Source organism: Vibrio sp. FF145 (assembly GCF_041439075.1).
GTDB lineage: Bacteria > Pseudomonadota > Gammaproteobacteria > Enterobacterales > Vibrionaceae > Vibrio > Vibrio tasmaniensis_A.
Genome location: NZ_JBGONH010000046.1, coordinates 1 through 41,353, shown reverse-complemented (window position 1 = coordinate 41,353; position 41,353 = coordinate 1). Strand labels below are relative to the sequence as shown.

Sequence of the window (41,353 nt, the reverse complement as noted above, 5' to 3'; positions counted from 1 at the left end):
ATTATCTGCTAACTGCAAGATCGTTCAAGTCTTCTTAAACGATCGGCATTAACTCACTTTGAGTAGGTTTTTTATGACACACCCTAGTAGTTAACAATATTGTAAGTTATTTACAGATACGTTTATTAATTTATAAATATCAAGATTTCCTAAGTATTATTTTATAAAAACAGTTTAAATTGAGATCCTGTGCTGCACAACGAAACAAAAATAACTGACTAAGTTTTGAACACATTCACCTTGCTGATAGATTTTATCCTGTAGGGCAAATGCTCTATTAATGATAAAAACTAAAATAAGGATTATTTATGAGACCATCATTTGCTATCAGTATGGTACTTGCAACGACAGTGGTTGGCTTCCAGTCTTATGCACAAAATATTGAGACAACAGATTCATTAGGTATTGCAGAAAGTAGCGCAGCGCAAAAGCAATCTTTGGCGTTACAAATCAGCGAGCGTTATTCCGATCTTGAGCTTTCATTGAAGGCTCAGATCTCAGAAAAGAACTTATCCGCGCCTGTAGATAAATTGAGCTCTACTCAGCCCTACTCTGCATTTTCAAGCCGGATGCAGAAAGCGGATCTTGGTTATCGCAAGATGAAAGGGATCAACGACTTCAGCGACTCTGTGTTAGAGGTTCGCATGGCTGATGAAGCGATGATCGAAGCTTGGAAGAATGGTGAAAACCCGCTGTTTGCTTTCGAACCATCAGGCGATGATTCAAACTGGCAATACATCGAAGCCTATGATGTGTATGGGCAGGTTCACGAACTAGACGTGTACCAAATGCCAGACGTCCCAGTGTTTGTGGTTGATAGTAACGGTGCTGAAGAGCTCAAAGCAGGCCTAATGGCGATGCAGGCAGAGATGCAAAAGCTGGGTACTACAACGAAAATCAATGCCGTTAGCGATACCAATGCCGACGAGAGTAAACCTCAAAAATCGTCTTTGATGAACAGGGCTCGTCGCTCGATGGCCTTGTCGGAACCTGAGCCGTTGAATACCACACAATTAACCAAAATCCGTTTAGCCGTCGACCAAGAACCTTGGATCTCTGGTAAAGCGGAAATCTACGCTATCGTGACGGGTGTCGATTCAAGTCGTTTAGAGCCCCAGATCGACCTCGTTGAGATGCCTTATCTGGACTACGACAAACAGACGTACTACCCGAACCAGACCGTCATCTTCTGGCCTCGCTACCGTTGGGGCGCTGCAGACATGATCTTAATGGAACACGATGATGGCACAGACTACAAAGCGCTAGCAAAACTCTTAGTTCAAGCCGCAGAAGAGATACTGAAGATGATTCCTGATCCAGAAGTTCAAGGTTATGCGATCATCCCTCAGATCACAGGCAAGATTATCGATGTGATTCCTGATGGCGTATTAGTCAATGATGACGACTTCGTGGACGTGTACTACACCTTAATGCAGAACACACCTTATGTAGACCGTCCGGGCGCAGGCGGAAATGCTGTCGCATCGTTTGCACCAGTCACCATTTCACCAACAGAGTAAGTCGTTTCTTATTTAGTTAGGGCTTAATCGCTAGGCCCTAACTCTTCATTATCGAAGGTAAGTCAAACACAAAAAATCTACTCAGAACCTAATTACAAGGAGTAATCAAACACAATGATGTCTTCTAAAAGCGGACGAAACACATCTTTCAGCGCATCATGCTCAGGGTGCGGAAGGTAATTCTGGCGGCCTTCTTCATCGGCGAACGTCATTAACACCGAGTGGGTATAACCTTGATTCTTGTTTTCAGGGCTGTCATTTAATCCCCATTCTACTGAAGTGACCCCTTCAACCTTGTTTGGCATCGCTTCAAACAGCATCTTTAGTTTTTGAACCTCTGAAGCTTCAGCGTTTTCTTTAAACTTAATCAGTAGAATATGACGAATCATTCCCGTTTCTTTTTGAGTCATTCCTTGTCCTTTCGAGTCGTTCGCTTACTGGTTTGTAATGCTTAACCAACACCCAATAGCGATCTAAAGTTAGAGAACAACAAAATGCCACACGTTACACAACATGCCAAGGCTAGATCGCTAGAGTTTATAAAATACTCCACAACCCAATAACGAAAAATGCTGCACCCGAGGGCGCAGCATTTCTCATGACAATGGTAAGCACATCTTTAACGTTAATCACGACGACCTGTAAGCTGGATCGTTTGGTCTTGATCAACGTTCTTTTGGAATTGGATTCCGCCGTTAGACGCTTCATTTCTTCCTTCAAGTGTTAAGTCAGATTCAACACGCTCAGCCTTTACTTGATTAGCTTCGCTCCTTGCCATGTCGATAGTACCGGTATAAGTTCCGTCAGCAGCGAAAGCTGTGTTCATTGAAAGAGCCATCAAGCCTAGTGCGATAAACTTGTTCATACATCACCTCATATTATTTTTAATTATTTGTTCGTTTGATATCTGTGTTTCTTTGTTGGGGTAACTTTAGCGCTTGAGTGATAGCGACTCGAGGAAAAGCAAGATTTACCAAATGGAAAATCAAGGGATTAGCGAAGTTCTGACGCTGTTCTGTCTTATCTGTTTTGTACTACCACTATGATATTAGAGTCACATAATTTCTGTACGCCTACCGCACCGAAATTACTGCCTATAAAAGGATTCATTTGGAGAGCCTGTGGACATCAATTTAGACATTCAAAATATCCTCGTCATCAAGCGTATGTATGAACTTCGCAATGTTGGATTGGTTGCGGAGTCCCTAGGCAAAACCTCTGGGGCGATCAGCAAGAACCTTTCGAAATTAAAGTTGCAGCTCGACGATCCACTGTTCATTCAAACCAAACACGGTTTTGAACCCACGACTTTTGTTGAAACCAACATCGAAAATTTTGAGCAGATCTTGAGCAGCGTTGAAGCCATTAAACACCAAGTATTTTCGCCAGAAACTTACCAAGGTGATATCAAAATCTACGCAAATACCTTGTTCTGGGAGCGCTTTGGCTCGAAGCTCTACTTTGCTCTGAGTAAAGAAGCCCCGCATGCTCACTACTCATTCGTTCGATGGGGAAGCAATGTGAGGAACAGGCTCATCGACGGCGAAGAATCCATAGCGGTTCATTACTTTGATGAAACCTTGCCACAGTCAATTTCTCAAATGGAATTCGGCAAAGGAAAAGTGGTGTTCTTCGTGAGAGAGGATCATCCAGCGAAAGACTTTGAGTCGCTCGCCAACTACCCAATCATTCTATTTAAAACCCCGGGATGGAATGACAATAAATACCCGATCCTTGATCGCCTTAGGAATATCGGTTTTCACGTCAACCCAAGAGTGGAAGTCGACCACCCTGCGATGATTCACGATGTTGTGTTCAAATCCGACTATTTTGGTATCACTCTTAGTGGCAGCGTACCAGAAGGCTGTCGTAGTATTGATTTGCCGGAAAAACTGACGATCGATGTGGGTTATGTGATGAGCTGCCGTCGTTCACAGAAAGACGCGCCTTTGAATCAATGGCTATTCCAAATGCTAAAGTCTACGCTAAAAAACAAACAAGCGTAGTTCAACATCTAAAGGCCTAAATGATTACCGGGTTAACTGCTTAAAGGCTTAACCGCTTAGCTGCTTAGCTGCTTAACGACATAACTCCCCTACCATCCAAAAAAAGAAAAGGCTCCCGAGGGAGCCTTTGATTATGTTTCTAGTGACTATTCGCTTATGTTTTTATTTTAAAATGCTTCTTCGAGCGTTTGTTCATTCTTTTTTTCTGTTTGTTTCTCGCTGGTCTCTACCTCTTTCAAGCGCGCAGTGAAGTGTCTTAACACCGGCGGCTCGTAAGTAAAATCGAGCCCTTTCACTTGTCCTGCATTCTCTTTCACTTTTTCGAATGCTTCGATGATGAAGTCCATGTGCGTTTGTGTGTAGGTCGCGCGTGGAATGGTTAAGCGCAATAATTCTGCAGGACATGGATGTTGTTCACCGGTTGCTGGGTCGCGACCTTGCAGCAATGAGCCAATCTCAACCGCTCTGATACCCGCGACTTTATAGAGTTCACACGCCAAAGCATGTGCTGGGAACTGACCTGCAGGAATATGAGGAAGCAGTTTACCCGCATCCACAAACGCAGCATGACCGCCTGCTTGCTGGCACACGATGCCCATCGCTTCTAAGCCATCAACAAGGTATTGCACCTGGCCAATGCGGTACTCTAACCAATCTTGGCGCATACCGTCATACAGACCAACCGCAAGACGCTCCATTGCGCCGCCTTCTAACCCACCATAGGTTGGGAAGCCTTCTTGCACCACACACAAAGTTCGACACTCGGTGTACACATCCATGAAAGAGTCGTCTTTAAAGCACAACAAGCCGCCCATTTGTACCATGGCATCTTTCTTGGCAGACATGGCTAAGCCATCCGCGTATTTGTAAGACTCACGTGTGATCTGTTCGATTGTCCAATCTTGATAACCGACTTCACGCTGCTGAATGAAGTAAGCATTTTCAGCGTAGCGTGCAGAATCCATGATCACAGGGATGTCGTACTTCTGAGCCACTTGATACACGGCTTTAAGGTTGGCAATAGAGACAGGTTGTCCACCAGCAGAGTTACAAGTAATGGTACTCACAATGTAAGGAACGTTAGCCGCGCCCGCTTCTAAGATCGCTTCTTCCAGTTTCACCACATCGAAGTTGCCTTTAAAATCCGCATTCACTGAAGTATCAAATGCTTCTTTGGTATAAACGTTTTTCGCCACACAGCAATTCACTTGGGTGTGACCTTGTGTTGTATCGAAGAAGTAGTTAGACAGAGCAACCATTTTGCTGCGATCGAGTCCCTTTTCCATTTCACGCTTCTTGATAAGAACAGGAATGTAGATCTGCTCTGCGCCGCGCCCTTGGTGTGTTGGAATCGTCAACTCGTAACCGAAGATATCCTTAACCGCGTTCGACAATGCGTAGTAACTGCGGCTACCACTGTAAGCTTCATCCCCCATTAACATCGCGGCTTGCATGCGCTGAGTAATAGATCCTGTTCCGCTGTCTGTCAGTAAGTCGATAAACACATCATCACTATCAAGTAAGAATGGGTTCATCCCCGCATCGACAATGGCTTGTTCACGATAGGCACGAGTTGTTCTTTTTACTGGCTCTACAACACGAATACGAAACGGTTCTGGTAGATGTTTGAAGTTTTCCATAATAATACCTTTCAATACATTCCGATCAGGTCGAAATCTATTTTCTTTAGATGTCACGAATCCTCACCATTAAATTATTAGTTCCGTATAAATACACACATAAAATTAACAGTGAAAATAAAAAATTAAAAAATGACTTATTAATCAAACCTAAACAGAGGCTGAGATAATTAGCGAGAACGACAAAACAACGAATATTCCGCACGAAATAATAAGTGCGATATTCATGCGTTCAAAGGTTATCAAAGCTGCTGATAGGTAAACAAAGCATGCTGCTTTGCTGGCGCGTGACGCCTAGAGGGTACTACTCTGAAGAAAGGCGGAACGAGAGCTGGTGATCTAAGGTATACCAAGCTAACAAGGTTAGCCATGTTGTTGATTGCCATTTCAGATACATGTTCACAATATATCCCTACGTTGAAATCAAGATGAACCGAAAATTAAATATAGTGCAATTGTTTTATAAATACAGCTTAGAAAAGTATAAATGTGATCAAAATTTGGAATGGTAATTAAATACGATAGCATGTTATATAAACTGTGAATCACAGCCGTTTATATACTATTAAACTAGTTCAACGAGTTACTTAATAATATCGAATCTCTTTTGAACTCAATATCTCTCTAATAAGAGGCGAAGATGGCTGTTTTCTAAAAAGCTATCTTCTAGAAATCTACTAAGCTAAAAACGCCAAGCTCTGATGAGGCTCAAACCTCACCAGAACCGTATTCGCAGTGAATGACTTACTTCTTCTTAACCACTTGTTTAATCGCCATTTCAGCTAACTTCGGAGTCGCGGCTTTCAACGCACTTGGTGCCACCTTCTTACCGACTTTTACTGCTTTATTCAGTTGGCCTTTAACCGACGTGCCTCTTTTCATGGCTTCTAAACGTTGGCGGTTTCTCTGAACGTTATTTGCGTCAGCGATACGCTCAATCAACGTCTGCCTTAAAGTATCTAAACCAAACTGTACCTTTTCTGGCGCAATCGCCAGCGGCAAAGCGATGTCCGGCTGCAACAATGTTTGATTATATTCGAGCGCTTGAGCAATGATCTTTGCTTTGGTTGATGTTGGGTTCTCTAAGTCATACGGCGGTTGCCACTCATCTACAGGCTTTAACCTATCTACTTGATTCACAACTGACACCACAATCGGCTTCTTGCGTGAGATGTTCTTAGGATCATCATAGAAAGCATCAAATCTATCTTTCAACTGCTTATCCAAATCACGTGCAGATTGATTGGCTTTAAGCACCCATAACACCACATCGGCTTGGGTCATCTCTTTAAGCATCTGCGCTTCGGTTTTAGGATTGCCATCAAGCCCTTGAAGATCAACCACGCGAACATCATTATCGTCGACAAACGCGTTGTAGACGGTTGATGTATCGGTTGATGGTAGAACATCGACCTCGGCAACCAGCTCTTGCTTAAGAGCGTTGATAAGTGAAGATTTACCCGAACTTGTTTGCCCAACCAGCACGATTCGCACAGGCTCTAACTCAGGAGCAAAGCGTTGTTCGTCGAGTTCAGAAACATCGGACGCTTTAAGTGCTTCATCTTCAATGCTGAAACGTCCGCTATAGAGATCAATCGCCACCGCCGCAACTTCATCTAATAAAGCTTGTTTAGCGGCGTATTGCATGTCATCAACCACGCCTCTTGTCATTGAAGATGTCGCTTGCTCTCTACCTAAATCAGAAACAACTTTTAACGGGTTCAAATAGAGGTTTTTGAGGTGATTCCCCCAAATAGCGGCCTTAACGATCTTCTGCCCTAGCTCGCCATATTTGTCATAGGCTTCGTAGCCCGCTTTGATGTAAGAAACCTTGAGATACTCAATGCCCGGTATATGCTCTCGCACTACCAGTTTGTAGCGTCGGCTTACCTCTTCGAACAGCTTTAGCCCTTCAGGAATCGAGAAGTCGAGCGATTTCTTATCAAACTTTTTCGCCACAAACTCAAGTACTTCTAAACCGGTTTGGTCTAGGTTACCCCACTCTATGTCGACCATTAATTGTTGGCGCACATGGTGTTTTGAATCATTCCAGATCGACAGTTCTTTTTGAGACCAATCAGTCGAAGCCTTAACCAATGCATCGTTGATATCAGCTTTGTTATGTTGTGATTCAGCTTCAGATTCAGAAGCATCTTCGCCAAGGCCGTCGCTCTCTTTATTTGAGAAGGGCTCCGTACTTGAAGATCGGCGTGAAGAGCGGCGTGAAGAGCGGCTTGAAGAATCGCATGAAGAACGACTAGAAATGAACAAGGGAATGGTGAATACCAAGGTACTCACGGCAATGGCAATCGACATTTCGAGTAGGTAACCGTATTTGATCGCCAAGAAGACACCAAAACCCATCATGATAATGCTTGGGAAGATGGCCGAAATAAGAGCAATGCCCCAGCGGCCGCTCGATAGCACCGCCAGTAATCGAAATAGGTTTCTAATTTTCTTCATAGCCCGACGCCGCCTTTCCTTTTTTCAGGGATTCTTTGTAGATCTTCTGCATCTCTTGCTCAGACACTTCTTCACCTTTGTTCTTATGATAGAAGTAAAAACAAGCCGCGCGACCTAAACCATAAGAGGTGCCGAAACTCATTGCCGCTGCAGCCACCGCACCTACCGTTTGACCATAAACTGGAATCAGCTTTATCAACTGTCGAGTGCCCAGTTTCATTCCGTATTGCAAAGCAAAGCTGCTTCCGAGAGTGCCTATCAACTCACTGAAGACTCGCTTGTTCCACTCGACCCCATATTGATTCGCCAAGCTATGAAGCATTTTCGCTTGAATCGCAGGTACCGACACCAAACCAACACCCGGAATCAGGTCACTCGCCGCTGCACTTCCTGCATACCAAAGCACTTCGTTTTCAACTTGATCAAAGTTGGCTTCTTCTTGCGTGGAATGCTCTTTGTCTTGCACCATCATTCCAATAACAGGAAGAATACTGGTCAGCTTTTCTAACAAAACGTCATAGTTATATATTGAGCCACTGTTATTGCTCGAGTCATCCGTTTCAAAATCCACCGTGACGGATTCAAACTCTTTACCCCAAGCCTTCTCTACTTGGTTGGTGTTGAACTGAACCAGCCTTGCTCGATCTGTTTCACCGGAAAACAACACTGCAGTATGAACAAGCAGCAAGTGTTTAATTTTCTTCTGTTTCTTAATCTGCTTTAGAGCCGCAAGCACTGAGGATTGTTCAGGTTCGTCGGCTTTCATTACAACGACTAACGCATTACCTGCCTGACCAATCTCTTCCAGATCCTCTTTCGCATCATAATTCGCTTCGCTTAGTCCTCTGGTATCGAGAAAGCGCATCACCGGTTTGTCTTGTGGGAATTCGTAAGACATCGCCGTCATGGTACAAGGCGCAAAACCATTGCCGACTTCAACAGAGGAGTCCCCCGTGACCGCTTGAATAAACGATGACTTGCCCGCCCCCGTTTTTCCCAATAGCCACAATGTCGGCAGATGCTGACGCTGGTATTCATGGGCCTGAGTAAGATCTGGGTTCTTGCTCGGATTAATGAAGTCTTTTATTTGGTCAAACATGTTTAGAGTAACGCTCACTTGATGTTGAGATTCGAGTTGATGACAAAGCAATACTGACTTATATAATCACAAATCATATTAAACTTATGTTTGTTCAGTCGCACAGGTTTACAATACCTAAACGCTTGTTTTTATTTGCGCGCTCATTCTTTATAGGCGCTTTTTTATACGTGCGGGTATCATCGTATTGATTCACCCATCGAACGAACATCAACAAACAAAGAGAAGTAAAAGGTAAGTATGGAACAAATTTATTTAGCTGGCGGTTGCTTATGGGGCGTACAGGAATTTATTAAGTACGTTCCTGGTGTTATCAGCACAGAAGCAGGCCGTGCCAATGGAAGCGCCCAGCTAACAGAAAACGGGGCGACGCAATGCGATAGCACGCAATGCAATGGCACACAAAGCGATTACGATGGCTATGCAGAGTGCGTACAAATTGAATTTGATCCAAGCGTCACGTCTGTAATGATTTTGATGAAACACTTGTTTGAGATTATCGACCCTTACAGCGTCAATAAACAAGGTGTCGATGTCGGAGAGAAGTACCGCACAGGCGTATACAGCACCAACGCAGAACACTTAACCGAAGCTAAGCACTATATTTCTTCAAGAGATGATGCCGACCGTATCGCACTCGAGATATTGCCGTTAACTCACTATGTCGCGAGTGATGATATCCACCAGCATCACCTAAGCCAGTTCCCTGAAGATCACCACTTATGCCATATCCCTTGGGATCTGCTGCATAAGTACAAATCCTAGACTTAAACGTTACGCCTTGAGCCCTGAGCCCTGAGCCCTGAGCCTAGAGCCTAGAGCCTAGAAACAGAACACTAAAAAGCCCCAATAAGCATTTCATATTGGGGCTTTTTAAATTATTTCAGTATGAGCTAAAGCCAGAAAGCTTATTGAGTGATTTTCAAAAGCTCTCCGTACATATCACATTAAACTTTGGCAGTTCAAACGAACGGCTACCGCAATCGGTAGCCGCTGTAAAAAGTTATAGTTTTTGATTTAAAAGGAATTAGCCTTTGGCTGGCGTCACTTCGTCTTGTTGCTCGACTTTGTCATCGACCGCTTTAACAAGTAACAGACCGACAGAGAACACAATCAAACCACACAGAACGAATACCATGCGTCCCCACATAGGGTTTGGCAGTACGAACATTGTCATTACGCCCACACCCGCTACCGCGATAAGTGAACCCAACATACGACGTTGCTTGTTATCCAGTTTCTTCTGTTCATTACTCTCAGCAACTAACGGTGTTGCTAGATTGTTGAAGAACTTGTCGACATCTTTCTCACGGTGTTCCGGTAATGGCTTGTAGAACAGTGTTGAAAGAACGAAGAAGCCAGCAGTAAATACGATGTGACCGATAAGGCCGATAGCCACTTTCAGGTCAGCCCACTCACGGCCAGTTAGTTCGTTTAGACCGAACCAGTTTTGAATCATGTCCGCAGTGATAACGAAACCAACAAAGTAAGAAACCACACCACCTACAACTAGCGTACCCCAACCTGCCCAATCCGGTGTTTTACGGATGAAGAAGCCACAGAATGCTGGAATCGTCATTGGGAAGCCTATCAATGCGCCCACGTACATCATGGTGTCGAACAGGCTCAGACCTTTAAGAGAGTTGATGAACAGAGCAACCAAGATGATCGCGATACCGAAGAAAGTAGACGTTAGCTTAGAAACAACCATTAGCTCTTTCTCTGTCGCTTTAGGGCGAAGAATCGGCTCGTAGAAGTTCTTAACAAAAATACCTGAGTTACGGTTTAGACCAGAGTCCATTGAAGACATAGTCGCAGCAAACATAGCGGCAATCAGAAGGCCAACCATACCTGCAGGCATGTATTCTTGAACAAAGTAAAGGTAAGCGAAGTCAGCGGCTTTGCTGCCAGCTTCTGGGTAAGCTGCTGCTAAATCAACACCTTGACCTGCCATGAACCAAGAAGGCATGAACCAGATGATTGGACCAAGCGTCATTAGTACACAAGCAAGCAGTGCAGCTTTACGTGCGTTGTTTGAATCTTTCGCAGCAAGGTAACGGTAAGAGTTAAGCATGTTGTTGGTGATGCTGAACTGCTTTAAGAAGATGAACACAGCCCAGATGCTGAAGATGCTCATGTAGTTCAGGTTATCACCCGTAATGAATGAATCTGTTGGGAAGTCGTTAACGATCTGCGTAACGCCGCCACCGTGGTAAATCGCAACCACAGCACACGTCACCGTTACCGCCATGATGATAACCATCTGCATGAAGTCAGATGCGATTACCGCCCAAGAGCCGCCTGTTACTGACATTACCAGTACAACCAGACCCGTTAGGACAATCGTCGTTGTCATATCAAAGCCGAAGATACCCGATGCGATGATCGCAAGGCCGTTCAACCAGATACCAGCAGAGATAACGCTGTTTGGCATGCCAGACCAAGTAAATACTTGCTCATTAACCTTACCAAAACGCATACGAATCGCCTCAATTACCGTCACAACGCGCAGTTGGCGGAACTTCGGAGCGAAGTAAAGGTAGTTCATTAGGTAACCGAATGCGTTCGCGATGAAGATAATCGCTACGGCAAAACCATCGGTAAAAGCTTTACCTGCTGCACCAGTAAATGTCCAAGCACTGAACTGGGTCATAAATGCGGTTGCACCTACCATCCACCACAGCATATTACCTCCCCCACGGAAGTAATCACTTGTCGTACTTGTAAACGTTCGGAACATCCACCCTATCGCAATTAAGAATAGGAAGTAGATGCCAACTATCAGGGTATTGAGTTCCATCTTGAGACCTTTTTATTCATGTTTTTTTGTTAAGGTCACTATAGATAGATGGCAATCACATTTGTACTACAATAACTTAAATGCGTGACAGTGATCTTACAGTCCAGGACTTAAATAATCATACAAGTGATCGAGTTCAAATTTGCAACAACAGTCAACACGATGCATCAAACTTACACATCCCAAACGTTAATTTTCAGTTCAAACATCAAAGACAAGAACCATGAAACACTAAGATACTGATAGGTAAGAAAATAAACACAAAGGACAAATAACTAACATAGAAGCTAACGTCATATACGAGCCATCTACAAGGTAAATTGATAGAGAAACTCCACTTACCAACAAAGTGAAAATGTTTATTTTGTATGATTACTAGAAGCTACAACTAAATAAAAAACCGAACCGTTCCGAAGTTCCGCAACTTGGCACCTCAATAATGAAAACTTGAAAACCACTAATATAAGCTGACAGTCTTTCACGGAAGTGAAATGCTTTTAACACACCGATTACACTTTCCCCGTCCATTAAAAAGGTGTCATTATGAAGAAATACGTCCCAATCTTAATTGCTCTTAGTACGATGTCTTCTATGAGCTATGCAGCCACCAGCAATGATGATGTTGTTGACTATTTGCAGATGCGAAAAGGCGTGGCTTACCAAGTCAACCATTCAAAGCCATTTACTGGCCAATTTGAAGAGAAGTTCGATAACGGCCAAATCGCGACCAAAGCCCAATTTTCCGATGGTCTAGAACTTGGGTTAGAAACAAATTGGTATCAGAATGGCCAAGTCGCTTCTAAAGTGAATTACGTTAAAGGTAAACTGCAAGGCAAGGCTGAAACCTGGTATCCCAACGGTCAGAAAAAAGCTGAGCTCAGCTATAAAGACAATGAGCTGTCGGGTGCTGGCTCTCGTTGGTATCCGAATGGCGAACAAAGCCTAACAGCCGAATTCAGTCACGGGAAAACAAATGGATTAGTAACGAACTACTACCCTAATGGCAATAAGGCTAGCCAAGCGAAATTTGATGAAGGCGAAGTAGCAAACGGGAAACTCACTCGCTGGAATACTAACGGTGACAAGGTTGAAGAACTGACCTTTAAAGACCACAAAATCACGTCTAAACAAGTTTGGATGCCGACAGAAAGCTAGTCCAGTATAAGTTTGTGCTAAGGGCTAGTTTACTGAGACTGTCCTAAATCCTGTATAATTGGTCCATAGCACTGCTCTTCCTGAGCGCATATGACTAGAACGGACTGCATTGTCATGAGGCTACTTTTCAGAGGTAATCTCAGCGTGAATAACGTTGATCTTATCTATCAACCTCACCTACCTATCAACCCCACCTCTTCGTACCTGATACATTGAAAAGTGCAACTGCAGTAGTGGGTCAAACGGATTCACTTGAACGTGCGGTGAGCAACCGAAAAGCTTAATCGTTAATCGTCTTGATAGATGCCCCAGATAACCCTCAACTCAGATTTCAGACAAAAAAACGCTCATGTTGCCTGTATCAACATGAGCGCAAGGGCAGATCTTCACTACCATGTCCTACCTTTCTAAACGAAAGCAGAAGTTATAATTAGAATAGTTGGGAGCAATAATTAAGGTGTCACCTAAAACACCTTAATTATTTGTTTTAACATAGACTGAAGACTGAAGACTGAAGACTGACAGCCTTCTCCACCTCTAGCTTACTGTCCCCAAAACAGATAAAGCCCACATGTTTCAATTCATTCAAAAATTCACATCGTCGATGGTTCATCCGACAGCATTAGACAACCTGCCCTCATACCAATCTCAAATTCAAGATCAGCTTTGTCGCTCAGCCATCATAGTGATCTTATTCACCCACCACTCGAACGCCAAAGAATAATAATGTATTACAAATAAAATCTACAGTGAAACATTACTATTTTTGCTATAGCGCACATTACAGAAAGAAGCCCCAACAAATAAATTAATATTTATTCTTTTAAAACAATGGATTACTTAATCCTATCAATTTGTAACGATCTGTGTAAATGAGATTTATGATAACAACAAGATCTAATTCACAGATCGACCTTCACATTATCTATAGCATATTTGTATTATTTTAATGCAAGCAGGGCTCGGCGAATTCAACAGATTCAAAAAGACTGTTGCATTAATCAAACGAATTACCCTATTTGGCTCTAACTTGAGGCCAATACTCAACCTATAAATATGGAATTAATACCATGAATAAAACTAAAATCGTGATTGCTGTGGCATCTGTACTCGCTGCTGGCTCTGTATCTGCGGCGTCTTTCGATATGAGACACGAATACAAGAGTCATACAGATCAACACGCTACTCGTGTAAAACTGGGCGATAGCATTGGCAACTTCCTTGTAGATATCGAAGCGAAATTCAAGGGAGAAGACGGCGAGTTTATGGAAGATTTGAAGAATAATGGTTGGGAACTTGGTCTTAATTATCGCCATGTGCTTAACGATAACTGGACGATGACTTACGGCATGCCAATAGAAGGTCGCGAGTCTGGTGTCACATACAAACCTCAAGTTCGCGCGACATACAGTGTCGACAGCATTGACGGTTTAAGCCTAAGTGCACGTTACCGTTACGATATGAGACAGAACACAAAATCAATTGCAACTGACTCAGACGGCAAGCCAATCTTAGATAACGGCTACTTAACTTATCAAAACGATGAAAACCAACGTCGCCATCGCTTAACAGCAAACATCAACTACTCAATGGAGAACTGGCGTTTCGGTTTTGAAGGTAACTACTACAAAGCAGATGATTACAACATCTACGACAACGATGATACAAACTACGAGTTAAATGCAAGTATTCGCCACATTATGGGTCAATGGGCACCATATGTAGAGTTTGGTGATGTGAGTACTTCATCGACTAAAGCGACTCGTGAACTGCGTAGCCGTGTTGGTCTAACTTACAGCTTCTAATCGATAGCTATATAAATAATCTAAGATAATTACTGTCCTAATTTTCTAAGACCTAAACAAAAGCCAGCTTAATCGCTGGCTTTTCTTCTTTCAAATCAGGTCATTCAACAATGATTCGCTTACAGGAAGATACAACCCTAACGGCTGATCCGATATAAAAAGGAAAGTGTCACTTCATCATTAGGCACGACTCGCTTCTGCTGAGCCAAAAACAATTCCGCTGTCGAAACGGCATCGGCTAATGCATTGTGGCTGTTGTACTCAGGAAGCCCATACCTGTCTCGCGTACCCGCTAGAGTTAAATCCACCTCTTCATGGTTACTGATCGCTTTCTCCATGCTCTTCTCAATACATAGTGTATCTAGCCAAAGTAAAGGCAACTGCCTTAAGCCATAGTATCTTAATAGATACTGGCTAATGAACTTCTCTTCGACCACACAAGCGTGCGCGACGATGATCTTACCTTTTGCGGCTTCGAAAAACGTCAGCATAGCATCATGAATTGAAGCGCCCTCTTCCAGCATTTGTGGTGTGATGTGGTTGATAACTGCAGTTTCAGCATTGATCTGCGAATCGTTATCCAGATAAATATGCTTGGCGGACGCTAAGTCTATTCGCCCCTTGACCACATCGACCCAACCCATAGATAGAATAAGGTCTTGCTCGCTGTCTAAGCCTGTAGTTTCAAGATCTAAAACGATATATTCGCTATCTTTGGCCAAGTCCGTCATCTCTGGGCAAGGTTGATCCACAAGAGCATGTAACGCCTCTGGCAGCTTAACCGTATTCAAATATTGCTTTCGTGTGCGCTTAATTTTCTCAAGAGGATGAAAGTAATTTAAAAACGATTTCATTAGCGTGCTCCGAAACGGATTTTCGCGGCTTCTTGAAGGTCAGCAATGATCCTAAAGGCATCTTTCAAGTGTTTACGCTCAAAGCTACCAAAGCTATCTGGGTTGATGTTGTTGTCAGGCACATCCCCGTTCTTCAGCGCTTCAAGTTGATGACCAAATCGGAAAGAGAGAATGAACTGGTAAGAGCCCAGAATGTTCTTGAATGCGTCGTCGCTCAGCATGCCTTTTTCATTGGCAGCTGCGAAACGTTCATCGGTTGCTGACAAATCACATTCCACCGCTAATCCGTAAATACGCGCAAGATCAATAATCAAGTTAATGGCGTACTTCTTCACATTGAGTGTTTTCTTGTTCTCACCCGATTTCTCTAGAACCAAACTATTGAAAATACCCAATGGCGGGTTGGTGTTTACCGCATCTTTCACTAGTGTGCTTAAAAACTCACGGTTACTGCGAATGTTAGAATGCAACTCATCACGAAGAATGCCTTCGAACTCACTGTTGCCATAGATGGTTCGAATTTCTAGGAACACACTGATGTTGAGTAAGCGTTCGTACTCAGGGTTAGCCACCCACTTCTTGTAGTAGTGCTTCCAAACGCTGAGTGGCTGACACCATTTTGGTGTCGCAGCCATGAATTTACCCGGACACAATGGATAATCACAACTCGCTAATCCGTTAGTCACCATCATCGCTAAATGTTTGAAGTAAATACGGTCACTGTCTGTCGCATCGTCAGAGAGTACAATCGCACTATCTTGATCCGACAGCATATGGACTTCATTACGAGCGTGCGAGCCCGCAACAATCCAAGAAAAATCACAAGGTGGTGGGCCTAACTTATCAATCGCTATCTGAATCAATCGGCGTGTGTAGGCGTCCATAATCATGGTCATGACCTTACCTACGGTTTCCGGTGCAACCTTGCCTTCCACCAGCGCTTCAAAAATAGCTTGTCGCTCTGGGGTAAACGAAGACATGGTTTTCACACTGCCCGCGTATTTGATTTTCTCGATTAAGAAGATCGCTTGGACACGATGGTTTTGAACTAAGTGAGACGTAGTGAGAAGACCAACGACCTTATTATCTTTCACAACGGGCAAGTTACGGATGTTGAATTGCATCATGATAGACGCAGCATGCAGCACCAGATCATCCGGTTTTACCGTCAGTGGAGAATGCGTCATCACCTCGGAGATCAGGCTATCAGTGCTGACACCGTGGGCGATCACTCGCTTAGTCATGTCACGGTCGGTAATCAAACCAACAATGGTTTCACCCTCATAGATCACGGCACATGGCGAGCGTTGATGAAGCATTTCAACCGCGACCGACTGAATAGTTTGTTCAGACTTAACGATAGCCACCTGCCCGCTTGCCACTTCTTCAACCTTACGAATGAACAAGCCTTTTTCTTTATTTGACCACACAACATCAAGTGCCGACTTCAACCGAACCTGCGCCTGTGATGCAAAGTGTTCTGCGCAGCTTGGGAATGCCTTGAACAACGCTTGAAGCGCCGAATGTGGAATCACATAAAGTAAGCTATTTTCGATTGCGATCGCTCTGTAGCCTTTCTCGTCATTAACTTCAGAATCTAAGAACGTAAAGCCGTACAAGTCTTCACTGCCTAAACGAGCACGAAGTACACCGTCTGACTTTCTTTGCTCCATAGAACCGGTTCGGATGATGTAGAGCGACTTTTCTTTACCCGACTCACATAGATCAACCACATCCCCCTTGCCGAGATAAGTGATCTGAACATTGGAGGCAAGTTCACGAAGTGCTTGTTTAGGGATCTTATCGAAAGGATCTATCTGACCGATAAATTGAAGAATATTTGGCAAAAGAGATTGAGGCATAACCATACTCGCATTTGTTTGATTAGTATTATTATATAATTAATATATCGAGTTGCGAGTTGATTTTTAGGTTGAATAGCAGAATTGATCAAGTTTTAGAGATCAGAATAAGAAGTGCAATGTCAGAAACATAAAAATACAGATACAAAAAAGCACGCTAAATGCGTGCTTTAAAATTTGTAAGGGCACATCAAGTGCTTTCAGTTAGCTTGTTACAGGCAATCGGTGATTTGATTCTTGCAAGTGACTTGCCGAAACTTGGCGTGCTTTATCACTATTGCCTGCCATAATGGCTTCGTATATTGCGCGATGTTCGTTAATGCATGTGCTGCCTTCTTCTGAAGAGTGCACAATAAAGTTAACAAACATCGTCGTCAATATGTTGCCAAACGGTAAGTAGAAATCATTACCCGTTGCATTGAAGATAAGGCTATGGAACTTCATATCAATATCTAACCAGCGAGCTTGATCAAGCGTTTCTTCGCTAGAAATTTCTACCATTTTTTGGAAAATTTCTGATAATTCAATACGTTGCTCTGCAGTTGCAAACTTAGCTGCCAATGCACACGCTTCAGGCTCAATCGCACGACGTAAACCTAAAAACTGATGACAAAACTGATCGGTATCAGCTAGTCCATCCATCCATTCGATAAGCTGAGGATCTAAAAAGTTCCAGTATGCACGATCAACAACGCGAGTGCCGATTTTAGGGCGTGACTCTAAAAGGCCTTTTGAAGTTAGAAGTTTCACCGCCTCTCGCAACGCCGTGCGGCTAATACCAAACTGCTCACACAGAGCCATCTCACCAGGGATAATCGAACCCTGAGGTAAATTACCCGACAAAATACCACGAGCGATTTCACGTGCCACCTGCACATGAAGGCTTCGCTTAGAGCCTGAAATAGATTTGAAAGTTTCTGCCATGAGTCTACTTACTTATTAGATATGTATTATTTAACTCGTACTATAGCACTGAAAGTATAATGCACCAAATGAGGGGGATAATAACGTGAGCTCCCTTATACTCTATGGTTCTATCAAAATCTCACAAACTTTTCGAAGCTTATCACTACCAGTCGTACCTTCTTATTTATACATACAAATAGTTCCTATTTACGCAATTTTGGCATGCGTAACATCACAAAAATCACCTTAACTTGTGAGTTCCCCTTCACTGCGACGCATTTCTATCGTTGTACACTTGATTGAACCAGGTGTTATTGTATGATTTATTAAAAATAATAGGTGACTGTAGATGTTTGACTCGATAGCCGCTACAAGCATTATCCCTCAAGCTTAAAGTCGCGCTAACTTAAATCTATCCGCTGTTTTTATACTTAATACGTCAGCCTGAGGTGGTTTATATGGCTATATTTTCATTGGTGGCAGATTCAAGCCGCCGAATTCATGTTCAAGTGGCTCGACAGATTGCGCGTAAAATTCTGTCGGGAGAGCTCAAAGAAAAAGAGAAATTACCCAGTGAAATGGAGTTGTGTGAAGTCTTTGGCGTCAGTCGAACTGCACTTCGCGAATCGACAAAGCTACTTTCAGCCAAAGGGCTTATCGAATCAAAACCTAAAGTGGGGACTCATATCAGGCCACGTGCTCAATGGCACTTTTTAGACCCTCAACTCCTAGATTGGATTCAAGATCTGGAAGACACCAAACCCTTCTTATCTCAATTTTTAGGCTTAAGAAAAGCGATTGACCCAGAAGCGTGTGCGCTTGCGGCATCCAACGCTACGGTAGAGCAACGTAAAGAGCTTTCGATTCTTTTCCAAAAGATGACCATCGCGGCAAATGGCTTTGATTATGAAGAGTGGACAACCAACGATCATCTGTTTCACCAAACGATTTTCTTGTCGACGGGTAACCAGTTTTACATTCCGTTCGCGAACATTCTGTCGACGATTTTCAAACAGTTTATCGACCACTCTGCCGAAGGCGGTCGCTTCTGTTTAGAAGAGCATAAAGCGATATATGATGCGATTATGTCAGGCAATGCGAATCAGGCTCGAATAGCCTCTCAAGCTTTACTTGATGATGAAAATCAAAAGCTGTCTAGGGTTGAATTAGCCATCGCATAACCAAGATTGACCAGACTGACTCGTGTATCCCAATACACGAGTCAGTCAGTTTTAGCGCCCATTTTTAACCATCCATTACCGTAGTGTTTCATCTTTAAATGTTGAACTCGGGTCCTCTCAGAGAAAACTTACGGTTACACACATAAGGTGTTGTTTGTGTCTACACAATCGTATGTAAGGAAAAATTTCTCTCTCGCCTGGCCCCTAGCCCTAAACGGTATATTGATGCAGTCGATGTTGATGATCGATACGCTGCTGGTCTCTCCTCTTGGTGAAATACCTTTGGCTGCCATGGGAATTGCGACGACTATGGTTGCCTTTGTACTCGGTATTCAAATGGCGCTGGCAAACGGCACTCAACTAGTATTAAGCCGCGCCGTAGGTTCTGGCATCACCGCTTCATTATCCAAAGCGTTTTGGGCAGGTCTGTTCATCAACTTAGGTATCGCGACAATATTTTGGTTTCTACTCACCTTTTTAGAACAGCCTTTAATTCAAGCCTTAACCGACGATAAAGCCCTTTACTTAGAAATCAGCCACTACCTTGATATCTCAAAGTATCTCGTCATTTTCACTGCATTAACGCAAGTGATTATCGCCCTATTTAACGCATTAGGAAGAACCAAGATACCGTTTAAAGGGTATTTGATTGAATTGCCGATCAACGCTGTACTTTCTTATGGGCTCATTCACGGCTTTTCAAATTTCGAAGGTATTGGTGTTCAAGGCGCCGCGCTAGGCAGTGTTATTGCTATCACCCTTCGCCTTGTGTATCTGGTTCTTTGCGTGTATTTCAGCTCAGCAATTTCACTCAAATTAGACGCCCAACGATCAGAGTTCATGACAAACGTTCGCCGTCACTTTATCGAGATATTCCCTGTCGCAGCAAATGTAACCATGCTGTTGATTGGCGCAACGATTTATCAGTTACTGTATTCGCAACTTAACATCAACGCGTATGTTGCGATTACTTTGGTGATGCCTTGGATTAGGGCTGTCTCTCAATTTATTACCGCTTGGGCTCACTCTTCCGCAATTACTATCAGCCAAGCGATTGGCTCTAAAAAGATGGATGACCTAGTCAAAGACGTCGATACCAGCATTGATATTGCGGTAGTCATTTCTTTTGTGTGTGCAATCTTGTTCGCAGGCTTAAGTATGGTGATTGGTGACATTTACCCGAACTTGGACGAGTCTACATATCAAGCGTTGGCCGTTATCGCCCCACTCTACATCTTTTTACCGATTGTTCGTGGCTACAACACAGTCCATGGAAATGTATTGAGAGCACTAGGAAAAACAACCGCAGTCTTCAAAATCAACTTTACTGGTCAATGGGTAATTTCAATTCCATTGTGTGCATTGATCATCTTTGGATTAGACGGCTCTATCTTTTGGGCATTTGCCATTCAGCCCTTTGAAGAGCTAGTAAAAGCGCTGCCCTTCAGACATCTTGCTCGCAAGTCATTGAGAGAGTTCGACTCAAACAAAGCCAACGAATTGATGTATGACTGATCGCCACCAAAAAGTAACAAAGTTACTGTCCCGAGAAAATGTCTGAACTGCTTGTGTAGTCTCAGGCTTATCTCATTTAGATCGATATAGCTCAAACGAAGAGCCTAGACATTTCGCTACGCCATAAAGAATAAGGCTGCATTAAGTACACTTCCTTAAAAGATATCGTTCCAAGAATGTCTAAAAACAAGCATAAAAAAACCCACTCAAATGAGCAGGTTCTTTATCCAACCGTGTCTAAACGACGTGATTACTTCTCTAGTTTAGCGAAGTAGTCGAAGATTACTGGTACGTCGTTTTGACCAAGGCCAGCATCTACAGCAGCTTGTAGGCTTGTTGCGGTACCTTGAGCGATTAGAGACTCAGTACCTAGCTCTTCGCAAAGAGCAAGGAAGTAACCAAGATCTTTGTTTGCGTTAGCAACAGAGAAACCTAGCTTCTCTTCGCCGTCTACCGCGTAGAATTTACAGAATTGCATGAACGGAGAGTTAGATGGACCTGCAGACATAATGTCAAACAATTGCTGACCATCAACACCAGCGCGTTGAGCGACAGCGAAAGCTTGAGACATAGTCGCAACCGTTGTCATACCCATGAAGTTGTTTACAAGCTTAGTCACGTGACCAGCACCTAGAGCGCCAAGGTGGAATACGTTTTCGCCTTGCTCTTCAAGAACAGGTTTAACTTTGTTGAAAGTTTCCATGTCGCCAGCAGCCATGATGTTCAGAAGACCATCTTTAGCATGGGCTGGAGTACGACCTAGAGGTGCGTCGATCATACCCGCGCCTTTTTCAGCAAGAGCTGCGCCGATTTGCTTAGTAGAAGCAGGGATAGACGTACCGAAGTCTACGAGTACTGCACCTTCTTTGATGCCCGCTAGAACACCGTCTTCGCCGTAAACGATTTTTTCAACAACAGCAGAGGTGGTAAGGCAAAACTGAACAATATCACTTGCAGCTGCAAGCTCTTTAGCGGAAGTGAAAGCTGTAGCATTGCCACGAGCAGTAACACGAGCCATCGCTTCTTCGCTTAGATCCATTACGTTTACGTGGTAACCGCGTGTTTGCAGGTTTTCAACCATGTTGCCGCCCATAAGACCTAGGCCAATGAAACCGATTACAGGTTTAGTCATGTTCAACTCCAAATATGTTATTGTATGATTATATGCTCATTATAATAACTAGCCGAATCCGCTAAGGCAACCGTTTTAGGACTTTCGTGCGTGATCCAGCGCATGAATTTCGAATGCGGATACTGACATCACTTATCGAATTGGCCTCATATAAACCCAAAGAATAGGTCTTGTGATTAATAAGTGACAAATCAGATAGCAACTCAGTCTTTCGTCCTTCATATCCGACAATATCTAACCGGATACGAATCAGTAAATCATTTACAGATAAAGCTTGATAGGTTTAATTAGTGTACATTCCTATCGTTCTGACCAAAGAAAAATGAGTCAGGCACACTCTTAAAGTTCCCCCCAATAAATCAAAGCGTCTGACACCTTTCCCTGCCCCCTAAAGGTACTAGAGTAGCTCACAACAAGAACTTGCCGAGTCAAGAATAATGCGGAAAAAACACTGTCATTTTTCAACAACCTTATCCAGTAAGTAATAAATTTCGGACAATACAACACCACCAATTGTATTACTTATAAGTTCTAAAAGTCATTGGAAGTTATCGTAACAATACTCGTAGAACCAGATAACAACGTTCATTTTGTTAAATCGTTTCGTTGTCAATGCGCCGCTGCAGAGTTGAACGTTTCTCTAAATTTAGGGGCTGTGATCTTTCGAGCTGGGTTTTGCAGCATCTTGTGGAAAATTTATACAAGGAAGAGGCTTTGACGTGTAGCTGGCCTACATGAAAAGCCGATAACGCTGTAGAAATGAACCACAAGAGCTGCCCGAGGGTTCGGCTAAAATCGTTTTATGCTTTGTTGAAGAATATTTGCTTAGAATGACTAGGCTACATACTCTTCGCCGCGCCTAAAACGATTTTATCTCGAACAAAACTTAACCACGAAAGGTCAACAGCCCCTAGTCATCAACCCTAAACATCAGATGTAAATTGAACCCAATTAATTCAAACGATCTCACCCTCAAACCACACGAATAAAAAAACCGAGCAACTCGCAACGAGTTACTCGGTTTGACTTATTTCCGATGTTTCAGTCGTTGTTGGTATCAACGATACGATTTTTCAATCACGACTGAATTTCAATATGATGCTTCGTTCCCGCAAAGCACCACATCAATACATGCCCTCGTTAAACAGCATGTATGTTAATCATTTACAGTTGAGCAAATGACCCTTCCCACGAGTATGTCTCACCCGCGAACTCAACTGTGTGAGTTGCTTGCTGCGTGTCTTCAGCTTGGTTTGAAATACCGTAATGGTAAGTGTTACCAGAAGTAGTCTGAATGCGAACAACAGTCCCGACACTGTTATGGCCCACAACAGACACTGATTTAACCAGACCACGAGCGCCTACAGAGGCTTCGATAGACTCGTTAAAGTAACCATGCGTTTCTAGTACAGAAGCAAACACGTGGTTTTGACCAGACTGACGTAAGATAAGCGCAGGCTCACTCTTAAGGTTAAAGTCTGGATCGTTAGCACCAGTGCGAGCAAAGATTACTTCACTGCCCGCATTCGCGCTGGTTACTAGGCTGTAGTAGCTGCTGTCATGTAGCCAGCTCACCAGAGAGCCCTCTTGGTTCACTTTGCCTGAAGCAACGTTCCATAAGTGCTGGTAACCGTTGTCTTCACCTAGCGGCTTCAGCGTGCTTTCGATGTTGTAGTCGAAGTCAGTACGGATGATTTGACCCGAGTGGTGAACGGGTAGGTCGTACTGGTGTTCAGCGTCAGCTTCGATGCGGTATACATCTATAACTAGTGGCTTCTCGAACTCAGGAAGTTCAGCAAGAATCACGCTGCGTTGCATGTCTACGCCGGTGTAGTACTCAGAAATTGTGCCGCTCATACCTTGCAGAGACTGGTCGTCTGCTACGAAGAAGTGCTTCTGACCAAACTTAGATTCAGCCAATGCCGTATCGAAGTTGTTCTGTGTTTTCTGATCAACCGTTACTGTGTTGTGAGCAACTGTCTGCTTACAGTAAGACTTGTTCTCTGGGATGTAACGACCGCCAAACTTAGGCTCAACGTTTACCCAGCGACCGAAGCCGTAATCGTGCAGCACTTCGTGGCCACGGTTGAATACGCTTAGGTGTAGCCCATCGTAGTGACCGTGGTCTAGCGCAGAGTGGTACTGGTGATCGCTGCCGTGTTGACCAAACCAAATCAACGCCATCGTGTCGTCGTCTTGTTCGTCACGGTGACGAAGAATGCTTACGCCGCCTTTTTCGCCTTCAGGGCCGTCCGTTACAAACAGGCTACCCCAGTTGAATGCTTTGATGTCGTCTGCTGCATTGACAGCGTCAGATAGCGTTTTACCTGAAGCATGGACCCAAACATCTTGTTGGTGATTAGCCATACCAAGTAAAGTTTCAGTCTGCTCATAGCGGTGGTAACACACAGACGTTGCCATAATAACGCCTTCATCGTTAATAGAAATCGTCTTCGATGAATCGTTCAGAGCTGGCAATGTACCGTCTGGGAATGCCGTTTTGAATACCGCGTAAGACGTTGTCTTGATCACTGAGTCGTTGAATTCGTAAATACCAAGATCTGGCTGACGACGTTCAATCGCTTCTGCGAACAAGTAGATTGGACGTAGTGAGAAACGGTGGTAGTAAGGACCTTCCATGTAGTAGCCGTCTGGCGAAAACAGTTGGTCAAGTTGCGCTAAGAAACCGCCGCTTACTTTGTCGAGTTTCAGGCCGTAAAGCGCTTTGTCTACTGACTCTTGATCGTTGATTGCGTAACCACAGATACCGACTGCAGCCACTGCCCATAAACCGTGGTTGTGTACGATATCGAAGTCGTGTGCGTAAGTAACAACAAACATTTCGATCATTTGCTTAAGAAGATCGTCTTCAATCAGACGCTTTTGTTCTTCAGAAATGGTGTGGTAGATGCAGCTGTACGCACAAGAAGCGTAAAGCATCCACATGTTTTCGTTCAACGTTTGGTGGAACAGCTTACCCGGAGGGTTAGAGTCACGGCTTACGTTACTTTCAAGTGTTGGGTACACCGTCGCGTACGCAGTTAACATATCAACGATGTAATCACGGTACTTTGTTTCCTCAGTGATAAGGAACAAACGACCCGCTAGATCCATGTGGATGTAGTTTTGTTTATGACGGTTATGTTCGTAGCCGCCGCCTTCACCGTGACCTGGAACTTCAATGCCAACTTCCGCCATGTAAGCGTCAGTTTGTTTAATATCGCGAGTCAGTGCGTTACCTAAAAGGCTATCCTTGCCAAGTTCTTTACGAAGCTCTGCTGCTTCCTCAAAGTTAAGTAAAAGTGGTTGATAGCTCATTATTATTTCCCCTGCTCTGCTGTACTTGCTAATTCTGGGTTTAAAATTGTTTCTACTGAGTAGAAGCCTGTCCAGCTGTATACTTTACCGTTCAGTTCTACTTTGTGTTCAGTGCTCTCAGTCGCACCAAGTTGGTTGCTGATCATCACTGTCACATTTGACTTCTCTGTGGTGATTTCGACGACTGAACCGACGTTTGTATGCGCTACAACCTTGATGTCTTTCACAACGCCGCGAGCATTTACTGATTGTTCGAACTCTTCGTTAAAGTAACCGTGCGTTTCTAGAACAGAAGCGAACAGTGTTGTTTCGCCTTTGCTACGTAAAATGAATGCAGGCTCTGAACGTAGGTTGAAGCTTGGATCGTTAGCACCAGTGCGAGTAAAGACAACTTCAGCATTGTCGTTAGACGTTGCGCCTAGCCAAGTGTAGTACGTGTTGTTTTGTAGCCAGCTCACAAGTGCTGTGCCCTTGACTTCACCACTTGCGACGTTCCATAAGTGTTGATAACCGAAATCGCTGCCTAGCGTGTTTAACTCTTTGTTTGCTTGGTATTCAAAGTTAGTGCGAACAATCTGACCTGCATATTGGTGTGAGTAGTCGTATTGGTGCTCGCCTTCGCCGCCTTTTGTAGAGTCTAAGCGGTAAAGGTCTAACAATAGCGGAGATTCAAGCTCTTCAAGGTTTAACATGAACACGCTGCGTTGCATGTCAAAACCTTGGTAGTGATCGTTAGCAAATGCACTCATGCCGTTGATTTTCTCGTCTTCTACTTTAAAGAAGTGAGGCAAGCCGTGTACTGAGTCTGCACGCTCAACGTCAAAGTTATTCTGACATTTTTCATCAATGGTTACTGCATTATGAGCAATCGTTTGACGTGCGTAAGATTTGTTTTCATCTAGGTAACGACCGCCGAATTTTGGCTCAACGTTCACCCAACGGCAGAAGCCGTATTCACGTAGCACTTCTTGACCTCGGTTGAAGAAAGAAATACCCAGCGTATCGAAGTTGCCGTGACCCATGCCGTGTTGGCCGTAGTTCATCACTAACTGAGAAACGTCGCCTTTCTTATCCTGCATGCGGATAAAACCTTGCGCGCCGTTGTGACCTTCAGGGCCTTCGTTCAATTCAACACTTGGCCAGAAAGGCATGCCGATTTCTTTTTCAACAGAAGCCGCTTCGTATGCTTTAGATAACTCAAGACCACATGGGTGCATCCATACTGCGTCTTGAATCTTCGCCATACCAAGAATGTTTTGATCTACGCCGTTTTCTGAAGAGTAATGTTTGCTGTAAACACTGACGGCAACTTGAACACCCATGTCTGTGATGCCCATTGTGCGAGATGCATCGTTCAGAGCCGGGAATTCACCGTTCGGGTACGCTGTCGCCAGCATTGCTTGTACTGTGTTACCAATCACGCCGCCTTTGTAGTTGTAGATATCAACTTCAGGCATATGACGGTGAATCACTTCAGCGAACACACACGTTGGGCGAATCGCGTAACGGTGGTAGTAAGGACCTTCCATGTAATAACCAGAAGGTGCAAACAGTTGAGAGATTTGAGCTAGAAAGCCGCCAGTATCGTTACGGTCGATGCCGTACACTGACATTTCAAGGTACTCGCGCTTGCCTAGAGCAAGACCACAGATACCCACAGCGGCTACTGCCCAAATACCGTGGTTGTGAATGCGGTCGAAGTCGTGTGCGTATTTAACCGTAAACATTTCTAGCATTGGTTCGAAAATGCGCGATTCAATGTTGTCACGCTGCTCTTGTGTCAGTGTTGAAGCAACACAAGAGTAAGCCAAGCTTGAGAACATTAACCAGCAGTGTTCGTTCAAGATTTGGTGGAACAAACGACCTGTAGGGTTAGTGTTTTTCTGTACGTGGTAATCAAACGTTAGATATTTGTCCGCGTACTCTTCTAGTAGTTCTGTAACAAAGTCAGCGTACTTTTGCTCTTTAGTGATCAAGAACATGCGACCAGCTAAGTTCATGTACGTGTAGTTTTGCTTATGGCGGTTATGCTCGTAACCACCCGCTTCTCCGTGACCAGGAACATCAATAGGTAAGCACATGAACGCTTCTAGGTCTTTCGCGTTCGCTGCAATGGTTTTGCCCATTAAGCTAGAACGGCCCACTTCAAGGTGAAGTTGCTCTATTTCTGCTTCAGTCAACAATACTGGTTTAGTCGTCATATTCTTTGTCACCCTCAATAAAGAGTTTATCGGTTTAAACTTTGATTAAATTTTCAAACTCCATATAAAGTAATACAATATTAGCTTTAATTGTACCTGTTCGTCGCAAAATGATGAGAAGAATCACATAAACCCGCATAAGCCATTGATATGAATAGATAACACTAAATATCAGGCATTTGTTAAGTTGTTGATTTATTTGCGATATATAAAGTATCGCTTGATCAATATCACACAACTCTAGATATATTGTATTACAATTAACCTCATTCCCTTATGATGAACACAGTTAAGTAACACTTAAAAGATTTAAACAGATTAGGAGATACACAATGAACTCTTTCTTTATTCTAGATGAAAACCCATGGGAAGAATTGGGCGGTGGTATCAAGCGTAAAATCGTCGCGTACACTGACGATCTTATGGCTGTACACCTATGTTTTGATAAGGGCGCAATTGGCCATCCTCATACTCACGAAATTCACGACCAAATCGGTTATGTTGTTCGTGGTAGCTTCGAAGCTGAAATCGAAGGTGAAAAGAAAGTGCTTAAAGAAGGCGATGCTTATTTCGCGCGTAAACACATGATGCACGGCGCCGTTGCTCTAGAGCAAGACAGCATCCTTCTTGATATCTTCAATCCTGCGCGTGAAGATTTCCTAAAATAATAACTAGCGCAACCTCAGTTGCTAAGGTAAGCATATGAAATCATTAAACATCGCGGTCATTGGCGAGTGCATGGTTGAGCTACAACAGAAAAAAGACGGGCTTCAGCAGAGTTTTGGTGGCGATACACTGAATACAGCACTTTACTTGTCTCGCTTAACAAAAGAACAAGATATCAACACGAGCTACGTAACAGCACTAGGCACTGACCCATTCAGTACCGACATGTTAGAAAAGTGGCAAGCGGAAGGTATCGACACTAGCTTAATTGCTCAGCTTGATCACAAACAACCAGGACTTTACTACATCGAGACCGATGAAACTGGTGAACGCAGTTTCCACTACTGGCGTAATGATGCTGCAGCAAAATTCATGTTTGACCAGCAAGACACGCCTGCTCTACTTGATAAGCTATTTTCTTTTGACGCGGTTTACCTAAGTGGTATTACGCTTGCTATCTTGACAGAGAACGGACGCACGCAGCTATTCAGCTTCTTAGACAAATTCAAAGCTCAAGGCGGCCAAGTATTCTTCGACAATAACTTTCGTCCAAAACTTTGGGAAAGCCAACAAGAAGCGATTTCTTGGTACTTGAAGATGCTTAAGTACACCGACACAGCGCTACTTACGTTCGATGACGAGCAAGAGCTGTATGGCGACGAAAGCATTGAACAGTGTATTGCACGTACGTCTGAGTCTGGAGTGAAAGAGATCATCATTAAGCGTGGCGCGAAAGACTGCCTAGTGGTTGAAAGCCAAAGTGCTCAGTACGTTGCACCAAACCCAGTAGACAGCATCGTTGATACAACAGCGGCTGGCGATTCGTTCAGTGCAGGCTTCTTGGCTAAACGCTTGAGCGGTGGCAATGCGCGTGATGCAGCATTAGCAGGTCACATTGTGGCAGGGACTGTGATTCAGCATCCAGGTGCTATCATTCCTCTAGAAGCGACCCCTGATTTGTCTCTATAATTGCGCACTTTAACTATTAATCAAGGGTTTGCTTAGTTGAAAGCAGACCCATTATTAACGTGAGAAAGAATTCATGACTACATTAAATGAACAACTAGCAAACCTAAAAGTAATCCCTGTAATCGCTATCAACCGTGCTGAAGATGCCATCCCCCTAGGCAAAGCACTGGTTGAAAACGGCATGCCATGTGCAGAAATCACACTACGTACAGAATGTGCAATCGAAGCGATTCGCATCATGCGTAAAGAGTTCCCTGACATGCTAATCGGTTCAGGTACTGTACTGACTAACGAGCAAGTTGACGCATCTATTGAAGCTGGTGTTGATTTCATCGTAAGCCCAGGTTTCAACCCGCGCACTGTTCAATACTGTATCGATAAAGGCGTTGCTATTGTACCGGGTGTTAATAACCCGAGCCTAGTTGAGCAAGCAATGGAAATGGGCCTTCGCACGTTGAAGTTCTTCCCTGCTGAGCCTTCTGGCGGTACTGGTATGCTTAAAGCACTAACCGCTGTTTACCCTGTTAAATTCATGCCTACTGGCGGCGTAAGCTTGAAGAATGTAGATGAATACCTATCGATCCCTTCTGTACTTGCATGTGGCGGTACTTGGATGGTTCCAACTAACCTTATCGACGAAGGTAAGTGGGACGAACTAGGCAAGCTTGTTCGTGACGCTGTCGAGCTAGTCAATAGATAGGTTCGCGTTAACCGGCTGCACTTGTTCAACGACGAAAGCGAGCTCTGTGCTCGCTTTTTTATTACGTGATATAAAGTGGACACACCTATTTTATTTTTAACCATACTTATTAGAGTTTTGTCACTTCTCAATCAACACGCTCGCTCAACTAATCCCTATAACCACATGGATATTTGTATTATTATTTTAAATACTTACTTTCAAGCATTTATCCGACGACAACGATGAAGTTTGAAATAATTGCAAAAAATTAAGCTCTTAAACGGCTTTAAGTGCCATCTATGATGAAATAAACATGCGCCCCAGATCACGCTAAAGACATATTGTAGTACAAATAAACATGCGGAAGGAGTAATCTAGGTGTCAGTTAATTATGAAACTTAAAAGGCTGAAAAGATGACTATTGATACTTTTGTTGTTCTCGCCTACTTCTTCTTTTTAATCGCGATTGGTTGGATGTTCCGTAAGTTCACCACCTCTACAAGTGATTACTTCAGAGGGGGCGGCAAAATGTTGTGGTGGATGGTTGGTGCAACCGCCTTCATGACACAGTTTTCAGCATGGACGTTTACAGGTGCCGCAGGACGCGCGTTCAATGACGGTTTCGTTATTGTAATCCTATTCTTAGCCAATGCTTTTGGCTACTTCATGAACTATATGTACTTCGCTCCAAAGTTCCGCCAACTTCGTGTGGTAACGGCGATCGAAGCCATTCGTCAACGCTTTGGTAAAACGTCTGAACAGTTCTTCACATGGGCAGGTATGCCTGACAGTCTTATCTCTGCAGGTATCTGGCTAAACGGTCTCGCTATCTTCGTAGCTGCTGTATTCAACATCCCAATGGAAGCAACCATTGTGGTAACGGGTATGGTTCTAGTATTGATGGCAGTAACAGGCGGCTCTTGGGCGGTTGTTGCTTCTGACTTCATGCAAATGCTTGTAATCATGGCCGTGACAATCACTTGTGCGGTTGCGGCTTACTTCCACGGTGGTGGCTTAACTAACATCGTTGCTAACTTCGACGGCGACTTCATGTTAGGTAACAACCTAAACTACATGAGCATCTTCATCCTTTGGGTTGTGTTCATCTTCGTGAAGCAATTCGGTGTAATGAACAACAGCATCAACGCTTACCGTTACCTATGTGCAAAAGACAGTGAAAACGCACGTAAAGCGGCAGGCCTAGCATGTATCCTTATGGTTGTTGGTCCACTAATTTGGTTCCTACCACCATGGTACGTAAGTGCATTCATGCCTGAGTTCGCATTAGAGTACGCTTCTATGGGTGATAAAGCGGGAGATGCTGCTTACCTAGCATTCGTACAGAACGTAATGCCAGCAGGTATGGTTGGTCTTCTTATGTCAGCAATGTTCGCTGCAACGATGTCTTCTATGGATTCAGGTTTGAACCGTAACGCTGGCATCTTTGTAATGAACTTCTACAGCCCGATTCTTCGTCAAAATGCGACTCAGAAAGAGCTGGTTATTGTAAGTAAGCTAACGACTATTATGATGGGTGTTATCATCATCGCGATTGGCTTGTTCATTAACTCTCTACGTCACTTGAGCTTGTTCGATATCGTAATGAACGTAGGTGCGTTAATTGGCTTCCCAATGCTTATCCCTGTACTACTTGGTATGTGGATTCGTAAGACGCCTGACTGGGCTGGTTGGTCTACTCTCGTGGTTGGTGGTTTCGTTTCTTACATCTTCGGTATCTCGCTTCAAGCAGAAGACATCGAGCACCTATTCGGTATGGAAACAGCGCTTACTGGCCGTGAATGGAGCGACTTGAAAGTAGGTCTTAGCTTAGCTGCTCACGTAGTGTTTACTGGTGGTTACTTCATGCTAACTTCTCGCTTCTACAAAGGCCTATCGCCTGAACGTGAGAAAGAAGTTGACCAACTATTCACTAACTGGAACACACCATTAGTAGCGGAAGGTGAAGAGCAACAAAACCTAGATACTAAACAGCGTTCAATGCTTGGTAAGCTTATCAGCACAGCAGGTTTCGGTATCCTAGCAATGGCTCTGATTCCAAACGAACCAACAGGACGCTTGTTGTTCCTACTATGTGGTTCGATGGTACTAACCGTTGGTATCCTACTGGTTAATGCGGCCAAAAACCCTGCAAAAAAGCTAAATGATGGAGCGATTCTCAAATAGTATAGAGAAAGAACACTATTCGCTTAGCTGATATAACACATAAAATAGTGCCCATGCTTTCCCCCGACAGCATGGGCTTTTTGTTGTTTTATCGAGGCTATTGTTTTATCGAGGCTATTGGTTTATCGGGGCTCATTCAGCAAGATTTAATAAAAAATAGGCCAGCATTGCTGGCCTATTTCGTTATGGTTTAATTATTCACTTCTAATCACTAGCGCTTATCAATTGAGCGTTAACCGTGAGTCATAACATTCTGCTGTACTAGCGCATCCAGAATATCAGAAGGCATGGTGCCATTTAACGTCAGCTGAGGCGCAAGATCTTCAACCACAATCACTTGTTCTGTCGTGCCTAAGCCATCAGGGTTAATCGTAAGTTCAATATCATCCCCGTCAACCTTCGCATCAATGTGTTGCAGCAGTGTTGTTATATCTGGTGAGGCACTTTTCAGCTCAGGTAACACTTCTCTTAGATCGAGTTGGTCTCCTTCAGATAAGCTAAAGTCGGTAATCGTATCTTCGACACCATCTTCGATGTTGAACCAAACAAACGAATCCATACCGTCGCCACCAGTCAGAATATCGGAACCGCCACCACCAATGAGCGTGTCGTTACCATCACCGCCAACTAACGTATCGTTACCCGAACCACCTTCCAGACGATCATTTCCAGATCCCGCTGTCAGGTCGATATTGCCAGCCCCTGCCAATAACTGAACATCGTCGGTTTCTGTAGCTAAATCGATATCAACACCGTTAGACACAATGTTCAAGTTGAGGTCTATCGAAGCCGATGTTGCAGTATCGCTGTTACCTAGCTCTTCTGAAACCGCCTCCACTTTGAGTGTGTAGCTTCCCGGCGTATCAGAAAGTCCGACCACTTTCACAGTGTCAATCGCATCCGCCGTAGCAATCCAAATACCACTACCGACATCAGTCACTGAACCCACATCACTCGTAATTTGAGCACCAGCAGGCACATCACTGATACGTAGCGTTAGCTCTTCCGTAATATCGGTCAAGGCTGCAATAATACCAACCAAAGGAACGCCACTAGCGCTTACAGACTGGTTAGCGGTGATATTTCTGACGTAGTTAGACGCAGTATCAATCGACAAGGTCGGCGCATTCGCCACAGGAGTCACTGCTATATCATAGATAACTGGCGTGGTTTCAATGACGATACCAGAAGGGTTTCCGCTATCTTTCGCGATGACTTCCAAGCCAATGCTATTGGTTGGAGACAGGCTCGCATCCAGATAAACACCCGCAGGGCTAGTCGGTGTGTCAATCAATGCATTTAGGTCGCTCAACGTACCTACTAAGATAACCGAACCTGTGTTGTTGCCATTCACCATCACAGTTGTCACGGCAGGCAGCGACACATTTAACGTTCCGTAATCCACCGTCAAAGTGACCGTCATCAAGTCATTAGAAAATGAATCAACATAATCAGGATCACTGACATTGATGCCACTCAGCAGCTGACCCGATTCTTCATCAATAAAATCAGTGACATTGTCACCATTAACAACAGGTGTATCGTTAACACCTTGTACCACAACGCTGATTTCCGCGGTATCCGTTAAGAAATCATTTGAGCCATTGGTTGTACCGTTATCTTCTACTGTATAGGTGAATGTAACATCGCCATTGTAATCATCAGCTGCCGTGAATACCCAGTATGGGCCATTAATCGAATTGTCATCCGCCCCACCAACGTTCTCAAACTTCTGAATTTGCCCCTGACCTTGATCGATTTCGACCTTAGTTACCGTAATGGCATGCCCCTCAGGGTCTGTCGTCGCTGTAATCAGGTCTTCAGCTTTGATGATTAGCTGACCTTCTTCAAGCATGGTGCCCAAATCAATATCGGTTGCCACTGGTTGGTCGTTAACTTCTGTAACTACAAGGCTGATTTCCGCACTGCCCACTTTGAAGTCCGGCGAACCGTCGGTTGTACCATCATCGATAATGGAGTAATTGAATTTGACGTCTCCATTATAATCATCAGCTGCCGTGAACACCCAGTATGGGCCATTAATCGAATTGTCATCCGCCCCAGCAATGTTCTCAAACCTCTGAAGCTGACCTTGACCTTGATTTTGAGTAAGGCTGATATCTGTTACGGTAAGGTTATGATTTTCGATATCAGAGCTTGCCGTAATCAAGTCACCCTCAACAATCACGATTTGGCCATCTTCCGGAATCGAGCCCAAATCAACATTGGCCGCTATCGGAGCATCATTATATTCCGTCACTTTAATAGTGAAGGTAGTTTGATTCGTTTGAGCGGTATTCGGATCACCCGCATCAATCAAACCGTTATTACCACCGTCATCGATCGTAGCATTAATGGTCACTAACCCACCCTGATTGAGATAGTTCTGATCCGGGTCCGGTTTGAACGTAACCTCGCCATTAGTTAGCGCTGCATTGATGTCAGCTTCTTTACCTGTCATGACAAGTGAGCCATCAGCCTGCAATACAAATGTCACACCATTGGATTGAGTGCTTGGGAGTACAAACTCGCCCTGTGCACCCGGCAGTGTTTGGTCAACTTTTAGCGTCAGTACATACGGTGCATCTGGATTATCAAAGTTTGCGTCGATATCGTAGATACTAAAGTTGTTGATTGCCACACCAGTAGAGTCTTCTGTCGTTTCAAGGTTAGTCACATTGACAAAGGTCGGTTGATCGTTGATAGGATCAATCACTAAATCAACATTGAAACTCGTTGGTGTGCCTAAATGCTCCGTGTTATCAGCATCTGTATCCACAGAACGAACGGTAATCTGCAGTGGACCATTAATACCCAAAGCATTACCTGTATCACTATTATGTTCGCCAGAGTTAAATACGATCTTATCTAACGACTGAGCTGGAACGTTTAGTGTCCAGAGTTGCGTCGCTGGATCATAGCTACCTATAGTGGTTCCGTCAGGGTAGTAGATAGAAGCATCTTGAGGAACACCTGCCACTTCGACTCGAAGGGTTTCGGGTGCATTTTCGGTATACGTTCCGCTTCCTGTGGCCGACAACTCTTTATCTAAAATAGTCGCATTGATTTCGATATCAATATTCTGCCCTTCGTTGCCTGTTACAGAGTCCGTAGGATTGGTATCAACATCGTCACCAACAGGCACCACATGTAGTTTGAAGCTTGGTAAGTTTGCAGCCGCAGTCGGTACGCCAAGTAGCGACTCTTGAGTGAACACTTCAACACCAAACTCAGCAGTACCACTGAAGTTTTTAGGCGGTAAAATCGAAATTTCACTTAAGTCGAATGAAAGCCCAGAAGCTTGAGGCAATTGAACACTCCACTCACCACCACCGTTGTTTTTCACAGTGTAAGCAGAACCAGCATCTACACGCATCTGGAAGCCATCAGGTACATCGGTGAACTTAATCGATACAAACTGTTCTGATCCATCAAGGTCAGTCAGTGCAATCGATACAGGTCCTGTACCTGACAAGGAAATAAGCTGGTCTTCGTTGCCGGTAATCTCGATTACATCAGGATCACTACCCGGTCCAGAGACATGTACATCATCAACAACCGGAACAACATCAAAACGAACACTTGTATTGAAGGTATCGGAGTCGGTTGCAGTGCCTACCGGAAAAGCAGAATCATTGTAGGTTGCGGTATCTGTAACTGTACCACTTACATTAATCTGCACTTGGTTAATATCATTTCCAGTTGGGTAGTTTTCTATCGCCCTAAAGAGGACATTATCGAGCGCCCCCGCCGCGATTTCAGCTTGATTAAACGTGACTGAGGTACCAAGTGAGGTACCCGTATTGTCATAGAATGCCCCTATTGAAGGGTCATCCAACGTCAAAGTAATGGATGTAAACGCCTCTTGCCCCCCTTCGACGCCTGATACCTGATCCGAAATAGTCGAATTGAAGTCGAGTTGAATGTAGGTGTCTTCGTAACCCACCGGATCTTGTCCAGCCTGACCGTCGTTATCAACAGGATTAAAGGCATCATCAAGCGAACCGACGACATTCACCTCAATCGTAGGGTCCGTCTCCGCATCTGGCGCGACTTTGATGACGACGTCGGTAACTAACGTTTTCTCATCACCAGAGAGCGTATCTTTGGTCACTATGGTTAGAGGTAATCTAAAGTCACCCGAGTAATCGGCAGGCAAGTTAAGTAACAGCCCTGAGAAATCAGTTGGAACGCCCTGTTCAACGGTTGTCTCAAATACATATTTTCCATTAACAAAATCGACTTCACTGCTTCCCGCTAAACTAATTGGGAAAGTGCCTCCTGGGTTAATGGTCACGGAGTCATCAATGATAATGGTCACTTGGTCTACCGAAGCATCTTCTCCAGAGAAAGTGATCACACCATTTAGTACTGCACCTAAATCAAGTTGCGTGTCTTCGATAGCGTCGACAACACTATTAGCATCCATTGTAATGTTAGCTGCAACCTCGCCTCCCCCAACAAGTACTTCTGGAAATGATAATGTCACTTCGCCTTCCCGAATAACGGCAGGAGATGACTCAACCTCAACACCATCACCGCGATCAACCACCGTACTAAAGATAGTCATCTTGATGTCATTGAATACGTCTGGAAGATTAGAAATAGGAGGGAAACCAAGACCATTAGGAGCACTGATACTAAACAAGTCCTCATTCGTCACAACCCAACGACCATCGCCTTCATAAGCCGCGCCAATAACGAGTAATTGATTCAATACGTCATCTGATAATGGAGTCTTATTCGGGTCATTATTCGTTAATTGAATAACCAGTTGGTCGACTTCCTCAATAGCAGATGATGCATCGGTTTCTTGATATCGAATAACAAATTCATCCGTGGCGGACGGATTGTCGCTGTTGGTTGTAAACTTGAGTACACCAGTCAAAGGATCGGCGCTCACCGTACCCAAAGAACCAGTTCCAGCCACGTCGTCGACGATAAGCTGATTATCGATGCCATCATGAGTCTCAACAACGGGTCTTACGATAACATTGATCGTACCTTTAACCGTCGCAGTCGCAATACCCTCACCTGGGTTAGAAGAGTCCACATATTCGTGATCACGCTCCTCAACGTCTACCTCTGTCGTCAATGTGAAATCAACGCTAGAGTCCGTTGGCGGAGTCATTTGAATAAAGTTATTCGCTAGTGCAATTTGGGTAAATTGTTCCGGCGTCTGATTCGCGTCTTTAGGGGTAATCGTTAACGTACCCGCACCATCATTCACAACAGTCACATCACCATTTACGGTGGGTGTGACACCCGGTGGAATACCGAAAATCTTAATTGAAGTGAAATGCTCATCTGAGTCGATATAGTCAACGCCTTCAGGATGCCAATCGATGTTGATAGCAGTATCTTCGTTCCCGTTTGTGACGTTGTTGTAGGTTGTTGAGGTATCGATGATAGGCTCAACCAACACTCGAATTTCTTGATCAAAAGAAAGTGTGTGACCGTCGTTTTCCGTTACGATCACTTTGCCTTGAATATGGATATTCTCGGTCGAAGAATCGACAGGTCGAATACGAATACCTGACGTTGTACCCGCCTCGGTAATGTTGGCTTCGTAGATAGGTTTTGATAAATCAGGGCTACCGCCAGGTCCGGTTTCGTAACCCACAAAGTTAAGATCAATAACCGTACCGTCACCATCCTCGATTATAACGCCATCAGGAATACCCGATAAGATGACCGTTATTGATTCGGAACCATCGTCCGGTAATGGTGTAGTGCCTGAAGCCGGCTTTCTCTCACCCGACAATACCGTGAAGTCAAGCAGAGCAAAGCTGTCGCCGTTTTGACTCTCTTGAATCGTCGTTTGAACGCCGCTTGCAGTACCATCTGTAATTGCGGTCCAATCGGTACCATTCGTCCCACCATAAGGTGTGTCAGCAACCCCTTTCACTTCAACGTTAACCGTTTTAGTACCGAGTATTTCTACATCGACTTGTTGTGGGTTGGTTGACAGGTTTGCAGTGTCCTTCACTACACCTGTAACATCAAAAGTGAAATCCACATTGCTGTGTTTAGTTGGAACCACCTCAACATTAGCCAAATCGGAATACGCTATTTCGTGGTAATTGGTACCACTGACAATAGGAACTACCGTGGTTGTACCTACGAAGTAAAGCACTGCGCCTTCTGTAATATTGCTGATGCGAACAAACAGTTCTTCAGAGCCATCCGTATCGACCGACCCTGTCATGGTAATGACTTCGTCTAGCGTGAATGCATCTTTGTTATCCAAAGGCCCAAGGTAGTCGGGATTATCAATATTGTCTTCGTTGATTTGAATGCGATTAACACTGAACTTTCCAGCATCCGCGTCAGCGGTGACATCAATAATGATGTTTTGCTCTACAGAACGAGCCTTAGTTTTATCATTTGCCCCACCGTTAGCAGTATCTTCATAAGGATTCAGTGTTTCCTCTGTAACCGCTGTTGCTTCGAACTCTATCTGACCCGAGAAATTATCAATAGGGTTAACCACGGTGGTGTTAATGTCTTCTGCCGCTATTTTATATACACCACCCGCCGTCAGCGTAAGCACATTGCCGTCTTTATCAAGAAGCTCAAACTTTCCGTCACCTTCAACAACTTTCAACTCATAAGTGATCGTTTCAGTTTGGCTACTATCTTGTGATACTGCGTTTAGCTGCAACGTGACGTTGTCTTCATCTTCATCTTCATCTTCATCTTCATTGACTTGATACTGATAAGTGCTGTTACCATCATCCCAAGTTGCAATATCCGCTACCGCTTCAATCTCGATTTTGAAACTTGAGTTTACTTTGTGGTCAAGAGTGCCTCCATTATCGATCTCCAATTGATAGCGGATCTCAACGCCATTACTATCTGAACCATAGTTTTGGTCAGGAACGAAATAAAGGTTTTCGATGGTTGCAATGGTTTGTCTTACTTCACTTGGGTTTAAAGCATAGCTTTGTTGCATTTGAGGCGGTCCAAATAATATTTGACCGTTAGTTTCAGGCGTTAACTTGTGATACTCACCACCCTCAAAGTAATAGAACGTGCCTCTATGGTTACTGTTTTTTATAATCAGTTGACCGATAGACTCGCTGTTATCCCTGTCATTCAGGTTAACCTGAAGCGCAACTTGAGCTGGTGCATTAGGTAATCCGCTTTGGTTGTCTTGTATATTTTCAAGAATCGGAGCATCACCTGCAGCATATGGTATTGTTGAGTCTCTACCCGCATCCTCAAAGGTGGTCACTGTCAGCGCGATTTTCGACGAATTCCTATCCGTAATAGTGATGTCCAAGGGTGTCGATGACGTATCTGAATCGCCATCCTTCGCTGTTACATTAATAGAGAAATTAATTTCATCACCAACATGCTCTAAGTAATTATTGGCTCTAAACTCAATCTCACCATTTGAGTTTATTTTCAGTCTACCCAGTTCTCGAGGATCAACAGAGCCATTAATTTGCTCGTAAACTCGAATCTGTTGGCTACCACTAATTAAATCGAAGTCACTACTGTAAGACCCACTGTTCCCTGAACGGAAAACAATTCCACTTCCGTCAAATGCCTCAATTTTGCTCAGTACCGCACCATCGGCACCGACATCTGTAGCATCAGCAAACATATCGACTATAGAGCCGCGATAACCCTGACCTTCAACACGAGTAATCGATTGTGTTGTCACTAATGGAACATCATCCGTCACCGTGATCTTCAGATCGATCGCATTCGCTTGGTCTTGATCAAAATCTTCAGCAACGATTGAGAAATCAAGATCTATCGTGTTCTCGCTTGCACCGTCAGGGTGCTTCAGTGGTTTAAATAATTCGAATTGATAGCTGTTATCAGAGGTATCGAAAATAATCTCGAACACGGCTTCATTGCTGGTCACAGTTTGAGCAACGTATGTGAATTTTGTGCCGCTTTGTGAAACAGCTAGCCACTCTAAGCTTTCTCCATCGGAGGTTAAACCGGTCAAGACTAAATCTTCATCAACCAATTCATACTTCACAACGCCATCGGCACCTTCATCGACGGTGAACAGTCCATTGATAATGGTGTCGTCAGATTGATCCGAACCTATGCCTGAAAGGTCGTCTTCATCGACAACCGTTTCGCCCGTCGGCGGCGTCATTACTGGAACATCATCAATGACTTGAATTGGTAGTTGATACTGGTTGGAGTCATCGCCATCACCGTCTACCGCCACAACATTAAATGGTATGGTTAGGTCATTTGATCCAGTAGCGTGATTTAGAGGGCCAAGTAAAGTGAATGTGTATGACCCATCGTTACCAAGTGCAAGAGTAAAAATCGGAGTCCCGCTCGTGGTCGCACCTTGGTAGGTGGTTGTGTTCGCAGCCCCAGTGACCTCAGTGATCGAAATCGCTTCATTGCCTGATGTCAGAGTAGTTTCTAGGTCAGAGATGTTACGTAGCTCATAAGCCTCAACTTGGTCTGCACCTTCAGTGGTCACAAACGAGCCTGTCGCTTGAGCCACAACAGAGCCTAAATCATCTTCATCAACAACAAACGTACTCGCGACTGTTGTATCCGTAATGACGGGTACATCATCAGTAATAGTCACCGTAAGAGGCTTAATTACTGAATCCGTATTGTCTTGGTCGACCGCAATAACTGGCAAGGTGAAGATTTGAACGTTATTACCTTGCACAGGCAGGTGATCTAACTCTTCTAACAATGTGAAGGTATATTGACCAAGCACCAAACTATCAAAAGTGATGGTGAAAATGTCCGTTTGGACACCACCGTTTTCTACGAAGCCAATATAATTGTCGCTGTTTAGAGGATCTTCTTTTAGCTTAACAACCAGACCATCCGATTTTAGGTCCCCAGTTGTGTTGAACTGCGCAGTATCAATACGGAAGTGGTTCACATCATCACTACCAGATGTAAACGTCATTGTTCCGGTTTGAGTGACCGTTATGCTCGGAGAGGTGCCATCAAGCAAGTTTGCTTCAGCCAAGGCGACTGGTGGTATGTTATCAATAACAGGTGGAGCACCATCTGAAATGGTAAGCGTAACGGTCGACGTGACTTCGTCACCATCTTTATCTTCAGACATGACCGTAATAGTCTTAACAATATCGCCCCCTGAATGATTGAGGTTGCGATTAGGTTCGAAACGGACATCACCTTCCAGAGTGATATACAGTTTACCTTCAGCAACAGGGAAAACCTGCTCTCCGGTTGTCCCCTGAACTAACGTGTACACGTTGTTATCGTAAGTAAACTGGCTAATCGTTGCCCCGTCGGCACTTTGAACTGGCATCACATCAATGGTGTTAGTCGTTACCGTACCATCAGCAAGATTTGGTTCAGTAATACTCAGCGTTTGGTTTTGCATGCCTTGCACATCATCGCTGACCGTCACTTTCAGTGGCGAC

At 44.1% G+C, this 41,353-nt stretch carries 24 protein-coding genes; 11 read left to right on the top strand and 13 right to left on the bottom strand.

From position 1 onward, the window contains the following. Nucleotides 1–308: 308 nt before the first annotated feature. Nucleotides 309–1,520 (top strand): DUF3103 domain-containing protein, encoded by a 1,212-nt coding sequence (locus tag ACED42_RS16530; protein ID WP_371703387.1) that lies wholly within the window; start codon nt 309–311, stop codon nt 1,518–1,520. 92 nt (nt 1,521–1,612) lie between these two features. On the opposite strand, the gene ACED42_RS16525 is transcribed toward ACED42_RS16530, so the two are convergent. Together ACED42_RS16525 and ACED42_RS16520 are read right to left on the bottom strand one after the other, a co-directional pair. After that, the gene (locus tag ACED42_RS16525; RefSeq protein ID WP_009846539.1) at nt 1,613–1,930 is read right to left on the bottom strand and encodes a Dabb family protein; all 318 of its coding nucleotides are present in this window, start codon (nt 1,928–1,930) and stop codon (nt 1,613–1,615) included. Between the two features lie 215 nt (nt 1,931–2,145). Beyond that, nucleotides 2,146–2,385: a hypothetical protein gene (locus tag ACED42_RS16520; RefSeq protein ID WP_371703386.1), complete on the bottom strand. Its 240-nt coding sequence runs from the start codon at nt 2,383–2,385 to the stop codon at nt 2,146–2,148. Between the two features lie 256 nt (nt 2,386–2,641). Here ACED42_RS16520 and ACED42_RS16515 point away from each other — a divergent pair, with 256 nt between their 5' ends. Beyond that, on the top strand, nt 2,642–3,526 hold the full coding sequence (locus ACED42_RS16515; RefSeq protein ID WP_012603754.1) for a LysR family transcriptional regulator: 885 nt from the start codon (nt 2,642–2,644) through the stop codon (nt 3,524–3,526). Between the two features lie 167 nt (nt 3,527–3,693). Here the strand turns inward: ACED42_RS16515 and tnaA are convergent, their stop codons facing one another. From tnaA to ACED42_RS16500, 3 genes are all read right to left on the bottom strand, one after another. After that, nucleotides 3,694–5,166: a tryptophanase gene (gene tnaA, locus ACED42_RS16510; protein ID WP_371695830.1), complete on the bottom strand. Its 1,473-nt coding sequence runs from the start codon at nt 5,164–5,166 to the stop codon at nt 3,694–3,696. Between the two features lie 744 nt (nt 5,167–5,910). After that, nucleotides 5,911–7,629, bottom strand: a complete 1,719-nt coding sequence (locus ACED42_RS16505; RefSeq protein ID WP_371703384.1) for a GTPase family protein — start codon at nt 7,627–7,629, stop codon at nt 5,911–5,913. Beyond that, nucleotides 7,616–8,728: a YcjF family protein gene (locus ACED42_RS16500; protein WP_371703382.1), complete on the bottom strand. Its 1,113-nt coding sequence runs from the start codon at nt 8,726–8,728 to the stop codon at nt 7,616–7,618. The genes ACED42_RS16505 and ACED42_RS16500 overlap by 14 nt, the downstream gene beginning before the upstream one ends. Nucleotides 8,729–8,968: 240 nt before the next feature. Here ACED42_RS16500 and ACED42_RS16495 point away from each other — a divergent pair, with 240 nt between their 5' ends. After that, entirely contained in the window at nt 8,969–9,493 is a 525-nt protein-coding gene (locus ACED42_RS16495; protein WP_371703380.1) for a peptide-methionine (S)-S-oxide reductase, read from the top strand. Between the two features lie 262 nt (nt 9,494–9,755). On the opposite strand, the gene ACED42_RS16490 is transcribed toward ACED42_RS16495, so the two are convergent. Continuing rightward, nucleotides 9,756–11,528, bottom strand: a complete 1,773-nt coding sequence (locus tag ACED42_RS16490) for a transporter (RefSeq protein WP_102582864.1) — start codon at nt 11,526–11,528, stop codon at nt 9,756–9,758. 543 nt (nt 11,529–12,071) lie between these two features. Between ACED42_RS16490 and ACED42_RS16485 the strand changes: the two genes are divergently transcribed. Together ACED42_RS16485 and ACED42_RS16480 are read left to right on the top strand one after the other, a co-directional pair. Continuing rightward, on the top strand, nt 12,072–12,683 hold the full coding sequence (locus tag ACED42_RS16485; RefSeq protein ID WP_371695833.1) for a toxin-antitoxin system YwqK family antitoxin: 612 nt from the start codon (nt 12,072–12,074) through the stop codon (nt 12,681–12,683). Between the two features lie 1,070 nt (nt 12,684–13,753). Continuing rightward, nucleotides 13,754–14,488, top strand: a complete 735-nt coding sequence (locus ACED42_RS16480; RefSeq protein WP_009846528.1) for an oligogalacturonate-specific porin KdgM family protein — start codon at nt 13,754–13,756, stop codon at nt 14,486–14,488. Between the two features lie 137 nt (nt 14,489–14,625). Here ACED42_RS16480 and ACED42_RS16475 read toward each other — a convergent pair whose 3' ends face one another. The 3 genes from ACED42_RS16475 to ACED42_RS16465 form a co-directional block, all read right to left on the bottom strand. Beyond that, nucleotides 14,626–15,342, bottom strand: a complete 717-nt coding sequence (locus tag ACED42_RS16475; RefSeq protein WP_371703378.1) for a 3'-5' exonuclease — start codon at nt 15,340–15,342, stop codon at nt 14,626–14,628. Beyond that, nucleotides 15,342–17,204 carry a DUF294 nucleotidyltransferase-like domain-containing protein gene (locus tag ACED42_RS16470; protein WP_371703376.1) on the bottom strand — a complete coding sequence of 621 codons (1,863 nt, stop codon included), beginning with the start codon at nt 17,202–17,204 and terminating at the stop codon, nt 15,342–15,344. Before ACED42_RS16470 ends, ACED42_RS16475 begins: the two co-directional genes overlap by 1 nt. A gap of 204 nt (nt 17,205–17,408) precedes the next feature. After that, nucleotides 17,409–18,128 (bottom strand): FadR/GntR family transcriptional regulator, encoded by a 720-nt coding sequence (locus ACED42_RS16465; protein ID WP_009846525.1) that lies wholly within the window; start codon nt 18,126–18,128, stop codon nt 17,409–17,411. A gap of 440 nt (nt 18,129–18,568) precedes the next feature. Here ACED42_RS16465 and ACED42_RS16460 point away from each other — a divergent pair, with 440 nt between their 5' ends. Next, a complete protein-coding gene (locus tag ACED42_RS16460; protein ID WP_009846524.1) occupies nt 18,569–19,291 on the top strand; it encodes a FadR/GntR family transcriptional regulator in 723 nt (240 codons plus the stop codon). A 147-nt stretch (nt 19,292–19,438) separates the two neighbouring features. Next, nucleotides 19,439–20,806: an MATE family efflux transporter gene (locus ACED42_RS16455; protein ID WP_371703374.1), complete on the top strand. Its 1,368-nt coding sequence runs from the start codon at nt 19,439–19,441 to the stop codon at nt 20,804–20,806. Nucleotides 20,807–21,056: 250 nt separating this feature from the next. Here ACED42_RS16455 and ACED42_RS16450 read toward each other — a convergent pair whose 3' ends face one another. The 3 genes from ACED42_RS16450 to ACED42_RS16440 form a co-directional block, all read right to left on the bottom strand. Further along, nucleotides 21,057–21,938 carry an NAD(P)-dependent oxidoreductase gene (locus ACED42_RS16450; RefSeq protein WP_012603741.1) on the bottom strand — a complete coding sequence of 294 codons (882 nt, stop codon included), beginning with the start codon at nt 21,936–21,938 and terminating at the stop codon, nt 21,057–21,059. Between the two features lie 1,164 nt (nt 21,939–23,102). Further along, nucleotides 23,103–25,256, bottom strand: coding sequence for a heparinase II/III family protein (locus ACED42_RS16445; RefSeq protein ID WP_009846520.1), 2,154 nt, complete (start codon nt 25,254–25,256; stop codon nt 23,103–23,105). Between the two features lie 2 nt (nt 25,257–25,258). Then, nucleotides 25,259–27,457 carry a heparinase II/III family protein gene (locus ACED42_RS16440; RefSeq protein ID WP_029225577.1) on the bottom strand — a complete coding sequence of 733 codons (2,199 nt, stop codon included), beginning with the start codon at nt 27,455–27,457 and terminating at the stop codon, nt 25,259–25,261. 332 nt (nt 27,458–27,789) lie between these two features. On the opposite strand from ACED42_RS16440, the gene ACED42_RS16435 reads away from it, so the two are divergent. The 4 genes from ACED42_RS16435 (at nt 27,790) to ACED42_RS16420 (ending at nt 31,958) form a co-directional block, all read left to right on the top strand. Further along, nucleotides 27,790–28,125, top strand: a complete 336-nt coding sequence (locus ACED42_RS16435; protein ID WP_009846518.1) for a cupin domain-containing protein — start codon at nt 27,790–27,792, stop codon at nt 28,123–28,125. A 34-nt stretch (nt 28,126–28,159) separates the two neighbouring features. Beyond that, nucleotides 28,160–29,092 carry a sugar kinase gene (locus ACED42_RS16430; RefSeq protein ID WP_371703372.1) on the top strand — a complete coding sequence of 311 codons (933 nt, stop codon included), beginning with the start codon at nt 28,160–28,162 and terminating at the stop codon, nt 29,090–29,092. Nucleotides 29,093–29,165: 73 nt separating this feature from the next. Next, nucleotides 29,166–29,792, top strand: a complete 627-nt coding sequence (locus ACED42_RS16425; RefSeq protein ID WP_009846516.1) for a bifunctional 4-hydroxy-2-oxoglutarate aldolase/2-dehydro-3-deoxy-phosphogluconate aldolase — start codon at nt 29,166–29,168, stop codon at nt 29,790–29,792. Nucleotides 29,793–30,188: 396 nt separating this feature from the next. Continuing rightward, on the top strand, nt 30,189–31,958 hold the full coding sequence (locus ACED42_RS16420) for a sodium:solute symporter family protein (RefSeq protein ID WP_009846515.1): 1,770 nt from the start codon (nt 30,189–30,191) through the stop codon (nt 31,956–31,958). A 232-nt stretch (nt 31,959–32,190) separates the two neighbouring features. On the opposite strand, the gene ACED42_RS16415 is transcribed toward ACED42_RS16420, so the two are convergent. After that, nucleotides 32,191–41,353: cadherin-like domain-containing protein (locus ACED42_RS16415; protein WP_371703370.1), on the bottom strand; the 9,163-nt coding region annotated here is incomplete at its 5' end.

Bases quoted from the DNA above. Each gene is read 5' to 3' on its own strand.
- ACED42_RS16530 (WP_371703387.1), top strand. From the start codon at position 309: ATGAGACCATCATTTGCTATCAGTATGGTACTTGCAACGACAGTGGTT.
- ACED42_RS16525 (WP_009846539.1), bottom strand. From the start codon at position 1,930: ATGACTCAAAAAGAAACGGGAATGATTCGTCATATTCTACTGATTAAG.
- ACED42_RS16520 (WP_371703386.1), bottom strand. From the start codon at position 2,385: ATGAACAAGTTTATCGCACTAGGCTTGATGGCTCTTTCAATGAACACA.
- tnaA (WP_371695830.1), bottom strand. From the start codon at position 5,166: ATGGAAAACTTCAAACATCTACCAGAACCGTTTCGTATTCGTGTTGTA.
- ACED42_RS16505 (WP_371703384.1), bottom strand. From the start codon at position 7,629: ATGAAGAAAATTAGAAACCTATTTCGATTACTGGCGGTGCTATCGAGC.
- ACED42_RS16500 (WP_371703382.1), bottom strand. From the start codon at position 8,728: ATGTTTGACCAAATAAAAGACTTCATTAATCCGAGCAAGAACCCAGAT.
- ACED42_RS16495 (WP_371703380.1), top strand. From the start codon at position 8,969: ATGGAACAAATTTATTTAGCTGGCGGTTGCTTATGGGGCGTACAGGAA.
- ACED42_RS16490 (WP_102582864.1), bottom strand. From the start codon at position 11,528: ATGGAACTCAATACCCTGATAGTTGGCATCTACTTCCTATTCTTAATT.
- ACED42_RS16485 (WP_371695833.1), top strand. From the start codon at position 12,072: ATGAAGAAATACGTCCCAATCTTAATTGCTCTTAGTACGATGTCTTCT.
- ACED42_RS16480 (WP_009846528.1), top strand. From the start codon at position 13,754: ATGAATAAAACTAAAATCGTGATTGCTGTGGCATCTGTACTCGCTGCT.
- ACED42_RS16475 (WP_371703378.1), bottom strand. From the start codon at position 15,342: ATGAAATCGTTTTTAAATTACTTTCATCCTCTTGAGAAAATTAAGCGC.
- ACED42_RS16470 (WP_371703376.1), bottom strand. From the start codon at position 17,204: ATGCCTCAATCTCTTTTGCCAAATATTCTTCAATTTATCGGTCAGATA.
- ACED42_RS16465 (WP_009846525.1), bottom strand. From the start codon at position 18,128: ATGGCAGAAACTTTCAAATCTATTTCAGGCTCTAAGCGAAGCCTTCAT.
- ACED42_RS16460 (WP_009846524.1), top strand. From the start codon at position 18,569: ATGGCTATATTTTCATTGGTGGCAGATTCAAGCCGCCGAATTCATGTT.
- ACED42_RS16450 (WP_012603741.1), bottom strand. From the start codon at position 21,938: ATGACTAAACCTGTAATCGGTTTCATTGGCCTAGGTCTTATGGGCGGC.
- ACED42_RS16445 (WP_009846520.1), bottom strand. From the start codon at position 25,256: ATGAGCTATCAACCACTTTTACTTAACTTTGAGGAAGCAGCAGAGCTT.
- ACED42_RS16440 (WP_029225577.1), bottom strand. From the start codon at position 27,457: ATGACGACTAAACCAGTATTGTTGACTGAAGCAGAAATAGAGCAACTT.
- ACED42_RS16435 (WP_009846518.1), top strand. From the start codon at position 27,790: ATGAACTCTTTCTTTATTCTAGATGAAAACCCATGGGAAGAATTGGGC.
- ACED42_RS16430 (WP_371703372.1), top strand. From the start codon at position 28,160: ATGAAATCATTAAACATCGCGGTCATTGGCGAGTGCATGGTTGAGCTA.
- ACED42_RS16425 (WP_009846516.1), top strand. From the start codon at position 29,166: ATGACTACATTAAATGAACAACTAGCAAACCTAAAAGTAATCCCTGTA.
- ACED42_RS16420 (WP_009846515.1), top strand. From the start codon at position 30,189: ATGACTATTGATACTTTTGTTGTTCTCGCCTACTTCTTCTTTTTAATC.